Consider the following 54,379-nt stretch of genomic DNA (forward strand, 5'->3'; position numbering starts at 1 on the left):
GTCCCGGGTGCTCCGAGTGCCCCGGGTATCCCGGGCGGTTCGGCCGGTTCGGCTGGTTCGGGTGGGAGCTGTGCTGCTGGTCGGGCATGAAGGGTCCCCCTTGGAAGGGTCGTTCAGCCCCGCCGCGTGCGGGGGGCGGGGCCGGTGGTGCCGGTGGTCGGGCCGGTCGCGGCCGCCGGGGGCGGCGTGGCGGCGTCGTCGGCCGCGGGCGCGGCCGGCGGGCCGGCGACCGCGCCGAGGGCGGCCAGCCGGACGAGCCGGGCCTCGGAGTGGTCGAGCCAGCGGGCCTCGGCCTCGGTCTGGAAGATCAGCTGTTCCAGGACCAGCAGCCAGGCCACGTCGTCGCGCTCGTTGGCCCGCCCGCTCTCGATGGCGGCCAGGGCCTGGGCCTTGAGCCGGGTGTAGTCCTGCATCGCCCCGATCGTGGCGTGCCGCTGGGACTGGATGACGGCGCGGATGTCCACGCCGGGGGCCCCGACGGCCATGGCGAGCTTGATGGCCAGTTCGTCGCGGGGCGGGTTGGTGCGGTCCACCGGGCGCTCGTACCAGGCGCGCAGTTCGGAGCGGCCGGTGTCGGTGATGGCGTAGAGGGTGTGCCCGGCGGTGTCCTCGCCGCCGGGTGCGACGAGCCCGTCGCGTTCGAGACGGGCCAGGGTGGTGTAAACCTGCCCGACGTTGAGGGGCCAGGTGGAGCCGGTGCGGGATTCGAACTCGGTGCGCAGCTGGGAGCCGTAGCGGGGGCCCCGTTCCAGCAGCGCGAGAAGGCCGTGACGGATCGACATACTCAGTATGTATACATGGACATACTCAGTATGTATACCGAGTATGTCGATCGCGGTCGCCTATCGGCCCCGGCGCAGCCGTACGCCCATGTACCCCAGCCCCACGCCCATCAGGGCCAGTCCGGTGCCCAGCGGCAGCAGGTGGGCGGCCAGGTCGGCGACCCGTTCGTTCGGTTCGGTGCCCAGCGCCGAGACGGGGGCGCCGCGGCTCGGCGAGGGGCTCGGCGGGGCGGTGGGCCGCTGGTCGGTGCCGGGCTCCCGGCGGTCCGGGTGCGGGGCCGGCCGGACCGGGTGCACGGGCCGGGAGACGGCCGTCAGCTCGGGGTCGGCCGGGGCGTTCGCGGGCCGCCCCGGGTGCTCCCGCCCGACCCCTCCGGCACTGCCGGCGAGCTCCTCGTAGGCCTCTTCGGGTACGGGATCGTCCTGGTCGGTGTCGGCGCGCACCGCGGTGAGGGGCGGGCGGGCGGAGGTCGCCCCGGCGGGTGCGGTGACCAGCAGCGCGGCGGCCGCCAGTGCGGCTCCGGCCGTCCAGTGCGGGGCGCGGAGGCGTCGGTTCACGGGGTGCCCCTCCCGTTCCGTGCGGCCGGGGCGCCGTGGGGTCGGGGCGCCGCCCTCAGCTTGGCACAGGGGGACAAAACGGGCATCCCGGGACACCCGTCAGGGTGCCCCGGGATGCCCGGGAGTTGAACGGCCGTCCGAGCGGCCCCCTGAGGCGCCGTCCGCTACGACGGATCGCCGGTCGAGACGATCAGCGTGAACTCGGTGCCGTCCTTGGCCACGTCCGTGCCCGCCTCGGGCAGCTGCTCCAGGACGGTGTCCTGGCCGTAGACGGTCTCGTCGCGCTCGGTGATCTTGTACTTCCAGCCGGCCGCCTGGATGCACTGCTTGATCGACAGCACGTTCTTGTACCGGAAGTCGGGGGCCACGACCTTCGTCGCGTCCCGGTAGGACTTCGTCGGGCTCTTGCACTTCTCCGCGTCGATGGTGCGCGAGGGGTCCGGCCCCTTGTGCCCCGCCACCGCCGAGGAGGACGCCGAGGACGAGGCACCGGGGCTCGCCGTCTTGTCCTTGTCCGGGTCGTCGCCCCCCATGTTCAGCACGGCGATCAGCCCGCCGATGGCCACCAGGGCCACCACGATCGCGCCGACCACCACCGGCGTGTTCTTCTTCCCGCCGCCCGAGGACGCCGCCGGAGCGGGCGCCGGGTTGGGCGAGATGGTGAACGGCGGCGGCGTCGACGGCCCGTACTGCTGCTGGTGCTGCGGCTGCTGGTGCTGCGGCGCCTGAGCCGTGGGCGGGTACGCGTAACCCGGCTGCTGCTGCGTCGCAGCGGGCTGCGCGTACGGGGACGGCGCCGGGGTCGGCGGGCTCTGGTAGGGCTGCTGGAGCGAGTGCGGCGGCGGTGCCTGGAAGCCGGCGTCCACCGGCGGGAACACCGTCGAGCCCACGCCCGCGCCGCTGCCGCCCGTGGTCGCGCCCGGGACGATCGCCGGCGCGCCGGTGTGGCCGGCCGACATGATCCGCATGATCTCGTCCCGCATGGCCGCGGCCGTCGGGAAGCGCTCGTTCGGGTTCTTCTTCAGCGCCCGCGCCACCAGCGCGTCCATCGCCGGGGTGATCGACCGGTTGACGGTGGACGGAGCCACCGGCTCCTCCTGGACGTGCGCGTACGCGATCGCCAGCGGGGAGTCGGCGTCGAAGGGGATGCGGCCCGTCAGCAGCTGGAACAGCATGATGCCGACCGAGTACAGGTCGGAGCGGGCGTCCACGCCGCGCCCCAGCGCCTGCTCCGGCGACAGGTACTGCGGGGTGCCGACGACCATGCCGGTCTGCGTCATCGAGGTGACCCCCGACTGCATGGCCCGGGCGATGCCGAAGTCCATGACCTTGACCACGCCGCGCTTGGTCATCATCACGTTGCCGGGCTTGATGTCGCGGTGGACCAGGCCCATCTCGTGGCTGGTCTCCAGCGCGGCCAGCACGTCGGCCGTCACCTTCAGCGCCTTGTCCGCCGGCATCGCCCCGTACTGCTGCACGTCGGCGTCGAGGACGGAGCCGAGCGGCCGGCCCTCCACGTACTCCATGACGATGTACGGCATGACCGCCTCGTCGCCGCCGCCGGCGCCGAAGGTGACGGTTCCCTCACCCGTGTCGAAGACCGAGACGATGTTGGTGTGCGACAGTTTCGCAACAGCCTGCGCCTCGCGCCGGAAGCGCTCGCGGAAGGACGCCTCGCGCCCCAGCTCGCTGTGGAGCGTCTTGATGGCGACCTGGCGGTCGAGGGCCGAGTCGTACGCGAGGTAGACCGAGGCCATGCCCCCCTCGCCCAGCAAATCCCTTAGCTGGTAACGGCCACCGGCCAGGGAGCCGCCTGCGTACCGGCCCTGTGTGCCGTCCTGGCTCATGACTGTTGCTTCCCCTCGGGCTCTGTTGCTACGCGTCCGGCTGAGCGCATGTCGCGCCCAGTCTGCCGGAGGGCAAGCACACGTCAAGCCGGTGCCCGCTGCGTGACCACGGGCCTACGCGGTGTCCGTAGCCGAACGGTGACGGGTTCGGAGGCTGTAGCGTTCACCGGAGCACCCGAAGAGGCCCACCGCTAGAGCGGACGAGAGAGACGACGGCGAGGACTGATGGCACCCGAACCCGAGGGAAACGGCGCCGGGATGGCCGACGGTCCTGAGCACTGGGGCGCGGGCGGCCTCGTGGGGGACGGCCGTTACCGGCTGACCCACCGCCTGGGCCGCGGCGGCATGGCGGAGGTCTTCGCCGCCGAGGACGTCCGGCTGGGCCGCACCGTGGCCGTGAAGCTGCTGCGCGCCGACCTGGCCGAGGACCCGGTGTCCAAGGCCCGCTTCACCCGTGAGGCACAGTCGGTCGCCGGGCTGAACCACCACGCCGTCGTCGCCGTGTACGACTCCGGCGAGGACCGGGTCGGCCCGAACGTCGTCCCGTACATCGTGATGGAGCTGGTCGAGGGCCGCACCATCCGCGAGCTGCTGCTCAGCGCGGAGGCCCCGGGGCCCGACCAGGCGCTCATCATCGTCTCGGGCGTGCTGGAAGCCCTCGCGTACTCGCACCAGCACGGCATCGTGCACCGCGACATCAAGCCCGCGAACGTGATCATCACCAACGCCGGCGCGGTGAAGGTGATGGACTTCGGCATCGCCCGCGCCCTGCACGGCGCGCAGTCCACGATGACCCAGACCGGCATGGTCATGGGCACCCCGCAGTACCTCTCGCCGGAACAGGCCCTCGGCAAGGCCGTCGACCACCGCAGCGACCTGTACGCGACGGGCTGCCTGCTCTACGAACTCCTCGCGCTGCGGCCCCCCTTCACCGGCGAGACCCCGCTGTCGGTGGTCTACCAGCACGTCCAGGACGCGCCGGTGCCGCCCTCGCAGCTGCCCGAGGGCCACCACATCCCGCAGGAACTCGACGGCCTCGTCATGCGGTCGCTCGCCAAGGACCCGGACGACCGGTTCCAGAGCGCCGAGGAGATGCGCGGGCTCGTCCAGTACGCCCTCCAGATGCTCCAGGACCAGGGCCCGAACACCGGCACCTGGAACACCGGCCCGGTCGTCATGGCGCTCCCGCACGGACAGCCCGGCGGCGCGCCGACCTCGATGATGCCCGCGGGCGGCAACGGCGGCCCCCACACCCCGTACCCCTCGCACCACACCACCTCGCAGTTCCAGCAGCCGATGGTGCCCCCGCTGAACCCGGACGACGGCACCGCCTTCCCCGGCGGCGGGCACGGCCACGGCGCCGGCCCGGGCGGCCACGGCGGGTACGACGGCTACGACGGGTACGACAACCACTCCGGCGGCGGGAAGTGGAAGGTCTGGCTGTTCGCGCTGCTCGCGGTGCTGGCCATCGCCGGCGGCGTGGCCTTCGCCATCAAGACCGGCAACCTCGGCGGTGGCGGCGGAGCCAAGCCGAAGTCCAGTGTCAGCAGCCCCGGGCCGAGCCAGAGCAGCAGCGACTCGCAGGAGACGCCGTCGACCTCGTCGAGCCCGGAGACGGGCCGCTCGCACGACGAGGACACCTTCACGCCCGCCCCGAGCCGCAGCAAGTACACCCCGAGCACCCCCGTGTCGCCCTCCTCGGGCGGCTCGACGAGCCCGGAGACCAAGGGCCCGACGACCCCGCCGACGAAGACCCCGACGGGGGAGCCGCCGACCAACAAGCCGACCCCGCCCAGCGGGGGCGGCGGCAGCCCGGCCGGCGCCGAGGGCGCCGACTAGCGGTGCGTAGGTGAAGGGGCCCGGCGGAATTCCCATTCCGCCGGGCCCTTTTCCCGTTCGTTCCGCGCCCCGAGGGTATGCACGGTGACCAGTTGGGGTTCGATCCGCATGTAGACCGGGTCGAACACCTCCCCGTCCACGAAATGCGGCGCCGGACCGAAGAGTTCCAGTTCGGCGGTGGTCGGCTCGGTGAGCTCCGCCGTGCCCGTGACCTGCACGGACCACAGTCGGGGCGCGCCCGAATTGACGTTGTCGGCCCCGTAGGAGACCACGCTTCCGTTACAGGCGTGGTGATAGCCGAAACCGGCGTGCATTCTCAGGACGATCCGGCCGTCCACCACGATGTGGCGGGCGACGGCGAGGAACGGGAGCGCGCGCATGCTGGTGGCGACCCGGCCGTACGGCACACGGCGCAGCAACTCGACGGCGTGTATTTCCTCCGGTGACATGCGACCACTCTCGGCCCCCGACACCCGGTCGGGAAAGAGGATCCCGCCCCGATCACCGGGGACGTTGGTCCCGAATCGAACCATGTGCGGCGGGGAAGCGGGCGGCCACGGGACGTCATCCCCGAAGGCCGCCCGTCCGCCGCCCGCAGTCCGCCCGTCCGCCGCCCGCAGTCCGCCCGAAAGCCGACTCGAACGTCGCTCGGCACCCCGTCGACGTCCACTCGGCTCCCGCTCGTGACGCGTTCGAACGGGGTTGCGCCCCGCTCGGTGCCGGGTCGAGCGCGGCTAGCGCTTCTCCGCCTGGAGCCGGGCGACGTACGCCGCGGCCTGGGAGCGGCGCTCCATGCCCAGCTTCGACAGCAGGCTGGAGACGTAGTTCTTGATGGTCTTCTCGGCCAGGTGCAGCCGCTCGCCGATGACCCGGTTGGTCAGGCCCTCGCCGATCAGGTCGAGGATCTTGCGCTCCTGCTCGGTGAGGTTCGCGAGCCGGTCGTCGCCCTTGCCGTTCTTGCCGTCGCGCAGCCGCTCCAGCACCCGCGCGGTCGCCACCGGGTCCAGCAGCGACTTGCCGGCCGCCACGTCGCGCACCGCGCTGAGCAGCTCGTTCCCCCGGATGGCCTTGAGGACGTAGCCCGAGGCGCCCGCCATGATCGCGTCGAACAGCGCCTCGTCGTCGGCGAACGAGGTGAGCATCAGGCACTTGATGTCCTCGTCCTGCGAGCGGACCTCGCGGCACACCTCGACACCGCTGCCGTCCGGCAGGCGCACGTCGAGGACGGCCACGTCGGGGCGGGTCGCCGGGATGCGGACCAGGGCGTCCGCGGCGGTACCGGCCTCACCGACGATCTCGATGTCCTCTTCAACCGACAAAAGCTCATGAACGCCCCGACGTACTACTTCGTGGTCGTCCAGGAGAAATACCTTGATTTTTCCGTTTTCGCGCACAAGCTCATCTTCACACACTCACCTCTTCCCTGCCGGAGTTACCCGGGATAACGTGCCGTTGTTCCGGCCCCCTGCAAGGCTGTGACCAGTGGTTGTTCCCGAAGCGGCCGATTTACTTGGATATCCAAGCAAAATCGCAGGTCAAACGGGGTTTCGCAGTTATGCGTCGCACTGGGTAACGTGCTGTGCGCAGGGCACTCGCCGGGGCACCTGTCACGCCTGAATCCGAAACGCGCCGTGCACCCACCCCGTGTACGGGTACGGATACAGGTGAGCCGCACTGGTCCCCGGAGAACCCGGGTGCCGGACCGACGGAGGAGCACACGTGACCGTGGAGAGCACTGCCGCGCGCAAGCCGCGACGCAGCAGCGGCACCAAGCGGGCGGCAGGCGCGGCGAGCGCCCGCAAGACCGCCGCTGCCACCGCACAGCCGCACGACGCCGAGCCTCAGCTCGTACAACTGCTGACGCCCGAGGGCGAACGGGTCGAGGTCGACAACCACCCCGAGGTGGCAGAGTTCGCGGCCTTCGTCGCGGACGTCACCACCGAGGACCTGCGCGGCCTGTACCGCGACATGGTCCTGACCCGCCGCTTCGACGGCGAGGCGACCGCCCTCCAGCGCCAGGGCGAGCTGGGCCTGTGGGCCTCGCTGCTCGGCCAGGAAGCGGCCCAGATCGGCTCCGGCCGGGCACTCCGCGACGACGACTACGTCTTCCCGACCTACCGCGAGCACGGCGTGGCCTGGTGCCGCGGCGTCGACCCGACGAACCTGCTCGGCATGTTCCGCGGCGTGAACCACGGCGGCTGGGACCCGAACACCAACAACTTCCACCTCTACACGATCGTCATCGGCTCGCAGACGCTGCACGCGACCGGTTACGCGATGGGCGTGGCCAAGGACGGCGCGGACTCCGCGGTCATCGCCTACTTCGGCGACGGCGCGTCCAGCCAGGGCGACGTGATGGAGGCCTTCAACTTCTCCGCGGTCTACAACTCCCCCGTGGTGTTCTTCTGCCAGAACAACCAGTGGGCGATCTCCGAGCCGACCGAGCGCCAGATGCGCGTGCCGCTCTACCAGCGCGCCCAGGGCTTCGGCTTCCCCGGCATCCGCGTCGACGGCAACGACGTCCTCGCCTGCCTGGCCGTCACCCGCTGGGCGCTGGACCGCGCCCGCCGCGGCGAGGGCCCGGCCCTGATCGAGGCGTTCACGTACCGCATGGGCGCCCACACCACCTCCGACGACCCGACGAAGTACCGCGCGGACGAGGAGACGGCGGCCTGGGAGGCGAAGGACCCGATCCTGCGCCTGAAGGCCCACCTGCTGGCCTCCGGGGGCGCCGACGAGGCGTTCTTCGAGGAGCTGGAGGCGGAGAGCGAGACCCTCGGCAAGCGGGTCCGCGAGGTCGTGCGCGCCATGCCCGACCCGGACACCATGGCGATCTTCGAGAACGTCTACGCGGACGGGCACGCGCTCGTCGACGAGGAGCGCGCCCAGTTCGCCGCCTACCTCGCATCCTTCGAGGCCGAGGAGGGTCACTGATGGCCATCGAGAAGATGTCGATCGCGAAGGCGCTCAACGAGTCCCTGCGCAAGGCCATGGACACCGACCCCAAGGTCCTGATCATGGGCGAGGACGTCGGCAAGCTGGGCGGTGTCTTCCGCATCACCGACGGGCTGCAGAAGGACTTCGGCGAGGAGCGGGTCATCGACACCCCGCTCGCCGAGTCCGGCATCGTCGGCACCGCCATCGGCCTGGCCCTGCGCGGCTACCGGCCGGTCGTGGAGATCCAGTTCGACGGGTTCGTCTTCCCCGCCTACGACCAGATCGTCACGCAGCTCGCGAAGATGCACGCCCGCGCCCTCGGCAAGATCAAGCTGCCGGTCGTCGTGCGCATCCCCTACGGCGGCGCGATCGGCGCGGTCGAGCACCACAGCGAGTCCCCCGAGACGCTGTTCGCGCACGTCCCGGGCCTGAAGGTGGTCTCCCCGTCGAACGCCAGCGACGCCTACTGGATGCTCCAGCAGGCGATCCTCAGCGACGACCCGGTGATCTTCTTCGAGCCGAAGCGCCGCTACTGGGACAAGGGCGAGGTCGACACCGACGCCATCCCCGGCGAGCTGCACAAGGCGCGGGTGCTCCGCGAGGGCGCCGACCTCACCCTGGCCGCGTACGGCCCGATGGTGAAGGTCTGCCTGGAGGCGGCCGCCGCGGCCGCCGAGGAGGGCAAGTCGGTCGAGGTCCTGGACCTGCGCTCGATGTCCCCGATCGACTTCGACGGGATCCAGGCCTCGGTGGAGAAGACCCGCCGGCTGGTCGTGGTCCACGAGGCCCCGGTCTTCCTCGGCACCGGTTCCGAGATCGCCGCCCGCATCACGGAGCGGTGCTTCTACCACCTGGAGGCGCCGGTGCTGCGCGTCGGAGGCTTCCACGCCCCGTACCCGCCGGCCCGCCTGGAGGACGAGTACCTGCCCGGCCTGGACCGCGTGCTCGACGCCGTCGACCGCTCGCTGGCGTTCTGAGGAGAGCCGCGTCATGACGATCCGCGAATTCAAGATGCCCGACGTGGGCGAGGGCCTGACCGAGGCCGAGATCCTCAAGTGGTACGTCCAGCCGGGTGACACGGTCACCGACGGGCAGGTCGTCTGCGAGGTGGAGACGGCGAAGGCGGCCGTCGAGCTGCCGATCCCCTTCGACGGAGTGGTGCACGCGCTGATCTTCGAGGAGGGCGTGACGGTCGACGTCGGCCAGGTGATCATCTCCGTACAGACCGGTGGCGCCGGTGGCGCCGAGGAGCCCGCCGCGGCGGGTGTCCAGGCCTCCGCCGAGGTCACCGAGGCGGCCGCCGTCGCCGCGGCTCCGGCCGCCCCGGCCGAGGAGCCCGCCGCCCGCCAGCCGGTGCTCGTGGGCTACGGGGTCTCCCAGTCCTCCACGAAGCGCCGCCCGCGCAAGGCGGTGGCGGGTGCCCCCGTCGCCGCGGCTCCCGCCGCGCCCGTCGCTCCGGCCCCGGTCGTGCCCGCTCCGGCGGTGCCCGCTCCGGCGGTGCAGAACGGCACCGCGTACGCCAACGGCAACGGCGTCGCCACCGCCGAGCGGCCGCTCGCCAAGCCCCCCGTGCGCAAGCTCGCCAAGGACCTCGGCATCGACCTGGCCTCGGTGGTCCCCACCGGTGACGGCGGTGTCGTGACCCGCGAGGACGTGCACGCCGCCGCCGCGGCCGCGCTCGCCCCGCAGACCCCCGTCCAGGTCCCGGCCCCGGCCGCGGCCCCCGCGCCCGTCCAGGCCGCGGCCGAGCCGGTCCCGGCCGTCGCCGCGGCGCCGGGCGCGCGGGAGACCCGCATCCCGGTCAAGGGTGTCCGCAAGGTCACCGCCCAGGCCATGGTCGGCTCCGCCTTCACCGCGCCGCACGTCACCGAGTTCATCACCCTCGACGTGACGCGCACGATGAAGCTGGTCCAGGAGCTCAAGGACGACCCGGACCTCGCCGGCCTCCGGATCAACCCGCTGCTCCTGATCGCCAAGGCGGTCCTCGTCGCCATCCGCCGCAACCCGGACGTCAACGCGTCCTGGGACGAGGCGGCCCAGGAGATCGTGCTCAAGCACTACGTCAACCTGGGCATCGCGGCGGCCACCCCGCGCGGCCTGATCGTCCCGAACATCAAGGACGCCCACGCCAAGACCCTGGCCGAGCTGTCGACCTCGCTGTCGGACCTGGTGGGCACCGCCCGCGAGGGCAAGACCTCCCCGGCCGACATGCAGAACGGCACCATCACCATCACCAACGTCGGCGTCTTCGGCGTCGACACCGGTACGCCCATCCTGAACCCCGGCGAGTCCGCGATCCTCGCGGTCGGCGCGATCAAGCTCCAGCCGTGGGTCCACAAGGGCAAGGTGAAGCCGCGCCAGGTCACCACCCTCGCCCTGTCGTTCGACCACCGCCTGATCGACGGCGAGCTGGGCTCCAAGTTCCTCGCGGACATCGCGGCGGTCCTGGAGCACCCGCGCCGGCTGGTCACCTGGTCGTAGCGGCACCCGCAGCACCGTCCGGCGGCCGGTCCCCCCTTCCGGGAGGGCCGGCCGTCGGCGTTCCGCCGGGAAAACCCGTGGCCCGGGGAGCCGCAGCGGGGCGATCATCGGCCCGATGAGATTCCGTACCGCCCTCGACGACCCCGCCGCCCTCGACCGGGCCCTGGCCTTCCCGGCCGACGGGCCGCTCGGCCCGCTCGCCCCGCTCCCCGCCGACCGCGTCCGCGAGGAGTTCGCGGCCCACCGCTTCCGGCCCGAGTGGACCTGGTCCGCCGAGGACGGGGACGGGCGGGTGCTGGCCCGCGCCCTGTGGTGGGGCCGCGCCGACAGCGAGCGGCCGGTCGCCCTCGACTGCCTCCAGGTCCGGGCCGACGTCGCCGACCCGGCCGCCCTGGCCGCCGCCCTGCTGGGCGCCGGCCACGCCGCCTTCGGCAAGCGCCCCGGCTACCACCTGTCCCTGCCCCGGGGCTGGCGCGCGGACCAGGCCCTCGCCGGGGCGGTCGCCTGGCGTCGGGAGGCCGCCTCCCGGGCCGGGCTGACCCGGGAGATCGAGCGCCTGCGCTACGAGTGGACGCCGCAGGCCGGGACGGCCGCCCCCACCGGGAGGCTCGTCTTCCGTGAAGGCACCGACGAGGAGTTCCTCGACGCCTTCGTCCGGCTCTCGCGCGGCAGCCTCGACCTGGCCACCCGCCACGAGCTGGAGTCGACGACGGAGGAGGAACTCGCCCGCGAGGACCTCGCGTTCTACCGCGACTGCCCCGGCGAACGCTCCTGGTGGCGCCTCGCCCACCTCCCCGACGGCACCCTGGCCGGGCTGGCGGTCCCCTCCGCAACCCCGTACCACCGCAACGTCGGCTACCTGGGCGTGGTCCCCGAACTGCGCGGCCGGGGCCTGATCGACGAGGTCCTCGCCGAGATCACCCGCTTCCACGCCGCCGCGGGCGCGGACCGGGTCACGGCCACCACCGACACCGTCAACCTCCCGATGGCCGCCGCCTTCGACCGGGCCGGCTACGAGGTCACCGAGCTCCGCCTCGTCCTGGAGGCCCCGCCCGGCGGCTGAGGCGGTAGCCTCCCGGCCATGCCCATCGCCGAGTTGCAGGTGTATTCCGTGGAGGAGGCCGACGGCAGCGGCGGGGTCTGCCTCGTCCGGTGCGTCGGCGGCACGGCCCGGTCCGGGCAGGTGTACGCGGCGGGGGAGTCGCGGGTCTGGCTGCGGGACATAGAGCGGTACGGGCGCACGGTCGACTCCTTCGCGGCCGGCCACACCGCCCGGGTCCGCCTCGCCGGGGTGGTGGTCGCGCTGCTCAGCCGGGGCCAGGTGCTGACCGCCGTGCCGCCCGACGGGCACGGCCTCGCGGAACTGGAGGCCTGGCTGGCCACCGTTCCCCCGCTCGCGGACGAACCCCTGCCGCGGACCCTGCGCTCGCTGGCGGTCGGGGGGATGCGGGACGAGCGGCTGCCGGACGGGGCGCGGCTGCGCTGGGGCCGGGTGGCCCTGGCGGCGGCGTACCGGTGCGCGGCGGCGGAGGGGGCGTCCGACCTGGTGCGGGGGATCGAGCTGGCCTTCGTACGGGCCTACCTGCTGCGGGAGTTCGGACCGGGCCCGGGCGGTGACCCGGCCGCCCTGGGGCGGGAGGCGCTCGCGCTGGTCGACCTCACGCCGGCGGAGGCGGCCGCGCGGGCCCGCGCGTGGCGCGAGCTGCCCCGGGAGGGGATCCTGCACCTGAGGCGGCTCAAGAGCCTCCTGCGGTGGGCGGGCGCGGCCCGGCCGTACCTGGCGCCGGGGGACCCCCTCGCGCGGGCGTTGGAGGCCTGGTCACAGGTGGGCAGACAGCTGCCCTGAGATCTTTTCCGGCCACTGTGGCTCGTATACGCTCCGCTCCCATGCAGACAGGCGGGGACACCAGCGGCACCACCACCATCGAGTTCGTGTACGACCCGACGCCGGAGGACTACCGGACGGCGTTCTGGCGGTTCCACTTCGCCACCTGGCCCGGCCGGGGCAGCCTCGTGACCGGGCCGGTGGTGGGTCTGGGGCTGGGCAGTCTGATCTGCTGGCTCAGGGGCTTCTCGCCGACCGCGACGGCCTTCGTCCTGGTCTCCGTGACGCTCTCGCTGTGCGTGATCACCCCCCGGGTCGGCGCCCGCAAGGCGCGCGAGCAGTACGAGGACATGGAGGCCTACGGGACCTGCCGGACGACGGTCGCCGAGGACGGCCTGACCACCACCGGCGGGGAGCTGAGCAGCACCCTCGAATGGCGCGTGTTCCCCCGGTACTTCGAGACCGACACCCTCTTCGTGATCACGACGAAGCGGACCGGCATCTTCTTCGCCCTGCCCAAGCGGGGCGCCCAGGACCCCGCCGACGTCGACCGGGTCCGGGCCGTCCTCGACCGGAACCTCACGCGGCTGTGACGACCGCTCAGCGGGCCCGGTAGGCCCGTACGAAGGACGCCGCCCCGCCCAGGACGACGCGGTCGGTCTGCGCCCGCGACAGGGGCAGCACCCCGTAGTGGGAGAGCTGGGCGACCGAGGTGGTGGTCAGTGCCGTGAAGTGGGCGGCCGCCAGCTCCGCGTCTCCGTGCAGGTCGAGCAGTCCGGCCCGCTCCAGGTCCGCCAGTGCGCCGGCGAGGGCCTCGGCGACCGGGCCGGAGCCCGCGGCCTTCCAGGCGGCCAGCACCTCGGGCGGCACGTGGTCGGCCTCGGCGTGGATGTGGCGCACCAGGGCGAAGTGGTCGGGGTGCTCCACCATCACGTCGATCAGCGCCCGGGCGAGGGCGGCCAGCTCCCGTTCCAGGTCGTCCGGGTGCGGCGGTCGGGCGGGGTCCAGCAGGGTGCGCACGACGGCCACGTGCGCGTCGCGGACTTCGCCCGAGCTCCAGGTGACGACGGCCCGGAAGAGTTCCGACTTGCCGCCGGGGAAGTGGTTGTAGAGCGTCCGCGTCGAGACGCCGGCCGCCGCGGCGAGGGCGTCGACGGAGGCGCGGGCGTACCCGTCGCGGCCGAACAGGGTGCAGGCCGCGCGCGCGAGGGCCATCCGCTTGGCCAGCTTCCGGGGCGGGAGCGGCGCGTCCGCGGTCCCCTCCGGTACGCGGCCCGGGGCCTGACCGTCCATCATGCCTCCAGCGGCTCTCGAGTCACCCTCTACAACGGCCATTGTGCGCATTACAACGGTCGTTGTACTTTACCGGGAGGGCGCAAAAACCAACCGTGTGGTCCGATTCTGAAAACGAACCACGCGGTCTGTTTTTGAAAACCGACCACATGGTCTGGTTTCCGGTTTCCGAGGGAGGGACGTCGCACGATGCCGACCACACCCACCGCCGAGGACTCCCCCGCGGCGTTAGGGGCGGCGCCCGGGCAGCTCGGGCGCATCCTCACGGTCGTGATCACCGGCGCCGTCATGTCCGTCCTCGACATGACGATCGTCAACGTGGCCCTCGACAGGCTCTCCGGGTCCTTCGGGTCCCCGTTGGAGACCATCCAGTGGACCGCCACCGCCTACACCCTGGCGCTGGCGGCCGTCATCCCGGCGGCCGCCTGGGCGATGGGCCGGATCGGGGCCAAGCGCACCTACCTGACGGCCCTGTCCCTGTTCACCCTCGGCTCCCTGCTCGCGGCCTGCGCGTGGGATGCCGGCAGCCTGATCGCCTTCCGCGCCGTCCAGGGGCTCGGCGGCGGACTGCTCATGCCGGTCGGCATGACGATGGTGATGCGGGCCGCCGACCGCGACCGGCTGGGGCGCGCCATGGCCCTGCTGGGGCTGCCCGTGCTGGTCGGCCCGGTGGCCGGGCCGGTGCTGGGCGGCTGGCTGATCGACACCGCCTCCTGGCGGTGGATCTTCCTCGTCAACCTGCCCGTCGGAGCGGCCGCCCTGATACTCGCGGCGAAGCTGCTGCGCCCGGATTCCCCCCCGGGTGCGGCGGCTTCGCCGCGACTCGACCTCCCGGGACTGCTGAGCCTCTCCCCGGGCCTCGCGCTGCTCCTGTACGGACTGTCCCGGGGCGGTGGCGGCGGCGCGTTCCTCTCCGCCGGGGTGCTGCTCCCGCTGCTCGGCGGGGCCGTCCTCGTGGCGGCCTTCGTCCGGCGCGCGCTGCGGGTGCCGGAGCCCCTGCTCGACCTGCGGCTGCTGCGCGACCGCACCTTCGCCGCCGCCATCGGCACCCTCGCGCCTTTCACCTGCGGCTACTTCGGCTCGATGCTGCTGGCCCCGGTGTACTGGCAGCAGGCGCGCGGGCTGAGCGCGAGCGCGGCGGGGCTGCTGGTGGCGCCCGTCGGGCTCGTCGTCGGGACGACCATGCAGATCGCGTCCCGGCGCGTGGACCGGGTCGCCCCGCGCCGGCTGATCCCCGCCGGGGTGGCGGTGGCGGCCCTCGGCATGCTGCTCACGGGGCTGCGGACCGGCGCCGAGGGGGTGGCGGGGTGGCAGGTCGTGGGCTCGCTGATGCTGATGGGCGTCGGCGCCGGGATGGTGCTGATGCCGACCATGACCACCGCCGGCCGGAACCTGCCCGCCGCCCGCATGGCGGCGGCGAGCACGGCCCTCAGCATCAACTCCCAGCTGTGCGCCTCGGTCGGCACGGCCCTGACCTCGGTGGTCCTGGGCGCGGCGGGCACCACCCCGGCCGGCTTCCGCACCGCGTACGCGGTCGCGGCGGTCCTCCTGGCCCTGTCCCTGCTCCCGGCCCTGCGGCTGCCGGGGCGGCGGCGGGGGGCGTAGGGCGGGTCAGCGGAGGCCCTTCTTCTGGAGCATGCGCTCCAGCCCGGGGGTCAGGCGGTAGGGCGGCCTGTGGTGCCCGGCGGGCGCCGTCTTCCGGAGAGGTGCGGGGAGCGTCTTCGCCGGGGCCGGAAGCGTCGTGTGGCCGGAGCCCCGGCTCGGGAGGGCCTGGACACGGCCGACGGAGCTCGTCAGCAACTCCGTGAACCAGACGTTCCGGTCTGCTCCGGTGGCGATCCTGAAGGCGACCTTGTCCGCCGCCGCCGGGCCCGGGACGTCGTACTGGGTGATCGCGCCGTCCCGGCTGATCCGGCCGATGCGTCCGGCCTGCTCGGTGAACCACATGTGTCCGTCCGGCCCGCGGGTGATGTCGTAGACCAGGTTGTCGGAGCCGGGCAGCGGAAAGAGCTTGGTCTCGCCCCGCCAGGAGATGCGCCCGACGGCGTTCAGCCCGTCCGCGGTGAACCACATCCCGCCGGGTCCGGCCGCGATGCCGGAGGGGAACGAGGAGTCGTTCGCGAGCGGGTACTCGGTGATCCGCCCGGTCGGGCCGATCCGGCCGATCTTGCCGGCGATCTGCTCGGTGAACCACACGGAGCCGTCGGGTGCGGCCGCGATGTAGTAGGGGAAGCTGTCCGGCGTGGGCACCGGGTATTCGGTCACCTTGCCGTCGGGCGTCATCCGGCCGATCGCGTTCGTCCCCGCCTCGGTGAACCACAAGGCGTGGTCGCCGCCGACCGCGATGTCCAAGGGGAAGCGGTCCGGGCCGGGCAGCGGGAACTCGGTGACCCGGCCCTTCGTCGTGATCCTGCCGATCTTGGAGGCGAGCCCCTCGGTGAACCACAGGGCGCGGCCGGGGCCCTGGGTGATGCCGCTGGGGAAACTGTCCGGGGTCGGCAGCGGGTACTCGGTGACGGCGCCGTCGTGCGTGACGCGGGCGATCCGGTTGACCTCGGACTCCGTGACCCACACCGCCCGGTCGGGGCCCGCCGTGAGGTCGGCGGGGAAGCTGTCCGGGGTGGTCAGCGGGAACTCGGTCACGTCCCCCACGTGCCCCGTCCCGGCCCGGGCCGGAGCGGTGGCGGCGGCGAAGGCGAGGAGCGCCCCCAGGGAGGCGGTGAGCAGTCTGCGCAGGCGTCGTCGGAACAGCGGCGGTCGCGGCATGGGCCGGGGCCCCTCTCGGTGGGCGGCAGACGGGCGGCATGGATCGGAATATCAGATTCCGATCCGGGTCCGGCCCACCGCCGCCGCGGCTCGCCCGCGAACCGCCCGCCTGCCGTAAGGGGGCAGGGCCGGTCTCAGCCCTTCGCCGCGTTGCCGAGCACCTTGGACGGGGTGATCCGCACGACCACGCGTACGGCCCCGTCGGCGGCGTCCCCGTATTCCTTGCCGGCGCCCGGACCCAGGTACTGCTCGGCGATCCGGACGGCGACGGCCCGGCCGGCGTCCTCGCTGATGGTGGCGGTGCCGCGGATCTCGGCGTACAGGTACGGGTTGGCCAGGTCGAACACGGTCAGACCGACCCGGCCGTCCCGGACGAGGTTCCGCTCCTTGCGGCGGCCGCGCTCGGTGGAGACCAGCAGGTCGTCGCCTTCGCGGATCACCCAGACCACGGAACTCTGCGGACTGCCGTCGGGGTTGAGGGTGGAGAGCACGGCGGGGTGCGGGGAGTCGAGCAGCTGCCGCACGGTGTCGTTCAGCGCAATCGTCATGCGCCCGAGGCTAGTTGGTCACGTGATCGGACCGCGCGGGTGCGTCCCGACGGCCCGGGACTACCCGAAGTCGGTCACTCCCAGGGGATGTTGAGGAAGGGGCTGGCCGGGTCGGTGGTCAGCGTGAGGTGGGTGGCGAGGGAGGACTCGTACCAGCTCCCGAACTCCTCCTCGTCGAAGTGCAGGCACCGGGCGAGCGCGTACCCGGCAGAGAACTCCGCCCACGAGCGGTACGCCCCCCGGGCCCGCTCGCCCGCGCGGAGCACGGCCCGCTCGGCGTCCTGGAGGGTGCCGTAGCGGCAGGCGACGCCCCAGCGGGCCATCTGCGAGGCCCGCCCGTAGTCCCACCCCTCGACCGAGCGCACCCAGCCGCCGGCCGGGAGCAGCCCGTCGGCGCGGAAGCGCTGCTCGTAGCGGGTGATCCGGCCGATGAGGCGCCGGACCCCGGCGATCTCGCCCTCGACCTCGGCGGCGGGGCGCGGCTCGGCCACGGTCACCCCGTCGGGGGTGAGGCGGGGCTGGGCGGACACCTCCGCGCTGCGGCGCAGGCTGGCCTCGGCGGCGTGGCGCCAGTGCTCGACGTCGACCGGGCCGGCGAAGTCGGAGGCGAGGACCCGGCGCACGCGGAGCGCGAACTCCCAGACGGGGCTCACGACGTCGGCGTTCAGCATCCGCTGGAGCACGCCCAGCCAGCCGGCGGCGTCGTCGATCTCCCACGAGGTGCGCAGGCGCTCGCGCTCGCGGGTGTAGCCGTTGCCGTGGTAGGCGAGGGCGTTCCAGAACTCGCCGTTGGCCACCGCCAGGTGCGCCCCGACGGCCAGGCCGCGGGCGACCGGGCCGTGCAGCGGGCCCCCGGTGTGCAGGGCGTGCACCGCGCCGGGGGCCAGGCCCCAGGCGGGGGCGGCGTCCCAGTGGGCGCGCCAGCGGGCGAGGTCGGCGGGGGTGGTGGTGAGGTAGGCCTCGACGGGGCTGCCGGGGTTCACGGCCAGGTGGGCGGGGTCCCGCTGGTCCCAGGCGTTGGCGAACCAGGCGAGGCTCTGGCGGAGGTACACGGTGTGCTCGTCGGGGGCGGGGAGCATGCCGCGGGTGTAGACGGCGAGGGTGTTGTCGGGGGCGCGGTGGAAGCGGGCCGCGCCGGGGTCGGCGTCGACCTGCGCCCGGGGCTGGGGCAGGAACAGCTCGGCCCGGGCGAGGGCGTCCAGGTAGGCGGCCCAGTCGCCGCGCGCCTTCGCCCCGTACAGCTCGCGCTCGATCACGCTCGGCGCCGTCCACTCGTCCACACGGGGACCCTATACGGGGGCCGGGTCAGGCCCCCTGGACGGGCCCCGGCAGGGCGCACTCGGCCCACACGGTCTTCCCCACCACCAGCCGCGAGGCCCCCCACCGCCGCGCGACACCGGCCACGACGGCCAGCCCCCGCCCGTACTGCTCCTCCTCGCCGGCCGCCCGCATCTCGGGCCACCGCTCACCCTTCGGATCGGTGACCGCGACACGGAGCACTGCTCCGTCGAGCCGCACCTCGACCCGCAGGTACCGGTCGCGCACGGCGCCGTGCAGCAGCGCGTTCGTGAACAGCTCGCTCGTCACGAGCGCCACGTCGGCGGCGACCCGCGGCTCCCCCCACGCCACGGCCATCCACGCCGCCCAGCGCCGGGCGGCAGGGACGGAGTCCTGGCGGGGCGGGTAGTTCCGTACGGCGGAACGGGCGAGGGCGTGGGGCTCGGTGTTCATGGCACCTCCTGATCCGGCGAGCAGCCGCACATCCACATTCAGGTGCTGCCGTTCCGTGCGGGAGCGCACCATGCGGCGGGCGGGCGTTCAACGTCATCTCGTTCGCCGAACCCGGGGCCTTGGACGTCGGCTATGCCGAAGGCACCGCGGCTACTGTGTGGGCAGAGGGGGCGGATGCCAGCAGGAAGTACACGCGGACGTTCGAGCGCGTGGCGCGCATGAGTCTCGCGCCGCAGGCGTCCCTCAACCTGATCGAAGAAATCAGCAGAGGTCTGTAGCCCGTGAACAACTTCGAGTTCAAGAAGTCCGGTTACAGCGAAGGTCAGATCGACTCGGACTGCGTCGAGGTCGCCACGAACGTGACCGGCAGGGTCGCCGTCCGGGACAGCAAGCGGGCGTCGGCCGACGCCCCCGTCATCCAGGTAGCCCCCACCGCGTGGGCGACCTTCACCAGGACCCGTTGAGCAACGGCGGGATCGCCGGGGCGGAGTCCTCGCGGCCTAGGCGGCGTCCGGGGTGCGCCGGTTGATGCGGTGGACGTCTCGGATGCAGAGGTTGAGGGCGGCTGCGGCCGCGATCAGGGTGGCGCAGGCCAGGAGGGTCGTGCGGGGGGTCCAGAGGTGGGAGGCCAGGGCCGTGACGAGGTAGCCGAGGGGGATGGCCAGGCGTTCTCCGATGCCGTTGAAGGCGCTCATGCGGCCCTGTTCCTCCTGCGGGACGTGCTGCTGGAACGCGGTGCTCCACGCGACGATCGCCACGTCGAGGCCGACCCCCGCCAGCAGGGCCGCCGCCAGGACGGCGGGCAGCGGCAGGGCGAGGGCCAGGGCGGCCAGGGGGAGCGCGAGGGCGCCGGTCGTGGCGACCGCGACCGTCAGGAGGCGGTACGGCCTCCAGCGCAGGCAGACCAGGGTGCCGGCCAGCAGGCCGCCGGAGAAGGCCGCCTGGACCAGGCCCCAGTCGCGTGCCCCGGCGTAGTCCCGGGCGGTGACCAGGGGGCCCAGGAGCTGGAAGCCCGCCAGCCAGGCGGCGACGACGACCGCCCCGGCGGCCGTGTACGTCCACAGCCAGGTACGGGAGCGGAAGCCGTCCCAGCCCGCCCGCAGGTCGGCCAGGACACCCGTGCGCGGGGTGGGCGGGGCCTCCAGGGAGAGGGTGAGGAGCAGGACGGCGGCGATGGCGAAGGTGAGGGCGTCCCAGGCCAGGGCCCAGGCCGCCCCGCTCGCGGCGACGACGAGGCCGCCCACGACCGGGGCCAGCACCTTGACGGCGTTGCCCGGCAGGCGCAGGAGCGCGTTGGCCTGCTGGAGGTGCTTCTGCGGGACGATCTGGGCGACGGCGCCCTGCGTGGCCGGGACGGTGAACGAGGCCGCGGTGCCCGAGACCAGGCCGCAGGCGGCCATGGAGAGGGTGGTCGCGTGACCCGTGGCCACGGTGACGGCGAGGGCGCCCTGGGCGCCGGCGGCGAGGAGGTTGCCGAGGAAGAGGATCCGGCTGCGGGAGAGGCGGTCGGCGAAGACCCCTCCGACCAGGAGGAACACGATCGTGGGGAGGGTGTTCACGGCGAGGACCAGGCCGAGGGAGCCGGCGCCGCCGCCCTGCTCGATGACGGAGTAGGCCAGGGCCAGGGGGGCCATGGCGGATCCCGCCGCCGAGATGAGGTTGGCCGAAACGAACCGCCGGAACGGCGGGACGCTCCACGGCGTACGGACGGTCTCCAACGGCTTTGCGGCGGTTTCCACGGTCTCCCCCTGGCTCGGTGCGGCGAGCACCCTACGGGCCGGGGGGAGTCAGCGCCCCAGGTTTTCGTGCCAGGCCAGCGTCACGGCGAGTTCGGCGCCGAACGCCTCGCAGCGTGCGAGCGCCTCCTCGCCGGCGGCGGTGTCCGGCAGGGCCGCGCCGGGAGGCAGGGCCGCCACGAGGTCGTGGCACGCGGCCTCGACGACGTGGTTGCGGGCCTCGTGGTAGCCGGTCCCGGTCCCGGTCCCGGTCCCGGTCCCGCCGGCGGGCAGCGCCGCGAGGTAGCGGGCGTGGGCGCGGCGGGCCGGGTGGTCCCACAGGCGGTCCGCGCTGCTCGTGTCGAGCGAGCGGGACAGGTCCCGGGCGAGGCGGACGATCCGCTCCGTCGCGTCCGGGCCCGGGTCGCCCGACGGGCGCCACGCCGACAGTTCGGCCAGGACCTCCAGCTGGACCTCGGCGAGCGTTCCGTCCGGCTCGCTCTCCGGGGGGTCCGTGAGGAACGGGGCCAGGCCGGCCACCGCCTCCGTCCAGGCCCCTGCGCCCGGGGCCGCGAGCATCGCCTCGAAGACCCGCTCCACGGCCGTGCGGTGGATCCCCCAGGCGGGATCCGTCCCGAGCACCAGGAGGGGGCCTCGCAGCCGCCACAGCGCCAGCAGGGCCGTGTGCCGCCGCTGGTCCGCGGTCATCGCCCCGCAGCGTGCCGCGAGCGCGTCGTCGTCCGGTGCGGCGGGTTCGTCGGGGAGGTGCATGGCCCGACCCTACGGCGGTGCGGCCGCCGCCGGGTCAGGCCGGGCCCACCTGGGCCGTGAGGTGCACCTCGACCTCGAAGACCGCGAGGGCCGGCTCGGCGCCCGCGTCGAGGAAGAGGCGGGGCGCCGGGGCGCCTCCCGGGGCGGTGCGTACGGTCTCCAGGGCCGCCCGGTCCCGCCACAGGGTCTGGATGCGCCAGTGGCCGTCCCGGCCGCGCAGCAGCTCCGTCCGTACCAGCCCGTCGGGCAGCGGGTGGCTCACGAGTTCCCGGTAGGCCGCGACGAGCCCCGCCTCCCGTTCTGCGGCGACGACCCCGCTGACCTCGCTCAACACCTGTCCGGTCATGGTCCTCATCTCCTCGCCCCTTCCACGCTACGCGCGCCCCGGCGGGACGGCGCCCCGGTCCGGGGTGGGGACGCGGTGGCCGGATCCGTCGCGTCGTACCGGTGCGGTGCGGGGGCGTCAGTAGGCTGGCGGGTCGGACAACTCGGCGGCAGGTGGAGGGCGTTGTGCGCGGTGGGAGTGTCGCGGTGGTCGGGGGGAGCATCGCGGGGTGTGCGTTCGCCTCGGCCGCGGTGCGGGCGGGGGCCCGGGAGGTCGTCGTGCTGGAGCGGACGCGCGGGCGGCTCGCGGACCGGGGGGTCGGGCTGTGCGTCCACGACGACCGGGCCGCGGAACTGGTCGCCGCCGGGGCGCTCCCGCCCGGGATCCCCGCGCACCGGCTGGAGCGGCGGCGGTGGGTGGTGCGGGACGGTTCGGCGGGGGCCGGGGGGCGGCTCATCTGGGAGCAGCCGTTCCCGTTCCACTCCTACCACTGGGGGCTGCTGTGGCGGGGGCTGCGGGAGGCGGTCCCGGGGGCGGTGGACTACCGGCAGGGGGTGGCCGTCGGGGCGGTCGAGGGGGACGGGGACGGGGTGCGCCTGCGGTTCGGGGACGGGGGCGGGGCCGGCGAGCGGTTCGACCTCGTCGTCGGGGCCGACGGGTACCGCTCGGTGGTGCGGGAGGCGGTGAGCCCGGGGGCGGCGCCGCACTACGCGGGATACGTGTGCTGGCGGGGGAACTTCGACGCCGCGCTGCTGGAGGGGCTGGAGGGGGCCCAGTCGTACCCCGAGGCCGTGACCACCGTCTGCTTCCCGGGCGGGAGTTGTGTGATCTACCGGATCCCCGGGCCGCAGGGGCTGCGGGTCAACTGGGTGCTCTACGCGGCGCCGCCGCAGGGAGCGGGGCTGCGGTTCGACGATCCGACGAGCTTCCCGCCGGGGGCCCTGGGGGAGGAACTCGCGGGGCATCTGCGGGCGTTGCTGGAGCGGGAGTTCCCGGAGTACTGGGGGCGGGCGCTGGCGCTGACGGCCCCGGCGGACACGTTCGTGCAGCCCATCTACGACCTGGTGACGGAGCCCGCGGCGGCGGGGCGGCTGCTGCTGGCCGGGGACGCCGCGAGCGTGGTGCGGCCGCACAACACGAGCGGGGCGGCGAAGGCCCTCCAGGACGCCACCGCGTTCGGTGCGGCGTGGGCGGGGGCGGGGTCCTGGGAGGAGCTCGTCGGCCGCTACCAGGCGGCGCGCGGCGGGGCCGGGCGGGAGCTGGTCGCGCTGGCGCGGCGGCTGGGGCGGGCGCAGGTGGAGGAGACGCCGGCGTGGGGGCGGATGAGCGCCGGTGAGGTGGCCGGGTGGTGGGAGGCGCAGCTGGCGGGGGCGGCGGGGATCGGGGGGCAGGCCATGTCCTCGTAGGGACGGGGGCGGGGCCGGGTTCGGTACGGTTCCGGGCGCGGGTGCCGTCCCGGGTGCGGGTGCGGGTGCGGGTGGGTGGGGGCGGCCGTGGGGCCGCTGCGCGGAGCCTTCTCCCCGCCCCGCCCTTTCCCCGTGTCTCCCCCGGCTACCGCTGGGAGGTGCCCCCAGGGGCTCCGCCCCGGCCCCCGCGTCCATGCCGGAACCGTACGACCCCCGTGCGTCCGCGCGACCGCGCGGACCCCCTTGACGGGGTCCGGCGCCGGGGAGACGCTCCCCGGGCTCACACACGAGTGGCTGGGGGGCCGTGATGCCGGAGGAGTCTGTCCAGACGGTGGGGGAGCTGCGGGCGCGGCTCGTGGCGCTGGGGGCGCGGTGGTCGGTCGGCGAGCACCTCGCCGACGGGGACCCGCTGCCGAGGCCCGCGCTCGGTCTGGAGCCGGGGCCGAACCTGACGCCCGCCGCGGAGGCGGGAAGGGTCGACCTGCGGGCGCTCGTGGGGAGGGAGAGCGGCAACCCGGACCTGACGCGGCGCAGGGGCGCGCACGGGCTGCTGCCCGGGACGGTCGCGGGGCCGGGGCGGCCGGTGGCCGTGGACTGGCGGAGCCGGTGGGGGTGGCCGTGGCTGACGAAGGTCAAGGACCAGAACCCGTGCGGGTCCTGCTGGGCGTTCGGGGCGGCGGGGCTGGTCGAGTCGATGGCCCGGATCGAGCACGACGTGTGGGCGCAGCGCTCCGAGGGCGACGTCCACGACGGGCTGAAGTGCACCTGCGGGCAGAGCGGCAACCCGGAGACCGCCCTGGACTGGATCAGGGACAACGGGGGCCTCGCCGACCCCGGTTGCTGGCCGTACAGCACCCCGCCGCCCGGCCTGCCCGCCGAGCGGCGCGACGCCTGGCGGGCCGAGTACACGCCCAGCTGGGACCGTTCGGGACGGACCGTGCGGATCACCGACTACGTGCGCCTCGGCGACGTCGAGCAGCAGAAGGTCTGGCTGGACACGGTCGGACCGCTGACCGCCTGCTTCGACGTGTACGACGACTTCTTCGCGCTCGGCGCCGGGGTCTACCACCGCACCAGTGACCGGCTCGCCGGCGGGCACTGCGTGCTGGTCGTCGGCTACGACGACGCGGCCGGCTGCTGGCTGTTCAAGAACTCCTGGGGCACCGGTTACCACGTCGGCGGCTACGGCCGGATCGCGTACGGCGAGGTCAACATCGACTACTGGGCCAAGTGCGGCCTGCGCGGAACCAACATCGACCCCTGGAGCAAGCGCCGCCTGCACGCGGGCAGCGTCTACGAGAGCGGCAACGGCCGGGCCCACCGCAACTTCGAGATGGCCGCGACCGCCGGCGGCGGCCACCTGCGGCACTGGTGGCGCGAGGGCGACGCCCCCTACGCCTGGGCGGGCGCCGAGACCTTCGCCAGCGACGCCTCGGGGCAGCCCGCCTTCACCGGCACCACCTACAACCGGAACATGGAGACCCTGCACGTCACCACGGGCGGCCGGCTCCGCCACTGGTACTACGAGCAGGCCGTCGGCGTCTGGCGCGACGGCGGAGCCTTCGGCCCGGGCGACGCGGCCATCGGCTCGACCCCCGCGTTCATCCAGAGCGACTACGGCCAGCCGGGCAACTTCGAGGTGGTCGTCCGCACCGCCGACGGCCGCCTCAACCACTGGTGGCGGATCAACGGCGCCCCCTGGACCTGGAACGACGGCGGCCGCTTCGCCTCCGGCATCGCCCACTACGGCCCCGCCCTCGTCCAGACCCGCGCCCGCACCCTCGACCTGGTCGCCGCCCGCACCGACGGCCGGATGCAGCTGTGGTGGCGCGACGACCCGAACGGCTTCGCCTGGAAGCCCGGGGAGGTCTTCGGCAGCGGGGCGACCTCCGCGCCCTGCATGATCGAGGGCCAGTACGGGGCGGCGGACGAGGACACCGCCGGGAACTACGAACTGTGCGTGGCCGTCGCCGGCGGGCGGGTCGAGCACTGGTGGCGGGGCAACGCCGCCGGGGCGCCGTGGGCGCGCGGCGCCGTGTTCGGGCACGACGTGCTGGCCGTGACCGGGATGCTCCAGGGCAGCTTCGGGTTCAACCTGGAAGTCGTCGTCCTGCGCACCGACCGCCTGCTCCAGCACTACTGGCGGGACGGGGCGGGATGGCACGAGGGGGCCGTCATCGGCCCGGTGTGAAACCAGGAGGTCCCACGGGTGGAGGTGCGCAGGATCGTCCTCGGCGCCGGAGAGGCGTACGCGCTGCGGCTGGCCGGCCGCGGGGCGCGCGGGTACGTGTGGACCTGGCATGTCTCCGGGAACGCCGACGCCGTCACCGTGCGCGAGACCGGGTCCGGGCGGGCGGCGCGGGCGCTGCCCGGGGAGGTGGTGGAGCGGACGTACGAGGTCCTCGGCCGGAGCCCGGGCGGGCGGGCCCGGATCCGGTTCGCGCAGGTCCGGCCGCCCTACCCGCAGGAGGCCCCGTACGACGAGTTCGTGCTGGACGTGGAGGTGGTGGAGGACGCGGGGGACGCGGCGGCCGCCGGGGCCGTCACCGGCGGGGGCTGAGCACCCGGTGCTGCACGGCCTCCAGCGGGCCCCGGTCGAAGCGGCGCAGCCACAGCGAGGAGGCGGCCACCAGGGTCAGGGACACCGCCGCCCACAGGCCCATCACCGACCAGGGGCCGGAGCCGGCCATCCGCTCGGCCAGGCCGAGCCCGATCCCGTAGCAGAGCAGCACGCACAGCAGGTTCTGGCCGACGTAGCAGGACAGGGCGGTGCGCCCGACGGAGGCCAGGGCGCGGGCCCCGGGGACGGCGCCGCGGTCCAGGGCCCAGCCGATCAGCCCGGCGTAGCCGAGGGCGATCAGCGGGGCGAGGACGTAGCGGCCGAGGAGGAAGAAGTCGTCGCCGCCGAGGGCCGCGGCCGCGCCGAGCGGCAGGCCCAGGCCGAGCCCCCAGGCGGCCAGCCGGGCCCGGATCCGGCGCCCGGCGGAGGTCGGGGCGAAGGCGCCGGCCCGGTACAGGCGGACCCCGAGGAGGAAGAGGAAGACCAGCAGGCCGAAGGTGAAGACGGGCTCGACGCGCAGGGCGAGGGCGTGGTCGAGCCGGAAGCGGATCTGCTCGGCCCAGCCGCCGTGCGCGTACAGCCGGACCGCCTGCGGGTCGGGTGCCCGCGGGCCGGGGTCGGGGGTGAGCAGGCCGCCGAGGGTGACCAGGCCGATCAGGGTCAGGTGGAGTCCGCCCGCCACCCACATGACCACCCGCCGCACCCGCTCGGAGCGGGCCAGCAGCCAGGCCGTCAGCAGGGCCGTGACGGCGTACCCCATCAGCACGTCCCAGGCGAAGAGGAGGACGAAGTGGAGGGTCCCCTCCAGGAAGAGGAACGCGGCCCGCCGCGGGTAGCGGCCGGGCCACCGCTCGCCCCGGCGGGCGGCGGAGTCGTACTGGATGGCCAGGCCGACCCCGAACAGGACGGTCAGGAGGGAGAGGAACTTCCCGTCGGCGAGGAAGCGGAAGAGGGCCTCGGCGGCGGTGGCGGCCGAGAGGTCCGTGAGCGGGTCGGGCACGTGGAGACCGCCCTGGGCCACGCTCCACTCCGAGCCGGGGGAGGTGAAGATCCAGACGTTGGTCATGAGCGTGCCGAGGATGGCGGCGCCGCGCAGGACGTCGAGGAGCGGGAGCCGGGTCGCGGTCACCCCGGGGGCGACGAGGGTGGTGTGGGCCATTCCCCCAGCCTTCCGGCGGGCCGGGCCCGCCACGTCCTGCCGCCGGACGAAGCCGCGCTACATCCTTCGGCGGAGCGGCGGGCGGACGCGCTCCGCAGCGCGGGCGAGGTCCGCATCGTGGGCGGGGTCGGGGTCCGCATCGTGGACGGAGGAGGCGTGTGTATCCCTCACGTATCTATCCTGTGCGCATGCCAGCCTCCGCCACGCCGCCCGCCACCGCCACCGCCACCCAGGCCCCCACCGCCGCCGAACGCGTCTACCGGCACGTCAAGCAGGGCGTGCTCGACCGCCGTTACGAGGGCGGGGTGCTCCTCACCGAGGGCGAGCTCGCCGTGGCCGTCGGCGTCTCCCGGACCCCGGTGCGCGAGGCGCTGCTGCGGCTGGAGACCGAGGGGCTGCTGAAGCTGTACCCGAAGAAGGGCGCGCTGGTGCTGCCGGTCTCCGCGCAGGAGATCGCCGATGTGGTGGAAACCCGGCTGCTGGTCGAGGAGTTCACCGTGCGCAAGGCCGTCCCGGCCCCGCCGGCGCTGCTGGAGCGGCTCACGGACCTGCTGGCGGAGCTGCGGCGGCACGCGGCCGCCGGCGACCTCGCCGCGATGATGGCCGCCGACCGCTGCTTCCACGCCGAGATCGTCCGGGGCGCCGGGAACCAGATCCTCTCCCGCCTCTACGACCAGCTCCGCGACCGCCAGCTGCGCATGGGCGTGGCCCTGCTGCACGCGCACCCCGACCGGGTGGAGCGCACCCTCGCCGAGCACGCCGAGATCCTGGACGCGCTGCGCGCCGGGGACCGGGAGGCCGCCGCGGCCGCCGTGCGGGGGCACATCGGGCGGGTCGAGGCGCTGGTGCGGGGGGCGGACCGATGAGCGCCGCCGCTCCCGGCTCCCCTGCTTCCCCCGCTTCCCCCTCGGCCGTCCCGGCCGCTCCCGGCTCCCCCGCCTCCCCCGCTTCCCCCTCGGCCGCCTTGGCCGCCCCCGCCGCCCCCGCCGCCCCGGCCGTCCCGTCCGCCCCCGCCGCCCCGGCCGTCCCGTCCGTCCCCGCCGCCCCGTCCGTCCCCGCCGCCGTCCAGGACCCGCCCGGCGGGCGCCGGGCCGTGGCCGTCTGGTCGATCGGCGTCGCCGTCTACTTCGTCGCCGTGATCTTCCGTACCAGCCTGGGCGTGGCCGGGCTGGAGGCCGCCGACCGCTTCCACGTCAACGCCTCCGCGCTGTCGACGTTCTCCCTCCTCCAGCTCCTGGTCTACGCGGGCATGCAGGTCCCGGTCGGGCTGATGGTGGACCGGCTCGGCACCAAGAAGGTGCTGACGCTGGGCGCCGTCCTGTTCACCGCCGGGCAGGTCGGCTTCGCGCTCTCGCCGACCTACGCGATGGCGCTGGCCGCCCGCGCCCTGCTGGGCTGCGGCGACGCGATGACCTTCATCTCCGTGCTGCGGCTCGGCACCCGCTGGTTCCCCGCCCGGCGCGGGCCGCTCATGGCGCAGCTGGCCGGGCTGGTGGGGATGGCGGGCAACCTCGTCTCCACGCTCGTCCTGGCGCCCGTGCTGCACGGCGCCGGCTGGGTGCCCGCCTTCGCGGGCAGCGCGGTGGCGGGGCTGGTGGTCCTGGTCCCGCTCACGCTGTTCCTGCGCGACCACCCCGAGGGGTACGCCCTGCCGCCCGCGCCCTCGGGCGGCGGCGGGTTCGTCCGCCGCCAGATACGCGACTCCTGGCGGGAGCCCGGTACCCGGCTGGGGCTGTGGGTGCACTTCACGACGCAGTTCCCGGCCATGGTGTTCCTGCTGCTGTGGGGCATGCCGTTCCTGGTCGAGGCGCAGGGCCTGGACCGGACGACCGCCGCCGGGCTGCTCACCCTGATCGTCGCCGCCAACATGGGCTGGGGCCTGGTCTACGGGCAGGTCATCGGCCGCCGCCCGGCCGCGCGGCTGCCGCTCGCCCTGGGCACGGTCGGCGTCACCGCGCTGCTGTGGGCCTCCGTGCTGCTCTACCCGGGGGCGCACGCCCCGATGTGGCTGCTGGGCACCCTGTGCGTGGTGCTGGGCACCTGCGGGCCGGCCTCGATGATCGGCTTCGACTTCGCCCGCCCGGCCAACCCCGCCGAACGGCAGGGCACCGCCTCCGGGATCACCAACATGGGCGGCTTCCTCGCCTCGATGACCACCCTGCTGGCGGTGGGGGTCCTGCTGGACGCCACCGGGGACGACTACCGGATCGCCTTCGCCTCGGTGTTCGTCGTGGAACTCCTGGGCCTCAGCCAGATCCTGCGCCTGCGCGCGAAGGCCCTCGCGCGGGAGCGGGAACGCGAGCGGGAACGCCCGCTCGCGGTGACCGTCGCCGCCGCGCCCGCCGCTCCCGCCGCCCCGGCCCCTACGGCTACGGCGTGACGGCGAAGTTCGCCAGGATCGCGTCCGCCAGCTCCCGGTCGCCGTCCACCTTCACCCGGTCCGCGACCGTCCGCGGCCGCACCCGGCCCGCGGCGAGGCGGACGTAGGTCTCCCAGTCCAGCGACAGCGACACCGCCGGGCCCAGCGAGGGCGTCGGGTCCAGGGTGGCCCGGCCCGCCGCGTCCACCCGGACGGTCCGCAGGAACTCCAGCTCGCCGTGCACGTCGAGCACCACCGCCGTGTGCGGCGGCGCGCCCGCGCCCTTCGCCACCGCCTTGGGCAGCCCGGACAGCAGGATGTCCCGCGCCACGTGCGCCCCGGGTGCGTCCCAGTTGCCCGGCACGCCCAGCGCCGCCCGCAGGTCCTGCTCGTGGATCCACACGTCGAACGCCCGCAGCCGCATGGAGAGTTCCAGGGGGATCTGGTCGCCCTGCGGTCCGCGCACCAGCGTCGTGGCCGGATCCCGCTTGTCGCTGCGCAGCTGGCGCTGGCGGCGGATGACGGTGTACTCCAGCTCGGAGGTCATCTCCAGGGCGGTGTGGTGCCGGCGTACGTCGACCGGGACCTCCATGTAGCGGGTGAACTCGTCCACCACGTGCCGCAGGTCGCGCGGCAGCGTGTGGATCGGCCGCGGGTCGCCGAGCTGCTCCAGCTCCATGCCGATGACGTGCGAGACCACGTCCCGCACGGACCAGCCCGGGCACGGCGTCGGCTGGTTCCACTGGCCCTCCGTCAGGGGGAGGACCAGCTCGGTTATCGCCTCGATCGAGTGTGTCCACGCGTCGACGTACGGCTCAAGACTGGGATGGACGGTCAACGGGACCCCTCGCTGGCTGTTCAGTGGCGCGTTGTGGACTGTTCCCAAAACTACGCTGCCGATGAGCACCCCGACAGCGCTTTCGTGTGACGATCGTAGGCCTTGACTTGACCGGCTGACATGCCAGGACGGTGGTACTGTGCGCGCCTCGCTGATCCAAATCGCGGTGACCGACGGAGAGTCGGTCGCCTCCCGGCGGTCCCGGGCCGCCGAACTCGTACGGGAGCAGGGCGACTGCGACCTCGTCGTGCTGCCCGAACTGTGGACGGTCGGCGCCTTCGCCTACGAGCAGTTCGAGACGGAGGCCGAGCCGCTGGACGGGCCGACGTACGAGGCCATGTCCAAGGCCGCCCGCGACGCCGGGGTCTGGCTGCACGCCGGCTCGGTCGTGGAGCGCGCGGGCGACGGCTCCCTCTACAACACCGCGCTCGTGCTCTCCCCGTCGGGCGAGCTCGCCGCGACCTACCGCAAGATCCACCGCTTCGGCTTCGACCAGGGCGAGGCGGTGCTGATGTCCGCCGGGGACTCCCTGACGACGGTGGCCCTGCCCGAGCAGACCCTGGGCCTGGCCACCTGCTACGACCTGCGCTTCCCCGAGCTGTTCCGGGGCCTGGTCGACGCGGGCGCCACCACGATGGTCGTCTCGGCCGGCTGGCCGGCCCGGCGGCGCGAACACTGGACCCTGCTGAACCGGGCCCGGGCGGTGGAGGACCAGGCGTACGTCCTGGCCTGCGCGACGGCCGGCACCCACGCGGGCGTCGAGCAGTCCGGGCACAGCCTGGTCGTCGACCCGTGGGGCGAGGTCCTCGCGGAGGCGGGCCCGGGCGAGAGCGTCCTGACGGTGGAGCTCGACCCGGCGAAGGTGGCTGAGACCCGCGACCAGTTCCCGGCCCTCAAGGACCGCACCCTGGGCCGCTGAGTCCCGGCCGGGGGCCGCCGCCGACAGCGGCCCCCGGCCCACCCCCCGGCCCACCCCCCTCACTCCCGCTCCCGCTCCGCCATCCGGATCACGCACACCGCGACCGCGACCATCAGCGCCGCGTCGGCCTCCTCCCGGACCACGTCCACCGCGTACGTCTCCCGGATCCGGTACCACTGGCGCGAGATCAGCGCGAGCAGCTCCCCCTCGTACTCGACCTTGAACTCCCGGTCCAGGATCCGCCCGCTGACGTCGAGCTCCGTCCCCTCGGACATGGTCACGCGGAAGTGGTTGCGCAGCAGCGACAGCCGCTTGCGGCGGATCACCGCGAGCCGCTTCCCGTCCCGTTCGAGGGTCATCGCCTCCGGCAGCCCCGGCAGCCCGAGCGCACCGAACAGCCGCTCCCGCAGGGTGATCAGGACCCGCCCCTGCGGATCCTCCAACTCCAGGGTGTCGCGCAGCCGCAGCGCCTTCCCGTCGACGAGGAAGGCGTGCCGGCCGTCCTCGTCCTCGATCCAGTAGTCGTCCCCGATGGCCAGCATTTTGTCCCGAACGAGGTATTTCATACGGGCATCGCTTCCCGGGATAGGTTGCCGCCATGCCCCTTCTCTACGTGACCGACCTGGCGTACCCGGCGCGCGGGCGCCGCTACGGCGACGAGGACGTCCTCCTCACCTCACGGCTGCGCGAGCACTTCCCCCTCGCCCTGTGCCACCCGCTGGACGCGCGGGCCCTGATGCCCGGCTTCGACGCGGTGATCGTCCGCAACAGCGGACCCGTGCTCCACTACCAGGAGGCCCACGAGGCCTTCCGCGCGGCCGCGCTCGCCTCCGGGACCCGCGTCTACAACCCGCTCACCGGCCGGGGCGACATGGCCGGCAAGCAGTACCTCCTCGACCTGACGGCGGCCGGGTACCCCGTCATCCCGACCGTGGACGACCCGGCGGACCTCCACCTCCTGCCGCCGACGGACACCTACGCCGTCAAGCCCAAGCAGGGCGCCGACTCCATAGGCCTGACCTTCACCGCGACCCCGGCCACCCGCCCCGGCGCGTCCCTCATCCAGCCCCGGATCGACTTCGCCTACGAGGTCTCCTTCTACTTCGTGGACGACGCCTTCCAGTACGCCCTCCACGCCCCCGACCCGGCCCGCCGCTGGGACCTGGTCCCGTACGAGCCCACCCCCGAGGACCTGGCCTTCGCGCGCCGCTTCATCGCCTGGAACACCCTCGACCACGGGATCCAGCGCGTGGACGCCTGCCGCGCCCCGACGGGCGAGCTCCTCCTGGTGGAACTGGAGGACCTCAACCCGTACCTCTCCCTGGACCTCCTGCCGCCCCCCGTCCAGGACACCTTCGTCGAGGCCCTGACCACCTCCCTGGAGGCCTTCCTCGCCGTGTGATCCGCCGTTCACGAGTGGATGGCAAGCTTGAAGGATGAACGATGCTGCCCCGGCGCCCACCCCCGCGCCCGCGCCCCGCCGTGCCCGTGTCCGTGCCCCCGAGCTGATCGGCAAGGGGGGCTGGCTGAACACCGGAGGCAAGGACCTCACCCTCGCCGACCTGCGAGGACGGATCGTCGTCCTGGACTTCTGGACCTTCTGCTGCATCAACTGCCTGCACGTCCTGGACGAGCTGCGCGAGCTGGAGGAGAAGCACCGCGACACCGTGGTGATCATCGGCGTGCACTCGCCGAAGTTCGTCCACGAGGCCGAGCACGCCGCCGTCGTCGACGCCGTCGAGCGGTACGAGGTGCACCACCCCGTGCTCGACGACCCCGAGCTCGCCACCTGGAAGCAGTACGCCGTGCGGGCCTGGCCCACGCTCGTGGTGATCGACCCCGAGGGGTACGTCGTCGCCCAGCACGCCGGCGAGGGGCACGCGCACGCCATCGCCCGGCTCGTGGAGGAGCTGGAGGCCGAGCACGGGGCCAAGGGGACGCTGCGCCGCGGGGACGGGCCCTACGTGGCGCCCGAGCCCGTCGCCACCGACCTGCGCTTCCCCGGGAAGGCGGTCGTGCTGCCCTCCGGGAACCTGCTCGTCTCCGACTCCACGCGCCACCAGCTGGTGGAGCTCGCCGCCGACGGGGAGAGCGTCGTGCGGCGGATCGGCGGCGGGGAGCGCGGCTTCGGGCCGCAGGCCTTCAGCGAGCCGCAGGGACTGGCGCTGCTGCCCGACGGGCGGGTCGTGGTCGCCGACACCGTCAACCACGCGCTGCGGGTCTTCGACCCCGCCACGGGCGCGGTGGAGACCGTCGCCGGGACCGGGCGGCAGTGGTGGCAGGGGTCCCCGACCTCCGGGCCGGCCCTGGAGGTGGACCTGTCCTCGCCGTGGGACGTGGCCTGGTGGCAGGGCCGGGTGTGGATCGCCATGGCCGGCGTGCACCAGCTGTGGACCTGGGACCCGGAGGCGGGCACCGTCGCCGTCGCCGCCGGGACCACCAACGAGGGGCTGGTCGACGGTCCCGCCGCCGAGGCCTGGTTCGCCCAGCCGTCCGGGCTCGCGGCCGCCGGCGACCGGCTGTGGGTCGCCGACTCCGAGACCAGCGCGCTGCGGTACGTCGAGGCGGGCGAGGACGGCTACGTCGTCCGCTCCGCCGTCGGCACCGGCCTGTTCGACTTCGGCCACCGGGACGGCGACGCCGCCCAGGCCCTGCTCCAGCACCCGCTCGGGGTGACCGCCCTGCCCGACGGCTCGGTCGCGGTCTGCGACACCTACAACCACGCCCTGCGCCGCTACGACCCCGCCACCGGCCAGGTCACCACCCTCGCCACCGACCTGCGCGAGCCCAGTGCCGCCGTCCTCGTCGGCGAGGACATCGTGGTCGTGGAGTCCGCCCGGCACCGGCTGACCCGGCTGCGGCTTCCGGAGGAGGCCGTACGGGTCGACGCGGTCGCCCACCGTACGCAGCGGGCCGCCACCGAGGTGGCCCCGGGCACGCTCCGCCTGGACGTGGTCTTCCAGGCCCCGGCGGGCCAGAAGCTGGACACCCGTTACGGCCCCTCCACCCGCCTGCTGGTCTCCTCGACCCCGCCGGAGCTCCTGGCGGCGGGCGAGGGCCAGGGCACGGACCTGTTCCGGGACCTGGAGCTGAACCCCGAGGTCACCGAAGGGGTGCTGCACGTCTCGGCGATGGCCGCGTCCTGCGACGACGACCCGGCGAACGAATACCCGGCCTGCCACGTCCACCAGCAGGACTGGGGCGTCCCGGTCACCGTCACCCCCACCGGCACCGCCCGCCTGCCGCTGGTACTGGCAGGCATGGACGGCTGAGGAACCCCGGGCGGGTCCTTCCTGGGGGCTCAGCCCTCCAGGAAGGACAGCAGGGCGTTCGCGAGGAGGAACGGGTCGTCGGAGCCGCAGAGTTCGCGGGCCGAGTGCATCGAGAGGATCGCCACGCCGATGTCGACCGTCTGGATGCCGTGGCGGGCCGCGGTGATCGGGCCGATGGTCGTGCCGCACGGCATGGAGTTGTTGGAGACGAACGTCTGCCACGGCACCCCGGCCCGCTCGCAGGCCGCGGCGAAGACCGCCCGGCCGCTGCCGTCGGTGGCGTAGCGCTGGTTGACGTTGACCTTCAGGATGGGGCCGCCGTTGGCGCGCGGGTGGTGCGAAGGGTCGTGCCGTTCCGCGTAGTTGGGGTGGACGGCGTGCCCGGTGTCGGAGGAGAGGCAGATGGTGCCGGCGAAGGCGCGGGCCTTGTCCTCGTAGCTGCCGCCCCGTGAGAAGACTGAACGTTCCAGCACGTTGCCCAGGAGCGGGCCGTCCGCGCCGGTGTCCGACTGGGAGCCGTTCTCCTCGTGGTCGAAGGCGGCCAGCACCGGGATGTGGTCCAGCTTGTCGGAGGCGGAGACTGCGGCGAGGGCGGCCACGCCCGCGTGCACCGACAGGAGGTTGTCCATGCGGGGGCCGGCGAGGAGTTCGCGGTCGCGGCCGAGGTAGGCGGGCGGCTCGATCGAGTGGACCATCAGGTCCCAGCCCGCCACCGAGCCCTGGGGCAGGCCCTCTTCCTCCTCCAGGAAGGCGATCAGGTCGCCCTCGCGGGCCTCGCCCAGGCCCCAGATCGGCTGCATGTGCCGCTGCTTGTCCAGCTTGAGGCCGTCGGTGTTGACGGACCGGTCCAGGTGCACGGCGAGCTGGGGGACGCGCAGCAGCGGGCGGTCGACGTTGACGAGCCGGTCGGTGCCGTCCCGCAGCGAGAGCCGGCCCGCCAGGCCCAGGTCGCGGTCGAGCCAGGTGTTGAGCAGGGTCCCGCCGTAGATCTCCACGGCGACCTGCCGCCAGCCCTGCGAGCCCGTGTCGGGGACGGGCTTGACGCGGAGGTTGGGGGAGTCGGTGTGCGCCCCGATGATCCGGAAGGGGGTGTGCGCGGCCGCGCCCTCGGGCACGTACCAGGCGATGAGCGCGCCGCCGCGCAGGACGAACCGGCCTCCCGTGCCCGAGTCCCAGGCGTCCGATTCCGACAACTGCCTGAAGCCTGCCTTCTCCAGCCGCTCGGCCGCGTTGGCCACAGCGTGGTACGGCGACGGACTGGCCGTCAGGAAGGTCATCAGATCGTCGGTGTGGCCGCGGTCGAAGCGGGCGGGAGAGCTCATCTAATTTCCCTTGTGTGGAAGCCCCCGGCTTCAGCCGGGGGAGGAAAGCCAACCCCGGCCCGGAGCCTCGCTACGGCGGTCTGCCGCTGCGTGAGGCTGTGACCTGTGCTTGTGTTCGGATCGTAACCGCCCCTAGCGTCCGGGGCGTGGGGGTTCCTTCCGTGAAGCGGGCGTTCAAGTACCGCTTCCATCCGACGGACGCGCAGACGGTTGAGCTGTCGCGGACGTTCGGGTGCGTGCGGAAGGTCTACAACCTGGCTCTCGCCGCCCGTACCGAGGCCTGGAAGGCGAGCCGGGAGCGGGTGGGCTACGGGCAGACGTCGGCGCTGCTCACCGCATGGAAGAAGACCGAGGAGCTGGCCTTCCTGGCCGAGGTGTCCTCGGTGCCGTTGCAGCAGGCATTGCGTCACCTGCAGTCGGCGTTCGTGGGGTTCTGGGAGAAGCGGTCGCAGTACCCCCGCTTCAAGTCCAAGCGGAAGTCGCGCGCCTCGGCCGAGTACACCCGCAGCGGGTTCCGCTATGCGGAGGGCCGACTGACGCTGGCGAAGATGGCCGAGCCGCTGGACATCGTGTGGTCCCGTCCCCTGCCACAGGGGGTGCGGCCGTCCACGGTCACGGTCTCCTGCGACAGCGCGGGGCGCTGGTTCGTGTCCCTGCTGTGCGAGGACACACCGGCTCCCCTGCCCGCCACCATCAGCGCCGTCGGCATCGATGCCGGGCTGACGGCCCTGCTCACCCTGTCCACCGGTGAGAAGATCGCCAACCCGAAGCACGAACGCCGGGACCGGGAGCGCCTGGCCCGGGCGCAGCGGGCGCTGTCGCGGAAGGAGAAAGGCAGCAGGAACCGGGCGAAGGCCCGCACCCGGGTGGCCAGGGTCCATGCGCGGATCACCGATCGCCGCAGGGATCACCTGCATCAGCTGACGACTCGTCTCGTGCGCGAAAACCAAACGCTCGTGATCGAGGACCTGACCGTCACCAACATGCTCAGGAACCGCAGGCTGGCGCGCGCCATCAGCGATGCCGCCTGGCGTGAGCTGCGGCAGCTGCTGGAGTACAAGGTGGCTTGGTACGGACGGCGGCTGATCATCGTCGACCGGTGGTTCCCCAGCACTCGACTGTGCTCGGTGTGCGGGACCATCGGCTCCGGGATACCCCTCGATGTCCGCGAGTGGACGTGCGGGAACTGCGGGACCACCCACGACCGGGACGGGAACGCCGCGATCAATCTTCTGGCCGCCGGGCTGGCGGTTGCTGCCTGTGGAGCGGGTGTAAGACCTCATCGGGAGTCCTCCTTTCGGCCGGGGCGGTCCGTGGTGAAGCAGGAAACCTCACCCGTGAGGGTGAGAGCCCCCTCTCGGTAGGAGAGGGGGAGCAAGTCAAGTGGTTCACCTTAACGAGAGTCGTGTTCGTCATGGCCGGACTGCGGCGGATGGCCGCGGGGGTCGGGGGGCCGCGGGTGCGTGGCCCGCGGGCTCCGTGGTCCTCAGCCCGGCGGACGCTCGAATCGGCGCTGCAGCTGCCGGCGCTCGCCCCGGCGGATGCGCGGGAGCATCTCGGGGGTCTGCGGCGGGCGCTGGGCACGTCTTTTGCGTCCGGCGCAGAAGATACAGGCCTCGCCGGGCGGGGCATCGGGGTCGACCGGCGCTCCGGGGTGCTCGGAGCAGCCCGAGGCGCCCCGCGGGCGGGACAGTTCGCGGGCGACGATGAACGCCCGGTGGAGGTCGTCGGCGAGGCGGACGAAATCCTGGTCGGGCGAACCGAGCGTGAGGTGGAAGCGCTGTTCGTCGATGCCGCGCAGGTACCGCCGCAGTACGTCGAGGCTGTACGGGGGGTCGGGTACCGGGTAGCCCAGGCGCCGCTGTTCGACCTGGGCGGCGGGGGCGGCCGGGCGCCCGCCCTGCAGGCGCCGGCCGAGGCGGCGGCGGTCGTTGCAGATGAGGCAGCGGCCCCAGCCCTCGGGTGCCTCGGGGTCGAGGGCGCCGTTGGGGTGCTCGGGGCAGCCGGTGTAGCTCTTGGCGGGGGCGAGGCCGGCGGCCGTCTGGAAGGCCACGTACAGGGCGTCGGCCACCGGGTCGTACTCGGCGGGGTGGGCCCCGTCGTAGAGGTCCTTGATCCGGTCGCCGAGGGCGCCCACGTTGGCCTGGAGCTCCTTGAGGGCGTAGGGGCGCCCGGTGGGGACCGTGTACCCCCTGCCGCCGTGCTGCTGCTCCTGTGGACTCATGCCTACGAGCGTCCCACGAACCGCCGACAACCGGGGTACGCGGGCGCCGTGCCCCCGGACACACCGGCGGCCGGGAGGCGCCGGACCCCGGACACACCGGCGGCCGGACCCTCGACAGGAGAGGTCCGGCCACCGGTGCGTACGTACACCGCGTACGACCAGGGGGCTGCCTTAGAAGGCGGCCTCGTCGAGCTCCATGAGGGAGTTGTCGACGGACTCGGCCAGCGCGCGCTGGACCGAGACGCCCGGCAGGACCTGGGCCGCGTAGAACTTCGCGGCGGCGATCTTGCCGGTGTAGAACGGCACGTCCTTGGCGGAGGCGGTCGCCAGCTTCTCGGCGGCCACGGCGGCGCCCTTGAGCAGCAGGTAACCGACGACCACGTCACCGGAGGCCATCAGCAGGCGGGTGGTGTTCTGGCCGACCTTGTAGATGTTCTTGACGTCCTCGCCGGTGGCGGTGAGGTCGACGATCATCTGGCCGACGATGCCCTCCAGGTCGACGGCGGCCTTGGCCAGCGCGTCGCGGGCCGGGGCCAGCTCCTCGCCGCCCACGCCCTCGGCGAGGAACTTCTTGATCGTCTCGGAGAGGACGTTCAGCGAGGCGCCCTGGTCGCGGACGATCTTGCGGAAGAAGAAGTCCTGGCCCTGGATGGCCGTGGTGCCCTCGTAGAGGGTGTCGATCTTGGCGTCCCGGATGTACTGCTCGATCGGGTACTCCTGCAGGTAACCGGAACCGCCGAAGGTCTGCAGGGACTCGGAGAGCAGCGCGTACGACTTCTCCGAGCCGTAGCCCTTCACGATCGGCAGGAGCAGGTCGTTGAGGCCGATCTCGGCGGAGGCGTCCTCGCCGGCGGCCTCCTTGAGCTGGATCGCGTCCTGGACGGAGGCGGTGTACAGCACGAGGGCGCGCATGCCCTCGGCGTACGCCTTCTGCGTCATGAGCGAGCGGCGCACGTCCGGGTGGTGCGTGATGGTGACCTTGGGCGCGGTCTTGTCCATGAAGTTCGCCAGGTCCGGGCCCTGCACGCGCTCCTTGGCGTACTCCAGCGCGTTGAGGTAGCCGGTGGAGAGGGTGGCGATGGCCTTCGTGCCGACCATCATCCGGGCGAACTCGATGATCATGAACATCTGGCGGATGCCGTCGTGCTTGTCGCCGATCAGCCAGCCCTTGGCGGGGTGCCGGTCGCCGAAGGTCATCTCGCACGTGTTGGAGGCCTTGAGGCCCATCTTGTGCTCGACGTTCGTCGCGTAGACGCCGTTGCGCTCGCCCAGCTCGCCGGTCTCCCAGTCGAAGTGGAACTTCGGGACGAGGAAGAGGGACAGGCCCTTGGTGCCCGGGCCGTGGCCCTCGGGGCGGGCGAGGACGTAGTGGAGGATGTTCTCCTCCATGTCGTGCTCACCGGAGGTGATGAAGCGCTTCACGCCCTCGATGTGCCAGGAGCCGTCCTCCTGCTGCACGGCCTTGGTGCGGCCGGCGCCGACGTCCGAGCCCGCGTCGGGCTCGGTCAGGACCATGGTGGAGCCCCAGCGCTTCTCGACCGCGATCCGGGCGATCTTCTTCTGCGCCTCGTTGCCCTCGGCGTGCAGGATGCCGGCGAACGCCGGGCCGGAGGAGTACATCCAGACGGCCGGGTTCGAGCCGAGCAGCAGCTCCGCGTAGGCCCAGATCAGGGAGCGCGGGGAGGTGGTGCCGCCGATCTCCTCGGGCAGGCCCAGGCGCCAGTACTCCGAGTCCATGAAGGCCTCGTAGGACTTCTTGAAGGAGGCCGGGACCGGGGCGGTGTTGGTGGCCGGGTCGAAGACCGGCGGGTTGCGGTCGGCGTCCGCGAAGGACTCCGCCAGCTCGTTCTCGGCGAGGCGGGTCAGCTCGGACAGGATGCTCTTGGCGGTCTCGGTGTCCATCTCGCCGAACGGGCCGGTGCCGTACAGCTTTTCGCGGCCGAGCACCTCGAAGAGGTTGAACTCGATGTCGCGGAGATTCGACTTGTAGTGCCCCATGGCGACGGCTCCGTTAAGGCTCGGGGAGACAGGTTCCTCGTACATACCAATCGGTAACCTCATGATGCTACCCACCAGTAATAAGGCGCAACCCCTCTGCGGCGACTGTGACCAGCGTCAACCGGGTCCGGCTGGAGGGTGCCTGGGGGCGGGGCCCGCTCGGTAGGCTTCGGCCCATGTACGGCTACGACCAGAACGTGAGCGCGGGGCAGCAGCAGTACGCCGCCCCGCAGCAGATGGCCGGCGGGTACGGCGAGCAGCCGCTCTACCCCGAGCCCTCGCCGCCGTCGCTCGCCGACGCGGTGCGGGCCTTCACCACCGGGTCGCTGTCCGCGGAGGACTTCCAGCAGATCTTCGCGACCTCGAAGGTCTACTGCCCGCGCGGCGAGACGCCCGGGTTCCTGGCCCTGCACAACACGCAGCAGCCGGTCATCCCGATGTTCACCACGCTCAAGGAGCTCCGCCGGTACGCCGGCAAGGAGTCCAAGTACTTCGTGATCACCGGCGCCGAGGTGATCGACCTGCTGCCCACCGGGTACGGCTTCGTCCTCGACATGGAGGGCGACCACCGCATGGTCTTCGACGCCAAGGCCGTGGAGCAGATGGTCGACTTCGCGATGCGCCGTATGTATGGATAGGGCGCACTGAGGCCAGGTCCTGCGCACCCCCCGGGAATGATCCCGGGGGGTGCGCTGTTCTGTGCGGGTGGCAGGAAGTTCGAGATTCAACTAAACTCGTGCCAGAAGGAGGTCCTGACCATGCCCGCAGTGACTGTTGAGAACCCGCTCGCGCTGCCGCGCGTCATCGCTCCCGCCGAAGGTGCCCAGGCCCGACCCGTGCTGGGTGTCGTGGACGCGCCCTCCGGTTTCGAGGGCGAGGGCTTCCCGGTGCGACGCGCCTTCGCGGGGATCAAGTACGACTACCTCGACCCGTTCATCATGATGGACCAGATGGGCGAGGTGGACTACGCGGCCGGCGAGCCCAAGGGCACCCCCTGGCACCCGCACCGCGGCTTCGAGACCGTCACCTACATCATCGACGGCACCTTCATCCACCGTGACTCGCACGGCGGCGGCGGAGTCATCACCAACGGCGACACCCAGTGGATGACGGCGGGCTCCGGCCTGCTGCACATCGAGACCCCGCCCGAGGAACTCGTCATGTCCGGCGGCCTCTTCCACGGCCTCCAGCTGTGGGTGAACCTGCCCGCCAAGGACAAGATGCTCGCGCCGAAGTACCAGGACATCCGCGGCGGCACCGTCAAGCTGCTCGCCTCGCAGGACGGCGGCGCCCTGATCCGCCTGATCGCGGGCGACCTCGCGGGCCACGCCGGCCCCGGCGCCACCCACACCCCGATCACGATGATCCACCTGACCGTCAGCCCGGGTGCCGAGGTCACGCTGCCCTGGCGGTCCGACTTCAACGCCCTCGCCTACGGCCTCGCGGGCAGCGGCGCGGCCGGCGCCGAGCGGCGCCCGTTCAAGCTGGGCCAGACCGTGGTCTTCGGCTCCGGCGACGCCCTGACCATCCGGGCGGACGCCGGGCAGGACTCGCGCAGCGAGAACTTCGAGGTGGTCGTCCTCGGCGGACTGCCGATCCGCGAGCCGATGGCGCACTACGGGCCGTTCGTCATGAACAGCCACGCCGAGCTCCAGCAGGCCTTCGACGACTTCCAGGCCGGCCGCCTGGGCGTCATCCCCAGCACCGACGTGACCGGCCTCGGCCACCGCGGCGCCGGCGAGGCGGAGCCGGAGGAGACCGCCTGATCCCCTAGGTCACGTCCTCCGCGGCCGCGGGGCCCCCGGGTCCCGCGGCGGGAGCGCCGTGGCGGGCGCGGAGTTCCGACAGGACCCCGAAGGCGGCCGCCGTCAGCGGCACCGCCAGCAGCATCCCGAGGATCCCGGCGACGCTCGCCCCGGCGGTGATCGCCAGCATCACCGCCGCCGGGTGCATCTGCACCGTGCGGCTCTGGATCATCGGCTGGAGCACGTGCCCCTCCAGCACCTGCACCGCCAGCACCACCCCCAGCGCCCACAGCCCGATCACCCATCCCCGGTCGGCGAGGGCCACCAGCACGGCCACGGCGCCGGAGATGAAGGCGCCCAGGTACGGGATGTACGCGCCGACGAACACCAGCGCGCCCAGCCCCACCGCCCCCGGCACCCGCAGCACCAGCAGCCCCACGGTGATGCAGACGGCGTCGATCGCGGCGATGAACGTCGTCCCGCGCATGAACCCCTCGACGGCCCCGTAGGCCCGCCGCGCGACCGCCTCGACGGTGTCCCCGGTCGAGCGCGGCGCCAGCGAGCGCAGGGCGCCCGAGGCCCGGTCGGAGTCGCGGAGGAAGAAGAAGATCAGCAGCAGCGCCAGGACGGCGGTCGCGATCATCTCCCCGACCACGCTGATCCCGCTGATCACCCCGGAGGCGGCCGTGCCGCCGAACTTCGAGAGCAGCTCCTTGGCGTTCGCGGCCAGGTCCTGGAGGGAGGTGCCGGCCGCCCCGAAGTGCTCGGCCAGGCTCTGGCCGGCCCGCTTGAGGGCGCCGACGATCTGGTCGCCCGTCTCGATGAGCGCCGTCACGACCACGTACGTCGCCCCGCCGACCACCGCGACCACCCCCAGGCAGGTCAGCGCGGCGGCCAGCGAGCGGTTCAGCCGCATCCGGATCAGCCACCGGTGCAGCGGCCCGAGCAGGGCGGTGCCCAGCAGGGCCAGCAGCACCGGGGTGACGGCCGTCTTGAAGACCACGCAGAGCCAGACGCCGACGGCGGCCACACCGGCCACCAGCAGGACGACGGCGCACCAGGCGGCCAGCCGCCGCGCCGCTTCGGGCAGCAGCGGCCGGGGCCCCGCGGGGGCGCCCTCCGGCGCCGCGCTCGGGCCCGGGGCGGGGTTCGGGGTGGGCTTCGGGGGCGGGGTCGGCATGGCCGGGACCGCCTTTCGGTTACCGGGGCCGGCCGGTCAGTCGGCGGGACCGGGGGCTTCCCGGTCCTCGTCACCGTCCGGCTTGGCCTGCTCGTACAGCTCGAACCAGATCGACTTGCCCTCGCCGCGCGGATCCACGCCCCACGCGTCGGCCAGCATCTCCATCAGCAGCACGCCGCGCCCGCTGGACGCCATCTCGCCCGGGTGGCGCTTGTGCGGCAGCTCGTCGCTCGCGTCGGCCACCTCCACGCGCAGCCGCCGCGCGCCCGGCTCGCCCGCCGCCTCCGCGACCAGCAGCGCGTCCCCGTCCGTGTGGACCAGCACGTTCGTCACCATCTCGGAGACCATCAGCACCGCCGAGTCCACCTGCTCCGCGTCCGCCCAGTCGTGCAGCAGCTCCCGCACCTGCCGGCGGGCGCCCGCGATCCGCGAGGGCTCGGCCTGCGCCACGGTCAGCATCGTGCGCCGGGCGGGCCGTACGGGGTGCTCGACGGAGGTGCCGCAGCCGCAGCTCGGGCTCTCGCGGCACAGCAGCACCACGGCTATGTCGTCCTCGCGGCGGTCGGCCAGCGGGCCCGTGGTGTGGTGCGAGGACGGCCCGTGCACGGCCTGGACCAGCAGGTCGGCGAGGCGCTCCAGGTGGTTGTCCGCGTCCCCGCCGCCCTCGCCGGGAGCGGCGCGGTCGTGGGCGTCGGACTCCAGGATCGCCCGCAGCCGCGCCCAGCCCGTGTCCAGGTCGTGCCCGCCGGTCTCGATCAGCCCGTCGGTGCACAGCATCAGCGTCTCGCCGGGCTCCAGGGCGAAACGGGTCGTGGGGTAGTCGGTGTCGGGGACGATGCCGAGCGGCAGCCCGCCGGCCGTCGGCCGCATCAGCACCGTGCCGTCGGCCATCCGCACCACCGGGTCGGGGTGCCCGGCCCGGGCGATCTCCAGCGTGCCGGTCCGCGGGTCGCACTCCACGTACAGGCAGGTCGCGAACCGGGGGCTGCCGAAGTCCGCGTCGGCGTCCGCGCCGGGACCGGACCCCGCGCCGGGGTCCTCGTCCGGCGCGGGCGCGGAGCACAGCCCGGCCAGGAAGCGGGAGGCGCGCGAGAGCACCGCGTCCGGCCGGTGCCCCTCGGAGGCGTAGGCGCGCACCGCGATGCGCAGCTGGCCCATCAGCCCGGCGGCCCGCACGTCGTGCCCCTGGACGTCGCCGATGACCAGGGCGAAGCGGCCGGAGGGCAGCGGGATCACGTCGTACCAGTCGCCGCCGACCTGGAGCCCGCCGCCGGTGGGGACGTAGCGGGCGGCGATGGTCATGCCGGGGATCTCGGGGCCGAGCTGCGGCATCATCGACCGCTGGAGGCCGGTGGTGAGCTCCCGCTCCGACTCGGCGACCCCGGCCCGCTGGAGGGCCTGGGCGAGCATCCGGGCCACCGTCGTCAGCACGGACCGCTCGTCCGGCGAGAAGGTCACCGGGTGCTTGAACGCCGCCATCCAGGCCCCCATGGTCCGCCCGGCCACGATCAGCGGGAGGAAGGCCCAGGAGGCCCGGTCGAACGGCTGGGCGAGGGGCCAGGTGACGGGGAAGCGCCGTTTGTAGTCCTCCGGCGTGGGGAGGTAGATCGCCCGGCCGGTCCGGACGACCTCGGCCGCCGGGTAGTCGGTGTCCAGGGCCATGTCCGAGAAGGGGCCCTCGTCGCCCGGTGCGTGTCCGTGGTGCCCGATGACGGACAGCTGGTCGCCCGCCATCCCGAAGACCGCCAGCCCGTCCGGGCTGAACCCCGGCATGGACAGCGAGGCGGCCACCCGCAGCACCTCGGCCGTGGAGCGGGCCTCGGCCAGCGCCCGGCCGGCGTCCAGCAGGAAAGCCTCGCGGGAGCGCCGCCAGTCGCCGGTGATGGGGGTGTGCGCGGCCGTGGTGCCGGGCTGGGGTTCGGCGATCTCCTGGATGGTGCCGATCAGCTCGTAGTCGACCCGGCCGTCGGCGGTCCGGTTCTCCAGCGGCTTGGAGCGGCTGCGGACGGTGCGCAGCACCCGCCCGTCCTCGTCCATGATCCGCAGCCGGGCCTCGGCGAGGGTGCCCTCGGCCACGGCGAGGTTCACGATGCCGTTGATCTCGTTCCAGTCGACCGGGTGGAAGCGCGCGCGGGCGGCCGCCTCGGGCAGCACGACGGGCTCGGCGGGCAGCCCGAGGAGCCGGGCGGCCTCGCCGTCGAGGGTGACCGTTCCGGAAGCGTTGTCCCACCGCCACAGGCCGGTCGCGATGGCGGCCAGGACGTCCTCGGTGCGCACCCGGCCATCTTTACAGGTCGCGGGCACGGGGCGCCCGTCCGGCGCCCCGTGCCGCTGCGCTCCGGGCGCGCCCGGTACGTACCGCTGCCGGACGGTAACCTTGGGAGGGTTGAGTCCACCTGGAAAACGCGTAGAACTGGATGACTGATGCATCGGTACAGGTCCCACACGTGCGGCGAGCTCCGTGCCTCCGACGTCGCATCCGACGTCCGGCTGAGCGGCTGGGTGCACAATCGTCGAGACCTGGGCGGCATCCTCTTCATCGATCTGCGTGACCACTACGGCATCACGCAGCTCGTGGCCCGCCCCGGTACCGCGGCGAACGAGGCCCTCGGCAGCGTCACCAAGGAGACCGTCGTCCGCGTCGACGGCAAGGTCGTCTCCCGTGGTGCCGACAACGTCAACCCCGAGCTCGCCACCGGCGAGATCGAGATCGAGGTCACCGAGGTCGAGGTGCTCGGTGCCTCCGCCCCGCTGCCCTTCACGATCAACACCGAGGACGGGGTGAACGAGGAGCGGCGCCTGGAGTACCGCTTCCTCGACCTGCGCCGCGAGCGCATGCACCGCAACATCATGCTGCGCTCGGCCGTGATCGCCTCGATCCGCTCGAAGATGGTGGCCCTCGGCTTCAACGAGATGGCGACCCCGATCCTCACCGCGACCTCCCCCGAGGGCGCCCGTGACTTCGTCGTCCCGTCCCGCCTGAACCCGGGCAAGTTCTACGCCCTGCCGCAGGCCCCGCAGCAGTTCAAGCAGCTGCTGATGATCTCCGGCTTCGACCGGTACTTCCAGATCGCGCCCTGCTTCCGCGACGAGGACGCCCGCGCCGACCGTTCGCCGGGCGAGTTCTACCAGCTCGACGTGGAGATGTCCTTCGTCGAGCAGGAGGACGTCTTCCAGCCGATCGAGCGCCTGATGACCGAGCTGTTCACCGAGTTCGGCGGCGGCCGCGAGGTCACCTCGCCGTTCCCGCGGATCCCGTTCCGCGAGTCGATGCTGAAGTACGGCAACGACAAGCCCGACCTGCGCGCCAAGCTGGAGCTCGTCGACATCTCCGACGTCTTCGAGGGCTCGGAGTTCAAGGCGTTCGCCGGCAAGCACGTGCGTGCGCTGGCCGTCCCGGACACCGCCGACCAGCCGCGCAAGTTCTTCGACGGCCTCGGCGACTACGCGGTCTCGCTGGGCGCGAAGGGCCTGGCCTGGGTGCGCGTGGGCGAGGACGGTTCGCTGACCGGCCCGATCGCCAAGTTCCTCACCGAGGACAACGTCAAGGTCCTCACCGAGCGTCTGGGCCTGGCCGGCGGGCACGCCGTGTTCTTCGGCGCGGGCGAGTTCGACGAGGTCTCGAAGATCATGGGCCCGGTCCGGGTCGAGGCCGCCAAGCGCGCCGGCCACTTCGAGGAGAACGTCTTCCGCTTCTGCTGGATCGTCGACTTCCCGATGTACGAGAAGGACGAGGAGACCGGCAAGATCGACTTCTCCCACAACCCGTTCTCCATGCCGCAGGGCGGCATGAAGGACCTGGAGGAGAAGGACCCGCTCGACATCCTCGCCTGGCAGTACGACATCGTCTGCAACGGCATCGAGCTGTCCTCCGGCGCCATCCGCAACCACGAGCCCGAGGTCATGCTGAAGGCCTTCGAGATCGCCGGTTACGAGGCCGAGACCGTCGAGCGCGAGTTCGCGGGCATGCTGCGCGCGTTCCGCCTCGGCGCCCCGCCGCACGGTGGCATCGCCCCGGGCGTGGACCGCATCGTGATGCTGCTGGCCGACGAGCCGAACATCCGCGAGACCATCGCCTTCCCGCTGAACGGCAACGCCCAGGACCTGATGATGGGCGCGCCCACGGTGCTGGAGGAGAGCCGCCTGCGCGAGCTGAACATCGCGCTGCGCAAGCCGGTCGAGACGAAGGCGGCGGACGCGAAGCCGGTCGCCGAGGCCGTGCACCCGGACGCCGCGCGCTGACGCTGCCGCTCCTGTAGCGGGAAGGGCCCGGGATCCTCGCGGATCCCGGGCCCTTCGTCGTTCCTTCTCCCGGTCAGAACCGGTCGAGGACGCCCTTGAGGAGGGCGGCCGGGGTCAGCTCCGCGGGGGCGGGGCCGGCGTGGAAGAAGCCGGCGTTCTCGGCGTCCAGCTTGCGCAGGAAGTCGAAGGCCTTGGCGTCGTGGTCGCCGAAGGCGACGAACTGCCAGTGCACGCCGGGGGCGGTGGCGGCGGCGTCCGCGAGCGCCTGGCGGGCGGGGCGGACGTTGTCGGGCGCGCCGTCGGTCTGGAAGACGACCAGGGCCGGGCCGGTGCCGCCGTCCTTCTGGTAGCGCTCGACGACGGCCTCGACGGCCACGTGGTAGCTGGTGCGGCCCATGCGGCCGAGCTCGGCGTGGCGGGCCTCGACCCAGGACTCGTCGTGGGCGTCGAGGGTCAGTTCGGCGGTGCCGTCGAGTTCGGTGGAGAAGAACACCGTGTGCACGGTGGCCTCCTCGTCCAGGTGCGCGGCGAGGGCGAGGGCGTGGTCGGCGAGGTACTGGGCGCTGCCGTCCTTGTAGAACCCGCGCATGGAGCCGGAGCGGTCGAGGACCAGGTACACCTTGGCCCGCGCCCCGGTCTTCCCCTTGGCCCGCAGCACCTGCCCGGCGGCCTTGTAGGCCGCCCCGACGGCCCCACCCTTGCGCCGCACCGCCGAAGCGGGCAGCGCGGGCCCACCGACGGCCTCCGGCCCGGACTCCGCAACGGCTTCGGTCTCGGCCTGCGCGGCCAGGGGCTCGGTCTCGGCCTGCGCGGCCAGGGGCTCGGGGTCGACCTCCGGCTGGGGCTCGGCGTCCGCCGCCTCCGGCTGGGGTTCGGGGTCCGCCGCCTCCGGCTCGGCCTGCGCGGCCAGGGGCTCCGCCTCCGGCTGGGGCTCGGGGTCGGTCTCCGCCTCCGGCTGCGGCTGCGGCTGGGGCTCGGGGTCGGCCTGGGCGGCTGCGGGCTCCGGCTCGGCCTGGGCGGCCACGGGCTCCGCCGCCGGGGCCTCCGCCTCCGGCTGGGGGGCGGCCGCGGTCTGCGGCTCGGGGTTGGCCTCCGCCTGGGCGGCCGCGGGCTGCGCCGCCGGGGCCTCCGCCTCCGGCTGGGGGGCGGCCGCGGTCTGCGGCTCGGATTCCGCAACGGCTTCCGGCTCGGCCTGTGCGGCCAGGGGCTCGGGCTGGAACTCCGCCTCCGCCTCCGGCTGGGGCTCGGGGTCGGCCTCCGCGTCCGGCTGCGGCTGCGGCTCGGGGTTGGCCTCCGCCTGGGCGGCCTCGGGCTCCGCCGCCGGGGCCTCTGCCTCCGGCTGGGGGGCGGCGTCGGCCTGGGCGGCCTCGGGTTCCGCCTGTGCCTCCGCCGCGGCGACCGGCTCGGCCTCGACGGCCTCGACCGTGATCGGGGCGGCCTCGGCCTCGGGGGCGGCCGGGGTGGGCGAGTCCTCTTCCGGGGCCTGCGGGGTGGCGGGCTCGGTGCCCGCGGCTTCCTCGGTCGCCGCCTCCGGCAGCGTGGCCTCGGCCTGCTCCTGCGGCGCGGGCTCGGCGGCGGCCGGTTCGGCCTCCGGCTCCACGACCGCCTCGGCCGGCTCGGCCTCCGGCTGCCGGGCGGTGGCCTCGGTGGGCGGCGGGGTGGGGCCCTGGGGGGTGGGGCGGCGGGCTTCCGGGACGGTGGGGTCCGTGGTGGGGGCGGGGGCGGTGAGGAGGGTGCCCGCCTCACGGTCGCGCGGTGCCGACTGCGGCGGGACCGTCGGGTTGTCGAAGGACGCCGCCACCAGCTCGGCCGCCACGTCCAGCGGCGTGCGTTCGGCCTGGCTGGGGAGGGCCGCCGCTGGGGCGTCCGACGTCTCGGGGACCGGCTCCGCAGTCCTTCCGAACACCTTGCGCAACAAGCTCCGAATACCCATGGGCCAGGCCTTTCGCATGAGTGCGTGCGTCATTTGTCCGTGCTGCGCGGTTGATCCCTGCCCAGAGTGGACACGTAAGGTTATCGGCCCCTGGGCTGGAACGACGGCAGGGGCGCCCTTCGTGGTGCCCGTCCTACCACCCAACCCGCTCGCCCGCACGAACTGGCCCTCCGCCGTGCCGGGTTCATCCACCGTTCATCCCCGCCCCGCCGCCCCGGCGCAGCGGTTCGTCCGGACCGCCCTCCCTCAACTCCCCTCCGGCAGCCGCCCCACCGGGAGCCGGAGGGTGGTCAGGGCGCCGCCGTCGGGGGCGTTGGCGAAGCCGAGGGCGATGTCCAGGACGGCGGCCTGGCCCACCGCGATCGTCAGCCCCAGGCCGTGGCCGCGGCCGCGGCCGGGATCTCCGGTGCGGAAGCGCTGGGGTCCCTGCTCGACCAGTTCGGCGGGATAGCCGGAGCCGTGGTCGTGGATCACCACCACCGGCCCCTCCACCGTCACCTCGACCGGTGGCCGCCCGTGCTTGTGGGCGTTGACCAGCAGGTTGGTCAGGATCCGGTCCAGCCGCCGCCGGTCGGTGAGCACCACCGCGTCCCGCACCACCCGCACCTCGGCGGCGAGCCGGGACCCGGCGACGGCCCGCCGGACGGCCCGGCCCAGTTCCACCCGGGCCAGGTCGGCCCGTTCCACCCCCGCGTCGAGCCGGGAGATCTCCAGCAGGTCCTCGGTGAGCAGGTGCAGGGCCCGCAACCGGTCCTCGATCATCTCCTTGGGCCGGCCCTCCGGCAGCAGCGCGGCGGCGGCCAGGGAGCCCGTCAGCGGGGTGCGCAGCTCGTGCGCGACGTCGGCCGTGAACCGCTTCTCCGCCTCCAGCCGTTCCTGGAGCGAGGCGGCCATCGAGTCCAGGGCCCGGGCGACGTCCCGCACCTCGTCGCGGGAGCGGCGGGTGCCGTCGGCGTCCGCGTCGGCGTCCCGGTCGGCGGGGAAGCCGACCCGGGCGTCCAGGTCGCCCGCGCTGATCCGGCGGGCCACGGCGGCCGTGGTCGTGAGGCGGCGGCTGATCCGGTTGGCGAGGAACAGGCCGGCCAGGGCGACCACCCCGGCCGCGAGGGCCGAGGACAGGAGGATGGCGGTGTCCAGGTCGCGCAGCCGGGTGCGGGTGCTCTCGTACGGGATCCAGACCGCGAGGGCCTGCTGGTCGGCGGGGCCGGCGCCCCACATGACGGGCTTGCCCTGGTAGGTGCCGACCATGCTGCCGGTGCGGCCGTGTGCGACGAGCTCGCGCAGGGGGGCCGGGAGGCCGGGCGGGTCGAGGGCGGCGTGCACGTCGCCGTGCGCGGTGCCGTACTCGTAGTGCCCGAGGGCGTGCTCCAGCTCCCGGTCCACCTCCTTGCGGACCTCTCCGACGACCTGCCGGGCGACCACGTTGTGCACGGCGATCCCGAGGGCGGCGGCGACCGTGCAGCACACCAGGGTGGTGGTCAGGGCGATCTTCCAGCGGAGGCTGCTCAGCGCGCGCATCGCTGCCGGTCCGCGCTCAACGGGACGTCGGTCAGGGTGGGGCAGTCGTCGAGGGTCAGCTGCGACAGGCTCATGCTCTTGGTGTTGGGGTCCCAGACGTAGTCGGAGACGGAGATGTAGACCGGGTTCGAGGTCGGCTCGCGGACGGCCAGGTGCTCGGCGGCCACCTCCACGCCCTCCAGGACCCCGCGCCGGGAGAGGATGCGGGCGATCCTGCCGTCGTCCTGGACGGTGTAGACCCGCAGTTCGCTGAGGCGGCCGTCCACGTCCAGGGCGGTGATCAGCTCCTCCCTGCCGTTGCCGGTCAGGTCGTGCAGGACCCCGGGCCGCACCGGGCAGAAGGGCCCGCCGTCCACAGCCTGTGTGCAGAGCGCGAGCCGCTGCACGGCCCTGGGGTCCACGAGCCGGCCGGTGCCGCCGTCCTCGGCGGTGGCGGCCGTGATGTCGGCCCGTACGACGGCCAGCGCGTCCACCCCGCGCATGCTCAGCCCCGGCACCTTGGGCAGGCCCGGGACCACGGCGGCCGCGCCGGGCTGCTGCCCGGGGCCGGGCGGGTCGGGGAAGTAGCCCTTCCACAGGGTCCTGGGGGCGTGGACGGTGCCCTGGTCGCCCTGGTCCTTGAGCCCCTCCACGTCCGCGCACCCGGCCGTGGCGACCGCCAGGAGGGCGGCCAGGGCCGGGGCGGCCAGACGGCGGCGGGTGCGCATGCCTCGATGCTGCCGCGCCCGGCCCGGCACGGCGCACCCCGTGCGGCGTTCGGGGGATCCCGTACCGCGCGGCGGGACGGGTCAGGGGCCCGACTGGGAGATGGCGCGGGCCGCCGCCACCTCCTGGTGGAGCGGGGCGAGCACGCCGGCCTCGTCCCCCCACGGGGGGACCTCGACGCGGACCAGGGTCTCGCTGCTGCGGATGCCCTCGGCCAGGGCGCCGAGCTGGCCCGTGATCCGGAGCACCTCGCAGGAGGGCGGGGCGGGGGCTCCGTGGTTGACGCGGACGCGGGCCGCCGTGGTGGCGTCCACGATCCGTTCCACGGCCACCACCAGAGGCCACCAGGCGGCCGCGCGGGTGCCGGTCGGCGGGGGCTCGGTCAGGGCCCGCTGGAACTCGCTGCGGACGCCCGACAGGTCGCGGTAGATCCGTCGCCGGGCCTGGAGCCGGGCTTGGCGGGCGGCCCGCAGCTCGGCCTCGTCCGCGACGGGGGCGAAGGCGCAGTCCACGTAGCGGGCCGCGTCGTCCACGGCGTCGGCGAGCCGGTCGCCGATCCGGGTGTGCCAGCTCTCGGGCCACAGCAGGTAGCCGGCGACGAGGGTGATGGCGCAGCCGATCAGGCTGTCCAGCAGCCGGGGCCGGACCAGGTCGAAGCCCTGGTGGTTGAGGAGGTCCGACAGCAGCAGGATCACCGGGGTGATGGCCGCGGTCTGGAAGACGTACCCCTTCGCGGAGAACGCCGGGATCAGCGCGGCGAGCACCACCATCACCGGGACGTCCCACCAGCCGCGCGGCACCTCCGCCAGCACGGCGGCGGCCAGGACCAGCCCGGCCGCCGTGCCCAGGGCGCGCAGCACCGCGCGGGAGAACACCGATCCGAAGTCCGGTTTGAGGACGAAGGTGACCGTCAGCGCCACCCAGTACGAGCGTTCCACCTCGATCAGGGAGACCAGCGACTGGGCCAGGCCGATGCACAGGGCCAGCCGCAGCCCGTAGCGCCAGGAGGCCTCGGACAGCATCATGTCGCGCACCACCCGCCGGGCCCGCACCCGCAGCGAGGCGGGCCGGCCCAGCCGGTCGTCGACGTTGTACGGGTCGGGCTCCGCGAGGTGCACGATCTTCGCCGCGTGCCGCAGCGCGGCGTCCACGGCCCGCTCGGACGGGCTCTGCGGGGCGGGCAGGCCGAGGACCGGGGTTCCGGTGCGGCCCTCCTCGACGGCCGCGGCCAGCTCCCGCACCGCGGCCGGGACCTCGGGCGGCAGCGGGCGGCCGCGCAGGTGGGCGGCAGGCGCGGCCTCGACCAGCGGGATCAGCACGTTCAGCTGGGCGAGGACCCGCACCAGGGACGGACTGCGCCCGTGCACCCGGGCGCGGCGGCCCAGGACGAGGTCGTAGGCCTGGTTGAGGGCGTGGGTGACCTGCTGCCGGCGCTCGTCGTACACCGGCGCCGGTCCGCCCGCGGCCTCCAGGGCGTCGGCGACGGCCCGGTAGCCGGCCGCGACGGCGGCCCGTTCGGGCTGCCGGCCGCGCAGGGGCCAGCCCAGCAGGGTGAGCAGCAGGACGAACAGGCCGCCCGCACTGAGCAGCAGCGGGGCGGTCCACCAGGGCTCGGGCATCGGCAGGCCGGCCCCGACGACCGCGTTGAGCAGGAACACCAGCCCGGACGCGGAGGCGACCGTGCCGATCGAGGAGATCATCCCGGACAGCAGGGCGATCAGGGTGAGGACGGCGACCGCGACCCAGCCGTGGCCGTACACGAGGGTGCCCAGGGCCACCCCGATCGCGCCGAGGAGCTGCGGGAGCGCGATGTTCAGGATCCGCATCCGGTAGGCGTCGGCGGTGTCGCCGATCACCCCGGACAGGGCGCCCATCGAGGCGAGCGCCCCGTACTCGGGCTCGTCCACGGCGAACCCGACGGCGAGCGGGGCGGCCATCGCGACGCCGGCGCGGACGACCGCCGCCCAGTTGACGGGGGTGCTGCTCGGCCGCAGTCCCGCGAGCAGCCAGGCGGGGGGAGCCAGGGGGTGGGCCCGGGGCGGCTCGTGCGGTATGTGCTCGGTGCGTCGTTCGGTGGTCATTCCGCTTCCGTGTCACCGCTCGCGAATCGGTTCTTCTGGGGCGTTCTGCGGAGGATGGGTACCTTCTGAGCTTATGGGGTGCGGCGGAGCCGGCCGGTCAGCCATGCGGTGAGAGCGGTGGCCAGTCCGACGGCGAGGACCACCCAGGCGGTGGTGCGCAGGAACGCCGTGAGGGCGTCGTACACCGCTCCGGCGGCCGCCCGGTCGATGTCGGCCGGCAGGTCGTCGAGGGTCAGCCGGCGGCACACGGCGACGGCGATCCCCAGGAGGACGGCGCCGACGGCGATGCCGACACCGGTGGCCAGCACGGCGCGGCGCCGCCGTACGGCCACCGCCACGGCGGCGACGGCGAGCAGCAGGGTCAGCACGGGCAGCCACACCCCGGCGATCTGGAGCATGCGGAACCCCCTCCGGAGCGCGCCGAGGTTGTCGTACTCCATGACCTTCACGGACAGGTGGGTCTGGGGGATGCGGTCGGCGAACGGCACCCCGTCGGCCACCAGCTCCCCTTTGACCTGCGCGATCACCGGTGCGAGGTCGATGGTGACGGCATCCCCGTGGCCGCTGGTCAGCGCCTCCAGGAAGGCGGTGTGGGCGGCCCGGTTGGCCGCGTCCCAGGCGGTCCGGTAGGCGGGGGTCCCGGCGAAGGAGCGCAGGGCCTCCCCGAGCAGGGCGTCCACGCCGCCCTGGAAGGGACCCGCGTCGATCTGCCCGGACAGGGCGCGGCCGGCCTGGGTGACGACCACCTCCTGTACGGCGGGGTCCGTCGCGAGCGGGGACATGGCGGCGGTGTAGCGGTCGGCGTCACCCAGTTGGCGGTCGGCCCAGTACGCGACCGCGCTCGCGGGCACGAGGAGGGCCACGAGCACGATGAGGGCCGCCGACAGACAGGTGCGCACGTCACCAGGGAAGGCGGGCTCCGGGCCGGGCGCCACCCCCGTTGCTGCGTACGGGGGGCGGCGGCGGCCGAGTCCGCCCGGACGAGTGATCCACTTGCCGCCCCGGGTCGGCGGGTGTGCCCTGGAGGCTGGAAGAGAGGAGCCCCGCCATGGCACACGCGGCCCCCACCGCCCCCCGGCGGCACCACCGCCCGATGGCGTCGGCGCAAGCGCACGACATCACCAAGAGCGCCCTGGCCCGCCCGCTGCTGGCCGGCCTCGTCTACGGAGTCTGGGCGGCCTTCATCAACCGCCAGATGGGCCCGGTCGACGCGGGCAACGTCTTCTACGGGATCCTCTGCGGGGTGGTCTTCGCCGGGATCATGTTCGCCCTCGCCCGGGTCGGGCCGAGGCTCAAGCGGGAGGTGCACGCCGCCGCGTACGGGGTCTTCATCGGGATCGCCGTCGGCTATCTGCACAGCCTCACCAACCAGTCCGTGCTCCGCGCGACCGTCGTCGGCCTGTTCTCGGGCATCGGCGTCGGGGTCATCGCCTTCTACCGGTACTACACGCGGGAGGACTGAACCCCGCGTACCGGGCCGCGGCGCCGGTTCCCGTGCCC

At 73.7% G+C, this 54,379-nt stretch carries 49 protein-coding genes; 23 read left to right on the forward strand and 26 right to left on the reverse strand.

All coding sequences use genetic code 11. The features are described from left to right. Positions 1-113: 113 nt before the first annotated feature. From ACFVXK_RS11455 to ACFVXK_RS11465, 3 genes are all read right to left on the reverse strand, one after another. Entirely contained in the window at positions 114-782 is a 669-nt protein-coding gene (locus tag ACFVXK_RS11455; protein ID WP_389611287.1) for a PadR family transcriptional regulator, read from the reverse strand. A gap of 60 nt (positions 783-842) precedes the next feature. Further along, on the reverse strand, positions 843-1,340 hold the full coding sequence (locus ACFVXK_RS11460; RefSeq protein ID WP_389611288.1) for a hypothetical protein: 498 nt from the start codon (positions 1,338-1,340) through the stop codon (positions 843-845). 164 nt (positions 1,341-1,504) lie between these two features. Further along, positions 1,505-3,187 carry a protein kinase gene (locus ACFVXK_RS11465; RefSeq protein WP_389611289.1) on the reverse strand — a complete coding sequence of 561 codons (1,683 nt, stop codon included), beginning with the start codon at positions 3,185-3,187 and terminating at the stop codon, positions 1,505-1,507. Positions 3,188-3,412: 225 nt separating this feature from the next. On the opposite strand from ACFVXK_RS11465, the gene ACFVXK_RS11470 reads away from it, so the two are divergent. Beyond that, entirely contained in the window at positions 3,413-5,026 is a 1,614-nt protein-coding gene (locus tag ACFVXK_RS11470) for a protein kinase (protein WP_389611290.1), read from the forward strand. On the opposite strand, the gene ACFVXK_RS11475 is transcribed toward ACFVXK_RS11470, so the two are convergent. Both ACFVXK_RS11475 and ACFVXK_RS11480 read right to left on the reverse strand, forming a co-directional pair. Beyond that, positions 5,023-5,475: a pyridoxamine 5'-phosphate oxidase family protein gene (locus tag ACFVXK_RS11475; protein WP_389611291.1), complete on the reverse strand. Its 453-nt coding sequence runs from the start codon at positions 5,473-5,475 to the stop codon at positions 5,023-5,025. The two genes, ACFVXK_RS11470 and ACFVXK_RS11475, sit on opposite strands and share 4 nt — an antisense overlap. Positions 5,476-5,760: 285 nt before the next feature. After that, complete coding sequence (locus ACFVXK_RS11480) at positions 5,761-6,420, reverse strand: response regulator transcription factor (RefSeq protein ID WP_045950154.1); 660 nt, start codon at positions 6,418-6,420, stop codon at positions 5,761-5,763. 325 nt (positions 6,421-6,745) lie between these two features. On the opposite strand from ACFVXK_RS11480, the gene pdhA reads away from it, so the two are divergent. The 6 genes from pdhA to ACFVXK_RS11510 all read left to right on the forward strand — a co-directional run bounded on the left by pdhA (position 6,746) and on the right by ACFVXK_RS11510 (position 12,862). Beyond that, positions 6,746-7,960, forward strand: a complete 1,215-nt coding sequence (gene pdhA / locus ACFVXK_RS11485) for a pyruvate dehydrogenase (acetyl-transferring) E1 component subunit alpha (RefSeq protein WP_389611292.1) — start codon at positions 6,746-6,748, stop codon at positions 7,958-7,960. Then, positions 7,960-8,940, forward strand: coding sequence for an alpha-ketoacid dehydrogenase subunit beta (locus ACFVXK_RS11490; protein WP_389611293.1), 981 nt, complete (start codon positions 7,960-7,962; stop codon positions 8,938-8,940). Before pdhA ends, ACFVXK_RS11490 begins: the two co-directional genes overlap by 1 nt. A gap of 13 nt (positions 8,941-8,953) precedes the next feature. Beyond that, complete coding sequence (locus ACFVXK_RS11495) at positions 8,954-10,444, forward strand: dihydrolipoamide acetyltransferase family protein (RefSeq protein ID WP_389611294.1); 1,491 nt, start codon at positions 8,954-8,956, stop codon at positions 10,442-10,444. A gap of 115 nt (positions 10,445-10,559) precedes the next feature. After that, positions 10,560-11,507: a GNAT family N-acetyltransferase gene (locus tag ACFVXK_RS11500; RefSeq protein WP_389611295.1), complete on the forward strand. Its 948-nt coding sequence runs from the start codon at positions 10,560-10,562 to the stop codon at positions 11,505-11,507. An 18-nt stretch (positions 11,508-11,525) separates the two neighbouring features. Then, a complete protein-coding gene (locus ACFVXK_RS11505) occupies positions 11,526-12,290 on the forward strand; it encodes a hypothetical protein (RefSeq protein WP_389611296.1) in 765 nt (254 codons plus the stop codon). Between the two features lie 41 nt (positions 12,291-12,331). Continuing rightward, positions 12,332-12,862, forward strand: a complete 531-nt coding sequence (locus ACFVXK_RS11510; protein WP_389611297.1) for a YcxB family protein — start codon at positions 12,332-12,334, stop codon at positions 12,860-12,862. A gap of 7 nt (positions 12,863-12,869) precedes the next feature. Here ACFVXK_RS11510 and ACFVXK_RS11515 read toward each other — a convergent pair whose 3' ends face one another. Then, the gene (locus ACFVXK_RS11515) at positions 12,870-13,565 is read right to left on the reverse strand and encodes a TetR/AcrR family transcriptional regulator (RefSeq protein ID WP_389611298.1); all 696 of its coding nucleotides are present in this window, start codon (positions 13,563-13,565) and stop codon (positions 12,870-12,872) included. Between the two features lie 186 nt (positions 13,566-13,751). On the opposite strand from ACFVXK_RS11515, the gene ACFVXK_RS11520 reads away from it, so the two are divergent. Further along, positions 13,752-15,167, forward strand: coding sequence for a DHA2 family efflux MFS transporter permease subunit (locus ACFVXK_RS11520; protein WP_389611299.1), 1,416 nt, complete (start codon positions 13,752-13,754; stop codon positions 15,165-15,167). Between the two features lie 6 nt (positions 15,168-15,173). Here ACFVXK_RS11520 and ACFVXK_RS11525 read toward each other — a convergent pair whose 3' ends face one another. From ACFVXK_RS11525 to ACFVXK_RS11540, 4 genes are all read right to left on the reverse strand, one after another. Further along, complete coding sequence (locus tag ACFVXK_RS11525) at positions 15,174-16,328, reverse strand: hypothetical protein (RefSeq protein ID WP_389611300.1); 1,155 nt, start codon at positions 16,326-16,328, stop codon at positions 15,174-15,176. Between the two features lie 134 nt (positions 16,329-16,462). Continuing rightward, a complete protein-coding gene (locus ACFVXK_RS11530) occupies positions 16,463-16,876 on the reverse strand; it encodes a PPOX class F420-dependent oxidoreductase (RefSeq protein ID WP_389611301.1) in 414 nt (137 codons plus the stop codon). Positions 16,877-16,950: 74 nt separating this feature from the next. Beyond that, positions 16,951-18,156, reverse strand: coding sequence for a DUF1266 domain-containing protein (locus ACFVXK_RS11535; RefSeq protein WP_389611302.1), 1,206 nt, complete (start codon positions 18,154-18,156; stop codon positions 16,951-16,953). 25 nt (positions 18,157-18,181) lie between these two features. Next, positions 18,182-18,607 (reverse strand): ATP-binding protein, encoded by a 426-nt coding sequence (locus ACFVXK_RS11540; protein ID WP_389611303.1) that lies wholly within the window; start codon positions 18,605-18,607, stop codon positions 18,182-18,184. Between the two features lie 11 nt (positions 18,608-18,618). Between ACFVXK_RS11540 and ACFVXK_RS11545 the strand changes: the two genes are divergently transcribed. Further along, entirely contained in the window at positions 18,619-18,885 is a 267-nt protein-coding gene (locus tag ACFVXK_RS11545; RefSeq protein WP_389611333.1) for a Scr1 family TA system antitoxin-like transcriptional regulator, read from the forward strand. Positions 18,886-18,888: 3 nt separating this feature from the next. Then, on the forward strand, positions 18,889-19,071 hold the full coding sequence (locus tag ACFVXK_RS11550) for a DUF397 domain-containing protein (RefSeq protein ID WP_389611304.1): 183 nt from the start codon (positions 18,889-18,891) through the stop codon (positions 19,069-19,071). A 36-nt stretch (positions 19,072-19,107) separates the two neighbouring features. Here the strand turns inward: ACFVXK_RS11550 and ACFVXK_RS11555 are convergent, their stop codons facing one another. From ACFVXK_RS11555 to ACFVXK_RS11565, 3 genes are read right to left on the reverse strand one after another with little or no spacing between them, the layout of a single operon-like run. After that, entirely contained in the window at positions 19,108-20,346 is a 1,239-nt protein-coding gene (locus ACFVXK_RS11555) for an MFS transporter (protein ID WP_389611305.1), read from the reverse strand. 48 nt (positions 20,347-20,394) lie between these two features. Then, positions 20,395-21,093, reverse strand: coding sequence for a hypothetical protein (locus tag ACFVXK_RS11560; protein WP_389611306.1), 699 nt, complete (start codon positions 21,091-21,093; stop codon positions 20,395-20,397). A gap of 34 nt (positions 21,094-21,127) precedes the next feature. Further along, entirely contained in the window at positions 21,128-21,439 is a 312-nt protein-coding gene (locus ACFVXK_RS11565) for a hypothetical protein (RefSeq protein ID WP_389611307.1), read from the reverse strand. 164 nt (positions 21,440-21,603) lie between these two features. On the opposite strand from ACFVXK_RS11565, the gene ACFVXK_RS11570 reads away from it, so the two are divergent. From ACFVXK_RS11570 to ACFVXK_RS11580, 3 genes are all read left to right on the forward strand, one after another. Continuing rightward, entirely contained in the window at positions 21,604-22,824 is a 1,221-nt protein-coding gene (locus ACFVXK_RS11570; RefSeq protein WP_389611308.1) for an FAD-dependent monooxygenase, read from the forward strand. Between the two features lie 307 nt (positions 22,825-23,131). After that, positions 23,132-25,015 (forward strand): C1 family peptidase, encoded by a 1,884-nt coding sequence (locus ACFVXK_RS11575; RefSeq protein WP_389611309.1) that lies wholly within the window; start codon positions 23,132-23,134, stop codon positions 25,013-25,015. An 18-nt stretch (positions 25,016-25,033) separates the two neighbouring features. Next, the gene (locus tag ACFVXK_RS11580) at positions 25,034-25,384 is read left to right on the forward strand and encodes a hypothetical protein (protein ID WP_389611310.1); all 351 of its coding nucleotides are present in this window, start codon (positions 25,034-25,036) and stop codon (positions 25,382-25,384) included. Here ACFVXK_RS11580 and ACFVXK_RS11585 read toward each other — a convergent pair. Continuing rightward, entirely contained in the window at positions 25,368-26,543 is a 1,176-nt protein-coding gene (locus tag ACFVXK_RS11585) for a DUF418 domain-containing protein (protein WP_389611311.1), read from the reverse strand. The genes ACFVXK_RS11580 and ACFVXK_RS11585 overlap by 17 nt on opposite strands. A 188-nt stretch (positions 26,544-26,731) precedes the next feature. On the opposite strand from ACFVXK_RS11585, the gene ACFVXK_RS11590 reads away from it, so the two are divergent. Together ACFVXK_RS11590 and ACFVXK_RS11595 are read left to right on the forward strand one after the other, a co-directional pair. Continuing rightward, a complete protein-coding gene (locus ACFVXK_RS11590) occupies positions 26,732-27,409 on the forward strand; it encodes a GntR family transcriptional regulator (RefSeq protein ID WP_389611312.1) in 678 nt (225 codons plus the stop codon). Beyond that, a complete protein-coding gene (locus ACFVXK_RS11595; RefSeq protein WP_389611313.1) occupies positions 27,406-28,923 on the forward strand; it encodes a nitrate/nitrite transporter in 1,518 nt (505 codons plus the stop codon). Before ACFVXK_RS11590 ends, ACFVXK_RS11595 begins: the two co-directional genes overlap by 4 nt. On the opposite strand, the gene ACFVXK_RS11600 is transcribed toward ACFVXK_RS11595, so the two are convergent. Next, complete coding sequence (locus ACFVXK_RS11600; protein ID WP_389611314.1) at positions 28,913-29,740, reverse strand: maleylpyruvate isomerase family mycothiol-dependent enzyme; 828 nt, start codon at positions 29,738-29,740, stop codon at positions 28,913-28,915. The genes ACFVXK_RS11595 and ACFVXK_RS11600 overlap by 11 nt on opposite strands. A 139-nt stretch (positions 29,741-29,879) precedes the next feature. Between ACFVXK_RS11600 and ACFVXK_RS11605 the strand changes: the two genes are divergently transcribed. Then, positions 29,880-30,659, forward strand: coding sequence for a carbon-nitrogen family hydrolase (locus ACFVXK_RS11605; RefSeq protein WP_389611315.1), 780 nt, complete (start codon positions 29,880-29,882; stop codon positions 30,657-30,659). Between the two features lie 59 nt (positions 30,660-30,718). Here the strand turns inward: ACFVXK_RS11605 and ACFVXK_RS11610 are convergent, their stop codons facing one another. Beyond that, positions 30,719-31,225, reverse strand: a complete 507-nt coding sequence (locus ACFVXK_RS11610) for an LURP-one-related/scramblase family protein (protein ID WP_389611316.1) — start codon at positions 31,223-31,225, stop codon at positions 30,719-30,721. A gap of 32 nt (positions 31,226-31,257) precedes the next feature. On the opposite strand from ACFVXK_RS11610, the gene ACFVXK_RS11615 reads away from it, so the two are divergent. Beyond that, the gene (locus tag ACFVXK_RS11615) at positions 31,258-32,061 is read left to right on the forward strand and encodes a hypothetical protein (RefSeq protein WP_389611317.1); all 804 of its coding nucleotides are present in this window, start codon (positions 31,258-31,260) and stop codon (positions 32,059-32,061) included. Between the two features lie 34 nt (positions 32,062-32,095). After that, positions 32,096-33,931 (forward strand): NHL domain-containing thioredoxin family protein, encoded by a 1,836-nt coding sequence (locus tag ACFVXK_RS11620; RefSeq protein WP_389611318.1) that lies wholly within the window; start codon positions 32,096-32,098, stop codon positions 33,929-33,931. 29 nt (positions 33,932-33,960) lie between these two features. Here the strand turns inward: ACFVXK_RS11620 and ACFVXK_RS11625 are convergent, their stop codons facing one another. Continuing rightward, positions 33,961-35,253, reverse strand: a complete 1,293-nt coding sequence (locus ACFVXK_RS11625; protein ID WP_389611319.1) for a M18 family aminopeptidase — start codon at positions 35,251-35,253, stop codon at positions 33,961-33,963. Between the two features lie 146 nt (positions 35,254-35,399). On the opposite strand from ACFVXK_RS11625, the gene ACFVXK_RS11630 reads away from it, so the two are divergent. Then, positions 35,400-36,617, forward strand: coding sequence for an RNA-guided endonuclease InsQ/TnpB family protein (locus tag ACFVXK_RS11630; protein WP_389611320.1), 1,218 nt, complete (start codon positions 35,400-35,402; stop codon positions 36,615-36,617). 122 nt (positions 36,618-36,739) lie between these two features. On the opposite strand, the gene ACFVXK_RS11635 is transcribed toward ACFVXK_RS11630, so the two are convergent. Both ACFVXK_RS11635 and ACFVXK_RS11640 read right to left on the reverse strand, forming a co-directional pair. Continuing rightward, positions 36,740-37,477, reverse strand: coding sequence for a hypothetical protein (locus ACFVXK_RS11635; RefSeq protein WP_389611321.1), 738 nt, complete (start codon positions 37,475-37,477; stop codon positions 36,740-36,742). Between the two features lie 171 nt (positions 37,478-37,648). Further along, positions 37,649-39,475: an acyl-CoA dehydrogenase gene (locus ACFVXK_RS11640; RefSeq protein WP_389611334.1), complete on the reverse strand. Its 1,827-nt coding sequence runs from the start codon at positions 39,473-39,475 to the stop codon at positions 37,649-37,651. A 176-nt stretch (positions 39,476-39,651) separates the two neighbouring features. Between ACFVXK_RS11640 and ACFVXK_RS11645 the strand changes: the two genes are divergently transcribed. Then, a complete protein-coding gene (locus ACFVXK_RS11645; RefSeq protein WP_042815576.1) occupies positions 39,652-40,113 on the forward strand; it encodes an SseB family protein in 462 nt (153 codons plus the stop codon). A 120-nt stretch (positions 40,114-40,233) separates the two neighbouring features. Then, entirely contained in the window at positions 40,234-41,241 is a 1,008-nt protein-coding gene (locus ACFVXK_RS11650) for a pirin family protein (protein WP_389611322.1), read from the forward strand. 4 nt (positions 41,242-41,245) lie between these two features. On the opposite strand, the gene ACFVXK_RS11655 is transcribed toward ACFVXK_RS11650, so the two are convergent. Then, entirely contained in the window at positions 41,246-42,400 is a 1,155-nt protein-coding gene (locus ACFVXK_RS11655; protein ID WP_389611323.1) for an AI-2E family transporter, read from the reverse strand. Between the two features lie 36 nt (positions 42,401-42,436). Then, positions 42,437-44,677 carry a SpoIIE family protein phosphatase gene (locus tag ACFVXK_RS11660; protein WP_389611324.1) on the reverse strand — a complete coding sequence of 747 codons (2,241 nt, stop codon included), beginning with the start codon at positions 44,675-44,677 and terminating at the stop codon, positions 42,437-42,439. Positions 44,678-44,824: 147 nt separating this feature from the next. Between ACFVXK_RS11660 and aspS the strand changes: the two genes are divergently transcribed. Further along, positions 44,825-46,642, forward strand: coding sequence for an aspartate--tRNA ligase (gene aspS, locus ACFVXK_RS11665; RefSeq protein WP_389611325.1), 1,818 nt, complete (start codon positions 44,825-44,827; stop codon positions 46,640-46,642). A 73-nt stretch (positions 46,643-46,715) separates the two neighbouring features. Here the strand turns inward: aspS and ACFVXK_RS11670 are convergent, their stop codons facing one another. The 5 genes from ACFVXK_RS11670 to ACFVXK_RS11690 form a co-directional block, all read right to left on the reverse strand. After that, positions 46,716-48,548, reverse strand: coding sequence for a VWA domain-containing protein (locus ACFVXK_RS11670; RefSeq protein ID WP_389611326.1), 1,833 nt, complete (start codon positions 48,546-48,548; stop codon positions 46,716-46,718). A gap of 273 nt (positions 48,549-48,821) precedes the next feature. After that, positions 48,822-50,093 (reverse strand): sensor histidine kinase, encoded by a 1,272-nt coding sequence (locus ACFVXK_RS11675; RefSeq protein WP_389611327.1) that lies wholly within the window; start codon positions 50,091-50,093, stop codon positions 48,822-48,824. Then, positions 50,081-50,800 carry a hypothetical protein gene (locus tag ACFVXK_RS11680; protein WP_389611328.1) on the reverse strand — a complete coding sequence of 240 codons (720 nt, stop codon included), beginning with the start codon at positions 50,798-50,800 and terminating at the stop codon, positions 50,081-50,083. Before ACFVXK_RS11680 ends, ACFVXK_RS11675 begins: the two co-directional genes overlap by 13 nt. 81 nt (positions 50,801-50,881) lie before the next feature. Next, a complete protein-coding gene (locus ACFVXK_RS11685) occupies positions 50,882-52,879 on the reverse strand; it encodes an FUSC family protein (RefSeq protein ID WP_389611329.1) in 1,998 nt (665 codons plus the stop codon). Between the two features lie 71 nt (positions 52,880-52,950). Beyond that, complete coding sequence (locus tag ACFVXK_RS11690) at positions 52,951-53,778, reverse strand: hypothetical protein (RefSeq protein ID WP_389611331.1); 828 nt, start codon at positions 53,776-53,778, stop codon at positions 52,951-52,953. A gap of 149 nt (positions 53,779-53,927) precedes the next feature. On the opposite strand from ACFVXK_RS11690, the gene ACFVXK_RS11695 reads away from it, so the two are divergent. Then, a complete protein-coding gene (locus ACFVXK_RS11695) occupies positions 53,928-54,341 on the forward strand; it encodes a hypothetical protein (protein WP_389611332.1) in 414 nt (137 codons plus the stop codon). Positions 54,342-54,379 lie beyond the last annotated feature (38 nt).

Origin of the sequence: Streptomyces sp. NPDC058157 (assembly GCF_042884105.1) — a bacterium.
In the GTDB taxonomy this organism is placed as follows: domain Bacteria; phylum Actinomycetota; class Actinomycetes; order Streptomycetales; family Streptomycetaceae; genus Streptomyces.

Excerpts from the sequence above, each read along its gene's own strand:
- ACFVXK_RS11455 (WP_389611287.1), bottom strand. The coding sequence starts at position 782 with ATGTCGATCCGTCACGGCCTTCTCGCGCTGCTGGAACGGGGCCCCCGC.
- ACFVXK_RS11465 (WP_389611289.1), bottom strand. The coding sequence starts at position 3,187 with ATGAGCCAGGACGGCACACAGGGCCGGTACGCAGGCGGCTCCCTGGCC.
- ACFVXK_RS11470 (WP_389611290.1), top strand. The coding sequence starts at position 3,413 with ATGGCACCCGAACCCGAGGGAAACGGCGCCGGGATGGCCGACGGTCCT.
- ACFVXK_RS11475 (WP_389611291.1), bottom strand. The coding sequence starts at position 5,475 with ATGTCACCGGAGGAAATACACGCCGTCGAGTTGCTGCGCCGTGTGCCG.
- ACFVXK_RS11490 (WP_389611293.1), top strand. The coding sequence starts at position 7,960 with ATGGCCATCGAGAAGATGTCGATCGCGAAGGCGCTCAACGAGTCCCTG.
- ACFVXK_RS11495 (WP_389611294.1), top strand. The coding sequence starts at position 8,954 with ATGACGATCCGCGAATTCAAGATGCCCGACGTGGGCGAGGGCCTGACC.
- ACFVXK_RS11500 (WP_389611295.1), top strand. The coding sequence starts at position 10,560 with ATGAGATTCCGTACCGCCCTCGACGACCCCGCCGCCCTCGACCGGGCC.
- ACFVXK_RS11505 (WP_389611296.1), top strand. The coding sequence starts at position 11,526 with ATGCCCATCGCCGAGTTGCAGGTGTATTCCGTGGAGGAGGCCGACGGC.
- ACFVXK_RS11510 (WP_389611297.1), top strand. The coding sequence starts at position 12,332 with ATGCAGACAGGCGGGGACACCAGCGGCACCACCACCATCGAGTTCGTG.
- ACFVXK_RS11515 (WP_389611298.1), bottom strand. The coding sequence starts at position 13,565 with ATGATGGACGGTCAGGCCCCGGGCCGCGTACCGGAGGGGACCGCGGAC.
- ACFVXK_RS11520 (WP_389611299.1), top strand. The coding sequence starts at position 13,752 with ATGCCGACCACACCCACCGCCGAGGACTCCCCCGCGGCGTTAGGGGCG.
- ACFVXK_RS11525 (WP_389611300.1), bottom strand. The coding sequence starts at position 16,328 with ATGCCGCGACCGCCGCTGTTCCGACGACGCCTGCGCAGACTGCTCACC.
- ACFVXK_RS11530 (WP_389611301.1), bottom strand. The coding sequence starts at position 16,876 with ATGACGATTGCGCTGAACGACACCGTGCGGCAGCTGCTCGACTCCCCG.
- ACFVXK_RS11540 (WP_389611303.1), bottom strand. The coding sequence starts at position 18,607 with ATGAACACCGAGCCCCACGCCCTCGCCCGTTCCGCCGTACGGAACTAC.
- ACFVXK_RS11560 (WP_389611306.1), bottom strand. The coding sequence starts at position 21,093 with ATGCACCTCCCCGACGAACCCGCCGCACCGGACGACGACGCGCTCGCG.
- ACFVXK_RS11565 (WP_389611307.1), bottom strand. The coding sequence starts at position 21,439 with ATGACCGGACAGGTGTTGAGCGAGGTCAGCGGGGTCGTCGCCGCAGAA.
- ACFVXK_RS11575 (WP_389611309.1), top strand. The coding sequence starts at position 23,132 with ATGCCGGAGGAGTCTGTCCAGACGGTGGGGGAGCTGCGGGCGCGGCTC.
- ACFVXK_RS11585 (WP_389611311.1), bottom strand. The coding sequence starts at position 26,543 with ATGGCCCACACCACCCTCGTCGCCCCCGGGGTGACCGCGACCCGGCTC.
- ACFVXK_RS11590 (WP_389611312.1), top strand. The coding sequence starts at position 26,732 with ATGCCAGCCTCCGCCACGCCGCCCGCCACCGCCACCGCCACCCAGGCC.
- ACFVXK_RS11595 (WP_389611313.1), top strand. The coding sequence starts at position 27,406 with ATGAGCGCCGCCGCTCCCGGCTCCCCTGCTTCCCCCGCTTCCCCCTCG.
- ACFVXK_RS11610 (WP_389611316.1), bottom strand. The coding sequence starts at position 31,225 with ATGAAATACCTCGTTCGGGACAAAATGCTGGCCATCGGGGACGACTAC.
- ACFVXK_RS11615 (WP_389611317.1), top strand. The coding sequence starts at position 31,258 with ATGCCCCTTCTCTACGTGACCGACCTGGCGTACCCGGCGCGCGGGCGC.
- ACFVXK_RS11620 (WP_389611318.1), top strand. The coding sequence starts at position 32,096 with ATGAACGATGCTGCCCCGGCGCCCACCCCCGCGCCCGCGCCCCGCCGT.
- ACFVXK_RS11625 (WP_389611319.1), bottom strand. The coding sequence starts at position 35,253 with ATGAGCTCTCCCGCCCGCTTCGACCGCGGCCACACCGACGATCTGATG.
- ACFVXK_RS11635 (WP_389611321.1), bottom strand. The coding sequence starts at position 37,477 with ATGAGTCCACAGGAGCAGCAGCACGGCGGCAGGGGGTACACGGTCCCC.
- ACFVXK_RS11640 (WP_389611334.1), bottom strand. The coding sequence starts at position 39,475 with ATGGGGCACTACAAGTCGAATCTCCGCGACATCGAGTTCAACCTCTTC.
- ACFVXK_RS11645 (WP_042815576.1), top strand. The coding sequence starts at position 39,652 with ATGTACGGCTACGACCAGAACGTGAGCGCGGGGCAGCAGCAGTACGCC.
- ACFVXK_RS11650 (WP_389611322.1), top strand. The coding sequence starts at position 40,234 with ATGCCCGCAGTGACTGTTGAGAACCCGCTCGCGCTGCCGCGCGTCATC.
- ACFVXK_RS11655 (WP_389611323.1), bottom strand. The coding sequence starts at position 42,400 with ATGCCGACCCCGCCCCCGAAGCCCACCCCGAACCCCGCCCCGGGCCCG.
- aspS (WP_389611325.1), top strand. The coding sequence starts at position 44,825 with ATGCATCGGTACAGGTCCCACACGTGCGGCGAGCTCCGTGCCTCCGAC.
- ACFVXK_RS11675 (WP_389611327.1), bottom strand. The coding sequence starts at position 50,093 with ATGCGCGCGCTGAGCAGCCTCCGCTGGAAGATCGCCCTGACCACCACC.
- ACFVXK_RS11680 (WP_389611328.1), bottom strand. The coding sequence starts at position 50,800 with ATGCGCACCCGCCGCCGTCTGGCCGCCCCGGCCCTGGCCGCCCTCCTG.
- ACFVXK_RS11685 (WP_389611329.1), bottom strand. The coding sequence starts at position 52,879 with ATGACCACCGAACGACGCACCGAGCACATACCGCACGAGCCGCCCCGG.
- ACFVXK_RS11695 (WP_389611332.1), top strand. The coding sequence starts at position 53,928 with ATGGCACACGCGGCCCCCACCGCCCCCCGGCGGCACCACCGCCCGATG.